Origin of the sequence: Dyadobacter sp. CY347 (assembly GCF_021502655.1) — a bacterium.
In the GTDB taxonomy this organism is placed as follows: Bacteria; Bacteroidota; Bacteroidia; order Cytophagales; family Spirosomataceae; genus Dyadobacter.
On the sequence record NZ_JAKFFT010000009.1, the window covers coordinates 114,422 to 172,092 of the forward strand.

A 57,671-nucleotide genomic window follows, 5' to 3' on the forward strand; every position below is an offset into this window, starting at 1 on the left:
AGAGAAGCGGGTGAGTTACTTAAAAAGCTTAAAAGACAATGAGCTTCTGTTGGGGGTTGGTGAGTAGTAAAAACAGTCCATATTTATCCAGACTCCTAATTGCCTTTACATAGTGTTAATTATACAACAAGTTAAACCACTATAAATCAGTGATTTAAGAACAATTGTTTTGCTAATTAATAAGCGTTGCTAGTGATAACTGAGACTAGCGACCGAATCTTCTTCGGTCTTACAGTATGTCGCATTTAATGGCAACTATATAGCAGTTGGGACAATATTGAAATAGTGCTTGATTCTCAGTATATTGCTTTCGACAAACCACTTGACTATGAAAAAGCTACTTCGCTGGACACTAAGGATTATATTCCTTCCATTTTGGTTAGTTGGCAAAACGAGCGGCCGTAGGATTATTTATAAATAAATCATAGAAGCTATGATAGACAGAATTTTAAGATGGATCGGAAAGGTAATCCGCCTTCACATTACATATGTGTAAATTGAGAGGTATTTAAGGGAATATTTTCAAAGAGGCTAAATGCCTCTTTTCTGTGTCTGTTGTTAATGGTAAAGCTCACTTTTAGGGCATTCGCTCATTGTTGCCTTCTTGTCAGGTAGTTCATCATTTCTGAGCTCCGTCAATGGTTTGTTTTGCATGCTCCTGGGAACGTTTGCTTTGAAGAGTTCATACTGCACGACTTTTATAGAGCTGTAAATTCTGCCGGTCAAATTAACCGTAATATTAAGTCCGGCATATGTTGCTCCCAAGAACATTACATTTGTCTCTCAGGCAACGCCAGGTAAGCTTTAACGAGGCAGTCGTAAATGGTCGCTTTATTTAACCTTCCCGGATCCCTTAGTTTGAATTCAAAAAGTCTGTCAGTGTATTCATCATATACAAAGAATAGCAACGGATCTTCGCACGTATAAATCTTATATGGCTTGTTTCCAATCCATCCCATATAAGCCATAAAATGGTCGAGCTTGAATGCTTGGATCTCCTGGATAAAATGATAATCGGTCATGCCAGTGAATTTCTGGCTATTTAGGGTATACCAAAGCCAATGCATGAATCCAGTTAGCCGCCGGTGGGATTGATTTAACTAACGGCAGCTCCTGAATAATCTCAGGATTTGCATGTCTAATTATAATCTCATGATTGTTTAACTCGCGGTAGCAAAGCTATACTGAGGTGAGCACCAGTGTTTCTCCATGTTTTGAGTATGCCAAAGCTTTGTTAGCTGGGAAAAATGTGTCATCAAGCGCCAATTGCGCCGATTAAACTGTCTGCGACCCACCTGCAATAATGCTCTAACAACGACTTTTATTAATCGATCACTTTACGGATTACTTTGTACTCATCGGCAGCCAGCACATCGATCTTGCCATCAGTAGCCTTATGTATCTGGTCACGAAACCGTTTTACCCGCGAAAGCATCGGTTCAATGATCGTGTTACTGTGACCTACGAAATCATATAAGTCTTGCTGGTTTGCCGGCAGCTTATAACCACGCGAGCTGCTGGCAATCAGCACACCGGCGTCCCGGAGTGGGGCAATCACTTTCGTTTGAAAATAATGAAGCGAAACATTCTTTCCCCGTCTGGCCCTGATATGCTCCATGAGCTCAAAGCTGGTAATGTAACGGGTGGGGCTAATATGCCGGAAATGAAAAAGCAGGTAGCTCACGCTGCTCACCTGGTCAATGGACTGGGGCGCCTTGTCACCGGATTTACGATGCAGGAAATAATTGGCCAGGTTGACGCTAAGCTCGGACAAAAGCGGATCGAAGCTGGGTCCTGGCTGCGGCTGATTAATCAAATTATGTGCAAAGGCATCTGGCCAGAACCTGATAGTTAAGACCTTCCGTTTAAGAATTTCTATAAACTCCCCTCTTTGATCAGTGATTACCGTTTCATCGTAGCAGCGCGCGAGTGTGCCTGCAATAAAATGGGCGAGCTGGACAATCAGGCTATTATCAGCGGCCACAAAGCCAAAGGAGGATTCATTGAAAAGGTTGGCAATATGGTTCTGCTGCACATAAGTAATAAAGCCTTTCATAAAGGTCTCATCCCCAGCGCGGCCAGCAACCATTTCCAAGTCCGGAAATATCCGGAATAACTCCCGGTCAGCCAGTCCATGCAGGAACTTGAAAAAGGAGCCTTTATACCGGAGCCCCTCCCCTATCAACTGGCGCTTATCGACGATAACTGAAAACACCTGGAAGGGCAACTCTTCCAGGTCTTCCAGCACTTCTTTCCTTTTAAGATGGTTATTGCCCGTCTTTTCTGAGTCAATTTGTCCACTATCAAAGTGACGCTTGCTAATTGCCCCGAGCACTGCCACAACCTTTTCAACGTCTGCCTTGCCGACGATAAGGGAAGTCACAATAAAATGGGTTGTTGGCAGGATCCCGGACGGCCCCTTTTTAGGAAAGTCAAGTGCATTGTTGCCCCACTCACTTAAAAAGGCTGTTTGATGATGCATAATGGCTTAGACCGGAGACCGGCAAAAGTGGTTAACGTTTAGTGCTTACCGGCACGGATACTTTTGATTATTCTGCGGGCTGTTCAGCTGTTTGCTGAATATCCTTTGGCCTGCGTCCCCGTGGTTTGCCGGTATAAGGTACTTTTTCAGATGCCTGCTCCGGTGAGATTTCCAACGCGTAACCAACTGACCCCTCATGCTGAAAGATTGAAGCGGTGAAGACATATTTCTGATTGCCGTAATCGATACCCCCTTTGCTTAGGATCAATTCCAATGGCAAGGAGTAGCCACGGCCGGAGCGTTTAATTGAAAAAGCGTTCTCCTGCTCTGTGGGGACCAGGTAAAGGTTTTTGATCTTGCGTTTACCATCATCAGTTCCCACCAGGAACCTGGTTGTATCAGGTTCGATACCCAGCTCTTCAATGGCCAGTGACGGGAACACGATTTTGCCGGCAGCGGAAATATAGCCTTTGGGAAGTGATTTTGCCGCTGCTTTCTTGTCTGCTTTTTGCTCATTTTCCTGCACGGAAAAGAAGCGGATATTTTTAGCTTTCACTAATGGGTTTGGATTGGTAAGTAACGGAATGTGCAATATATAAAGCAGATGCCAAACAAAATAAATTTCGTCGAAGTGGTGCCAGCATAAGTAATATGACCAGGCGTTTGTTTAGCAATTACTAGTTGGTTTCAGGCAGCATTTTTGATTTTGGCAGGCTGGTCTCGCAAACCAGCGCTAAGTCACGGATAGGACAGTCAAATGCGGCTTTTTAATAACTGATTAATTGTCGTTGAAGCCTTCAACCAAACTAAATGGGAAAACAGAAATTAAATAGGACACTGAATCTTTCCCCACTTTAAGTCTAAAAGGGTAGGTAATAATACTTCCTGAGGATTTCAATCGTCAAGATATCCTTAACAGTTAACCTTACAGATCTGCAAGCTCCTGCAATAAGCCCACGTGTATAAATCGGGAGGTGTTAGACATAATTACATCTTCATCTCCAATCATCAAAGACACACTACGCTCGCCAAAATTAATAAGCAAAGGCTTTTCCAGTTTTAACCCCTCGGTGAGCATTTCAATGGTAACCGGCGTTGAAAGGGCAAAGTTTTGTTTCTTGAAAACCATCCTTAGGTATTCATATAGCCCTTCTACTGACTCCAAGGTTATGGTGTCAATCAGCGTGGCCGGATCCTGGATTTTTATCAAACCAACTAATATCATCGGATTCTTTTTTATCAATTAGTCGTAAGCTACTTAAATCTACGCACGTACGCCCTTTCAGTTCTTACTATTTATAAAATTCCAGGCCAGTGCATCTAAAAAGTGGGTGTTAGGCTAAGCTCATTTTCTCAAATAATTTTGAGATTTTGTATGTTATGTGTGAGTATTGTCAGATAGGCCTCGGTCTTTAAAGAGAATATACAGGAAGACAAATGTGGCTAATTTGTCTCCTGATGAAACAGATAAGAAGTCTAATAGTCTAATCCAAAAAATATTGTTCGAACGAGACAAACGTAGGGGCGATTCTACCGTCGCCAAAATAGCAAATTCTGCATTCTGTTTCTTCAAGATCGGACTTGAAGTCTCTTCTTCCTTGGCGAATAGAGTTAAAGCTGAAAATATGACAGATTTCGATATTGCTGAAATGTCCGTTGCAGCTACAAATTTTATTTTTTCCATAGAATTATATCTGAAGGCAATACACCGCCTCTGTAACGAAAAAGTAGAAAGTCATGAAGTACAGCGACTATATAAAAGACTACCAGTATCTGTGAAAAATGCACTCAATGCATATTACATAAAAGAAAGACTCCATTCAGCTGCACTCCATTCATTCACAGGTAATGCAGGTAGTCTCCGCGCTTACACAATTCATACTGCTGACAAAGAAGCTGTGTTAATTTCTTATGAATACAAAGACGATGGTAGCCTTTCTAACATGTTCAAAAACCACAACGAAGGATTTTCACGATGGCGATACATCTACGAGATAAACAACACAAAGCCTGCTTACGTCAATTTTGATAGTCTATGGGCTGCAGTTACTGCAATGATTGAAGTTATTGATGACCTAATGATCTTGCGCGGACTAGCGGCGTCCTCGGATTTGCGAACAGCGTATGACTTGGAAAAGAAAGACCGGCCGAAAGTGAACTACGAACTCGACAAGAAGGAAACAAAAATTCTGAACAATAATGTAAACACTAACAATCAATAACTATCGGAATAGAGCCAATTTACAGTTGGTAGTCAAATTAAGCTGAAACAACATTAACCGGGTATACTTACCATAATTTGACAATGACATCAGCTAGTCAACAAAATAAGGCAACCTTCTAAGATGTAGTATTCCGGACAACACAAAACAGCGGTAAGGTTACAATACCAACAAACATCTTCCGTCAACGGTGCTTGTCTCTTAAAATATAGCTGTTTGTTTCACCAAAGCCGTTGAGTTGACAAAAGATGAAATTGATTTCACAAACAACAAGATGAAACGAGAATGGACAAGGGGCTCATTTCTGGACGAACTTAAAACTTGTTTCATCCAGTCGATCGTTCTTACAAATATCAAATGTCAAAACATACTTAGAATTAGATACTTCTCCACGAGAAGCATCTAATGTCCTTAAATAAACCATTAATTCTTGTTTGATTTGTGTTTTTTTCATGTACATACTATATAATTTAGTTAGATTACTCACATAACTTGGGTGTAACGTAGCACCTCTAATGAGCGACATCGTTATGAATTTTGAATTTTGGGGAGTCGTTGACTCTCTGTTGCTAGAAACAAGCGAGACACTTACAATTGATAATCAAACCAATGTCTTTGCTCCTGAAGTAGCAGTGACACTTATAAATGATTTTCATCTAAAATTTTTTGGGGAAATTGCCGTCAGTATGATCCCTAAACAGCCCCTTTTGGTCATTTCTAGCGAACTTGGAAATCTAGTGCCGAATTTTAATCCGTCAGAAGCGTACAAGTCTATGGCATTTTTGAAGGATTTTACACACGATTTGACAACGGCACTTTGGTTTATTAAAGATAATGGTGTCTGCGTACGGCAAAGCTTCTTTATGCCCGAAGACATTGAACAGACTGGGGTCGCATATTATCAGGGATTGACGAATGCAGAAGGTTTTAGAAAGCCAACTAAGTTTACAATCGAGGAGTTTAGTGAATCAGCGGTGATTATGGAAAAATTCAAGCAGGTTTGCCCTCCGCCAAACGCGGCTGAAAACCTTCATGATAAAATGGGGACTAGAGATGAATTTTTACAGAGGGGGCTAGATTCGAATCACTTGTTACCGTATAATTTCCCTAGGCTTACAAGAGCTTTGTTTATGTTGGATCAAGCAAGAAGAACGCCTGCGCCAGTTGTAAAAATAACATTTTACATGAGCGCCTTTGAATGTCTATTTTCGGACGGCGATACAGAGGCTATAACCTATAAATTAGGACAAAGAGTAGCATTTTTGCTCGCAACCGACAAACAAGAAAGACTTAATATTCGAAATTCTGTTAAAGAAGGTTACAAGGTACGATCATCTTACATCCACGGATCAGAATTATCAGGGCAACTAAAAAATCATGATAAACTAATATCCATTTCTGTTGAGATAGACGATCTACTTAGAAAAACATTTCTAAAAGTAATTAGTGAGTATGGTGAGCAGTTTATGCTATCCAATAACGCATTTAAGAAGTGGCTAGAAGAAGAACTCATCTATGGGAGTAATCAGTCAAGTCGAGTGACTACCTGAAAAGACTGGCATCCGCACATTGCCTGGCCAGTTCGTATGGCTGTCTCATATTTGTGCATTGCACTTGACATAACGCCTGTTATATAACAAAATATTATTTGGTTATTTCAGTGTATTGACTCTCAGTAAATCCTTATGGAGTATAGGTTATCTTATGTTAAATAGAAACCACATGCCTTGTGCCTACAATAGAGGCCTACTCAGATTTAATGTTCCATTAGACGCATAGATGATTTATGGGAAATGCGCTCCAGTTGCATTTTTTTCAACCATGCAATACTCGAATTTGAAGCTCGCGAAAGAAATTTGTATATTTCTAAAAAAAACATGGTTACTTACAAATTTCTTGATGATACAACCCTTAGAAATTGATCGTAATCCAACTCCAGGAGATCAGCTATTTATCGAAAAAGGAGAAAACCTAGCTTGGTTGAATCACGCTTTTCAGCAGTTCGGAAATTACGCAGACTGCTATCAAAATTGTGCAATTACTCTCATAGACGATGCTTTGCAAAACACTGCTCAGAGAGATTATAAGATATACCCTATTGTATTTCTAATACGACACTATTTTGAACTAAGACTAAAAGAGCTAATTCAGGGAATAAATTACCTCGAGAAACAAACAGATGAATTCCCTACTGGACACCAACTGCAAGGACTATGGGCTACTTTTCAGAAGCGCTACTCGGACGTAGTCGAAAAATTGGATCCAGCTGACCCGGTGATTTTATCATTAACAGACCTCATTGATGAGATCTCAGGACTAGATCCTGATTCTATGACTTTTCGATACCCAGTTGATCAGAAAGGGAAAAATTACTCTCGACCAGAGTATATTGATCTAGACAACCTAAGGCAAGTCTACCTTCGATGCTGCAAAGTTCTAGACTCCATGGCAATGCAGGTAAGTCAGTACAGCGAGTCCCTGAGTGAGATACTCTCTGAAACATACGATTATTACAATGAGTAAATAACTTAATATAATTACAGAAGTTACTATAAATGAATCAATTGAATTACAACCATGTCTATATCGTGATGTTCTCGATCCAAAACTTTGCATATCAAACCGAAACCTATTTGTCCTAGTCACTTTAGACTATTAAGAATATGAGATTACGTAACTGGCTTAAAAGATTTATTCGAATCTCTGGAATTTGACAAAGTCGAAATAGAAAAATCAAAATGTAAATAAAATTTTACAAAACCGTACCAAAACGTATGCCTACAATATACAAACAATGAGTGAAAGAGCAGCAATAGACACAATAAGAGGCTATTTTTACCAATTCGACTACTCCATTGTTCAAGTTCTAAATCTAAATGCAGAAACTGATAAAATTACAATAGAAGGAATTGAAGATGTAGATATTAGTACGGCCACTGACGAAACAGCGATACAATGTAAATACTATTCAAAAACAGAGTACAATCATTCAGCAATTTCAGAACCGATACGACTAATATTGAATCATTTTCATGAAACATTAAAAGGTAAAGGCAAAAAAATTAATTATAAGCTTCGCGGGCATTATAAATCGGGGCAAAGCAAGTTAGTATTACCATTAACGGTGGAATCACTAAAATCTAACTTCCTTATATACAAACGAGCAGACCTAAAATATGAACACCATAAGGATCTATCACTTTCTGACAGGGATTTGCAAGAATTTATAGATAGACTTGAAATTGATATCAACGCAGAAGACTTTGATGTCCAATTTAGTAATGTAAGAACTAAGTTAAAAGGCATTTTCAACTGCAGTGATTTCTCATCTGAATTCTTTTTTTATAACAACGCTTTGCGAGTAATAAAGGATCTAGCAACAAAACAGCAGTTATCAGAAAGAACCATATCAAAAAGAGATTTTTTACGACAAATAGACACATCTGAAATATTATTCAACGAATGGTTTTTAAAGACAAAAGGAGAAAAACAGCATTATTTATTTTTAAGGAAAGAATATTTTACAACGCTAAATGTTTCACCTTTCGAGAGATTATTCGCCATTGAGATTGATCCAAATACATATGTTCGAAGTGAAATAAAAAGTATATTGTTTGCCATCTCAAAAAAATGGTCAAAACTTTCCCGAAGAGAACCAAGCCCCTTTTGCCCATACATATACATTCATAAAATAGATCCGAAGGAACTAATAGAATTAAAGAAAGAGCTTATCTCAGAAGGGTTTCATATAAACGACGGCTACGACTTCAGTGGAGCCGATTTTAATGTTCAATCAATTATAAAAAAACCTGATTATAACAATCAAATAAAACTAAAAATAATAAATTCATTAGAGTTTGTTGAACCAACGTTATCAACAATATCCAAAACCAAAGAGATTTACCAGTTTTTTATATCAAATAATTTTATAAGTGTTTTAAATCCTGCAATTAAACATATACAAATCCAAGTAAATAATCATAACGACATTAAACAAATAATTTGATATGTCAAATGAGAAAATTAATGCGCAAGTAATAGCAGTATTTCCTAACAAGGTTAGAATTGTTGTGGATGATTTAGAGGACTTTAAAGTCGCCGAAGAGTCTTTAAAGGTCGGATCCTATTTGAAGATTGAGGATAACGAAAATGCAATTTTAATTGCGGTAATTGAAAACTTTCAAATCACCGTTAATAGTATTGGATCCAGAGATCATATAATAGAAGCATTTCCACTTGGGATACTTCGTGGTAACAAATTCGAAAGAGGGGGAGATTCCCTAGCAATCCCGCCTAAGGAAGTTCGACCAGCGGGTATTGATGAAATTAAGAAAATATATGAGGATTCGATAGAAGAAACTGAGAGATTTACATTTGCTGAACTCTCATCAAACCGCTCTGTTCGAGTTCCGGTCAACGGCAATAAATTTTTCAATAAACACATAGCAGTGGTCGGTTCAACTGGCTCTGGAAAATCCCATACGCTCTCTACCTTAATCCAAAAAGCGGTTTCTGGTAAGAGTGGTAATTTCGCGTTAAATAATTCTCATATAATCATATTTGATATTCATTCGGAATATAGATCAGCATTCCCAGATGCAAATTATATAGACACATCTAATTTAATTTTGCCATACTGGTTGTTAAACAGTGAAGAACTTGAAGAATTCTTTTTAGATACAGAAGCTAATGATCATAATCAGCGATATATATTTAAGGAAGCTGTTGTTGCTAATAGAATAGAAAGTTTTTCCGGAGGCGCTGATGCGAGAAGGAAAATTCATTATGACTCTCCATTGTATTTCGATATTCAAAAAGTGCTTGACTATGCAATCCTTAAAAACACAGAACAGATTGATTCTGGTGAAGAATATCAAAGTGGTGCGAAGAAAGGCCAACCTAAAACGACTCAGGGAAGTTTGTTTGGAAAATTAACAAATTATGTTAATAGATTAGAAAATAAAATTAACGATACTAGACTTGACTTTCTGCTCAGTGATCGAGCAAAAAAGATTACTTTTGAGCAAACACTGGGAAATCTTTTGGGATATTCCGATAAGAATTCCAATGTTACCATAATTGACCTCAGCGGTGTTCCATTTGAGGTTTTAAGCATCACTGTTTCTTTAATATCGAGGTTAATATTTGAATATGGATATTATTATAAGAGATTAAGGTTTAATAATAACCCGTCTGAGAAAGTCAATAATGATATCCCAATCCTCTTGGTTTACGAAGAAGCGCACAAGTACGTACCCAATAGTGATTTGATGAAGTTCCGGTCATCAAAGAAATCTATTGAGCGAATCGCGAAAGAAGGACGCAAATATGGTGTAACGCTGCTCTTGGCAAGTCAGCGCCCTTCGGAAATATCTGAAACCATATTCTCCCAGTGTAACAATTTTATCGCAATGAGACTTACTAATCCTGTTGATCAAGGTTATGTAAAAAAGTTGCTTCCCGATACCCTCGGTTCTCTCATAGACAAAATGACTTCATTTAAGCAGGGAGAGGCTTTACTTGTAGGAGAGTCTATTATTTTACCATCAATAGTTCAAATAGATTGTTGTTTACCAGAACCTTCGTCAAATGATATTCCGTATTGGAAGTTATGGCGGGATGAATGGAAAGCTTTAAGTTTTATTGAATTAAAAAGCGAATGGCATAAATAGCAAAAATACCTGGTACACCTGCATGGCCATACTGCTTGAAACTGCTGCGCATAAACTTGATTGCATCCCAAAAAGTCACTCTAATTTCAGGAATCAACTCTTGTCTGCTTCCATCTTGCCAACGTTGATGATCTGGATATGCATCTGGGCTGTTCATGGTTTGGTGTTTACTGTCGATAGCAGATTTACAAAAACCATGCTAAACTATTATCATAGGCTTCCAGGTGAACGGAGATCTCGGCCAGCTAAGGAAGTAGTTATTATCTCTATGGCACCTGCTCAGGACCCAATTGAGTAGATATTGCCGCAAAAAGACTAACCTCTTTTGTTCGGCTACAATCTAATTAAGAAAACTAAATTCTCAGGTACGATTTAAGGAATAGGTAATTTGCGTATATTTAAAGAGTTACCCGCAAGAAAAATAAATGATCTAATATGGCAGTATTTTCTCCACATACAGATATTTACAAAATAAAAATCATATTAGACAACATAAACAAAGTTGTCTTTTGGTTAACTCTACTTCTGTCAATTCTACCCCTTGCTTTTCAGAATAGCTACCAATTATGCGGATCTACTGATTTGATCAATATTTTCAATATAATAGGTATTATTTTGTTTTTTGTAATTGAAATTGTAAACGAGTATATTCTACTTCCACTTGCTGACGATAAGCGACGCGACGACTTTATTGACAATTCTTTCGGCTCGAAATTTTCAATTAAAAACTCAATTGACTACTATGATAATCAGGAAGTTGCAAAAGGAATTTATAAAGCAGCAGTAAATCAATTTGAAAACTGTTTTTTTACATACTCCCTAGTTAAAATTGCCTTTATTTGGAAAATTATAATTCCAACTTTAATGCTAGTATTGATGTCCATTTTAGCATATTACGGTTTTTCGCAAGTTCCCTTTGCTCTTACTATTTTGCAATCTTTTTTTTCAGCAAATATTATTGGAAATTTAGTTAAACACCTAATTTTAATGAATCGTCTTTCGTCTATTCAGGATTCATGGCTACAACTATTTCAAAATGTGAATCTTAATGAAGAAGTTTCAACCTATCAACCACATATTTTAAGGTACTGGCTTCAATATGAAACATTACACAGTAAAATCAATGCTGACATATCACCCGGTTTATTCAAGAAAAATAACGCAAAACTAACAAAAGATTGGAGCGATTTAAAAATTAAATACAACATTGCTGATGGCACAAATCAATAGTAGGTTACAAATAATTGCATCAGATTTGTTTATAAAATATAACTCTGACGAACGTGATTACATAGAGGATAAAATCAGTAATCTTAAAGCAAATCTTAAAGATTGGTTTGGAAGTTCTATAAGTGAAATTCTTGTCTTTGGATCTTACAAGCGAGATACAATTTTACCAAGAAAATTTGACGAGCATTCTGATGTCGATATTTTAGTTGTATTTTCTGGTGCTGAACAGGAAAGAACACCAGAAACTTATAGGACAAGACTTAAAAAGTTTGCAGAAGGAAAATATCCTACTTCAAAAGTTTTAAAAGATCATCCGTCAATTGTGTTAGAAATGAATAAAATAAAGTTCGACCTTGTCCCTAGTAGGAAGTCTGGTTATTATTCAACTACCTATGAAATACCTGACAAAAGTGGTTATTGGATGAGTACCGATCCTATTGGTTTTAATGCTTCCGTTACAGAAGCAAATACGAGATATCTTTCCATTGTAAAGCCAATTATTAGATTATTTAAACGATGGAATGCAAATAATGACTATCCGTTTACAACTTATGATTTAGAAAAGGACATTGCTGCAATGAATTTCCATGGTGATAATTATCAAACAGGTTTTTTGTATGTCATATCCCAACTTTCATCTTATGGCCTAAGTATTGCCGGTGGACAAAAAGTTGAAACCTTGAAAGCAAACGGTAATTGGGTAATTGAATATCTAAATAGAGATAATCAAGAAAAAGCAATAGAAGTAACTTGTAGAATCCTCGGAATAAAGCCGTAATATCCTGCTGCTGAAAGCTTTAAACAAACGGATAACTTCCAGTAACAGGTAGTGATAATTTAAAGAAGAAACTTTTACCTTGGTAGAGAGTACTCAGCTCGCTTTGAGGACTAAATTAAATTTTTAAGATCTATCTACTTGACTTTAAGCTGCTCTGTGAAATTATATGAAAGTTCATCAGGCATTAGATTTAGCGATTTATCGTCGCTGCTGTCGCCAGCCTTTTCAATACAAATTGAGACCTTATAAATGACTGTCGTTCGTAGTCAGTTTAAGGTCCACATAGTGTGATGGGGTTTGGTCCTCGACAATATTTCCTTCATTACCTAGGTGTCCGGTAAATTGAGCATCAAGGTCTTTATATCTTGACGTATAAAGCTTCATAAAATATAGAATAGCGCCAGCTGCTCCCCCTATTATTACTACTATGTATGATATACTTTCTAAAATATCTTTCATCTGGTGAGTTGAAAACGGTAAATGCGGAGCGGAATAACAATATGTCCTATGACAAAAGTTAATCGCAATCAATATTTTTGAGCTCATTTTCAATTTCCTCAACCGTCGGAGAATTACTCCTTAAATCTTCCGGTAGTGTATGTACCCCGTTTTTCAGACAGCCATTTGTTGTTGTATTTCTTTTTTCAACAGCAAGTCTTTCCATTCGAAGGATGTCATGTTGCTAAGTCCTTCATGAGGTCTTCGCTCGTTATACTCTTCGATCCATTCGGCTGTTAATTGTCTAACCTGATCAAGATCAAAAAATAAATAGGCGTCCAAAATGGCTTCTCTATAAAGCCGATTGAATCGTTCAATGAAGCCATTTTGTGTAGGCTTTCCCGGCTGGATAAACCGTTTTTCGATGTTATTGTCCGCGCACCAAATTGCAAAATCCTTGGACGTAAATTCCGGCCCGTTGTCCGATCTAATGGTTTTGGGTAATCCTCTACTTTCTACAATCCGCCCAAAGTCCTGATAATTCTCTTCGATGACAGTGATGTGTCTACTTCTATTGCCAAAGCTTCTCTAGAACAGTCGTCAATTACGTTGAAGGTTCTGAACTTACGATTGCCTACCATGCTATCACTCATAAAATCAACGCTCCAGGTATCATTCACTTCGGAAGGCTGAACCAGTGGTTGTTTAACTCGATCTGGCAATCTACGCTTACCTTTTCGCCTCTTATTGAGCTTTAAAGCCTGATAAAGACGGTGCACCCGCTTATGGTTCCAAGGCTTTCCTGATCTCCGTAGGTAAGCAAAGAGCTTTCTAAATCCGTATGAGGGATGCTTAAAAGCCAGTTCCTGTAAAGATTCGATTACCTCAGAATCATCTTTGCAGCTGCTATAATAGTATTGGGAGCGGACAAGGTCAACGATTTTACAGGCTCTGTTCACAGCGATATTATGCTCCTGAACAATCTCGTCCGTCAATTGCCTTTTTGCGGCAGAGCCCAGCCTCTTTTTGTGAAAAGTTCTTTAAGGATATGATTATCAAGGCTCAAATCGGCATACATCTTTTTCAGCCTGACATTTTCTTCCTCTAAATCTTTAAGCCGTTTGACATCAGAAGTTTCCATACCACCATACCGGCTTTTCCAATTATAAAACGTAGCCTCTGAAATGCTGTGTTGCCGGCAGATCTCCTTTGTCGGGATGCCAGCTTCCTGTTGTTTGAGAATCGAGACGATTTGCGTCTCTGTGAATCGCGTCTTTTTCATCAGTTTAAAATTAAGTGATATTCTCTAATTTTAAACTGTCTGATTTTTAGGGATACTTACAAGTTCAGGCCTCCTTGCTCGAAAATTTTAGAATTAAATCGCCATGATATAGGCTTTAACACTGGCAGTTGAAGGGAAAGGAAATCGAAGACTAGGCAAAGTACTGCAATGCGATTAGGGTCCGCGTCGGTAAAGCTGCCATGGAGAGATAAGCCGGAAGGGAAAAGAAGAAGCGCTTCACCTGGTGCAGCGGCCGACCAGGAACCAATGGGAAAAGTATCGGGTGTCTCACCAACTCAGGGCGGCTATCAAAATGACACTTTTTACGCCCTTCTGCCAGTCCGATCACGGCCGGCGCTGGTCCTAAGAAACGGACGTTTACTGTGATAAATTAAACTACATTGCTACTTCTTAGATAGCCCAATGTTCAAGTATAGCTCTCAATAATCATTGAAAATATAATATGAAGGTTCTAACCCTTTTGGTATTTGTAATCTGCGCTTGTTCTAAACAGCCAGAATATGAAATAAATAACTCATCTATTAAGCTAGATAGCTCATTAGTAAACTTTGTTAAAGAATTTATAAAAGAGACTAATTGTCAAGATGCTTTAAATGAAATCACAATAGACAAGATCCTACCTGACAGCACAATCATAACCATTCAAACAAGATCTTCGTACAGAAGATATTTTACGGAGAATCCCAAGAGAAGGCTAATCGTCATAGCTAACACTCCTTTTTTTTACTATGATGGCTCAGAAGAATTTTTAGAAAATATCCCGTTAGATACAACGGAAATTAATTTCAAAAATGCACAGATTGGTGATATGGCTTGGACTTATGTAAAAAGTCAAGGCAAAGTGACTAAGTATAAAGATGGGGGTGGTCCATGGTTTTATCCAACCTTCTATTTGCCAAAACCCAAAATAATTTTTTTTCCTCCTAGTGGGAATTGAGTTATCTAGCTCCTAAAAGGAAGGCTACCAGAACCTTGCACGATTCAAAGAACTTTCGCAAAACGCCGCTTGCCTCCTTGTTCTTTGTTCCGTCACTTAACATAAAAAGGGCTATAGAAACGGCAATGCAGCAACAAGCCGTTTGCTGTTTTGTCATAGTTAGCGTTGACAAAAGACTTTGGCACTTCAAATTAACGAAGAGTGTATGCTTTTTTGAAATACTTGCAGCATTTTAACGTTTTACAAAAAACGGTTACATATACGTCTGTTTAAAGTGTCTTTCCACAATGTCTAATGAAAAGAACAAAGGTCGTAGCTGTTAAAGCAGTATTAATACTCATTATTTTAACCAGCACTATTTCTTGTAGCGGTTTTAAAGAAAGTAGATTATCTACGACCGAGTCTGTCAATTTAATAGATTCTAGTCGAGATACTATTTTTTCAATAGCAAATCGAAAAAAATACTATAATGCTACGATCACTCTTAAAGGAATGTTTTCGGATACATCCGTCATTAGTTTTTCGACAGATACACTTTTACAAAAAACTACATTTTTTGTCCCTGACACAGGAAATGAATTTTCACAAATACTTAATTTAGAGAGTATTAGGTCTGATTCGCTATTTATAAAGTATCACCCGACTAAGAATTCAATCTTCGGGTACATGAAAATTGCCGTTACTTTTCTATAAAAAAAGACATTAGCCGTTTAGAGTTCGTAAAACAATTAGTAGTTCTTTTCTTCTTTGAAATACAAGCCATATTTAAAGCTTGGTGTTTTCTGCCTCTCATGCTTGCGTTTAATTTACGGCTGCCACGCTAGCTCTTTCTTTTCCCTTTGTTCTACTCGACAGCCTGGCTTTACTCTTTGGCTTGCCAGGCCTGATACCTCCGACCAGCCACAATCGTATCGGCACGTTCCATCACTGTTCCGTTCAGTATTGTTCTCCGGTATTGGAAGGTTTCGCTGACTCACGTTCATAGCCTAACGTTTGGTCAAAAGTTTTCTTTCAGCACTCTGTAAAATCCCGCCGGTCATATTGCCCGAATTTCTGGCTGTGCACTGCGTTGCTTCCCTGGTGACAATAAAGTGCTAATCTATTATAAAACAAACGTTGGTTTACATTTAACCATGGTTTGAATGAACCGGGCTGTGTATAAAGAGATTGGTATGATGGTAGATCGTGTAAAAATTCGTTCGAATTTTTACACAGCTTAAAGCGGTTACAAAATCGCACACCTCATTTCCAGGTCTCCTCCTGTTTCCTTTTTTCTAGCAGTAAACCAGATTATGTAACTTCTTTCTAATTACATAATCTGGTTCTCAGTATGAAAAGACCGCATTCATTCGAATTTATGGCCATCATATTGATGATAGCCGTATTTGTTTTCTTATTCTACCGATCAATTTTTACAGAAGAAAGTGCGACTTCTATGCCTCAGGAGCCTAAACCGCCTTTCCCATACTATCAGGAGTATATTACATTTGAAAATCCGAAAGCTGGGATTAAGCTTGCAGGTACCCTGACTATGCCCGCGCGCGAGGGCAATTTTCCTGCTGTTATCTTAATTAGTGGTGGCGGTCCGAGCGACCGGAACGTGGAATCTATGGGACACAAGCCCTTCATGGTTATCGCCGATCACCTGACACGAAACGGAATTGTAGTTCTGAGATTCGACGACCGGGGTGTCAAGCTATCACAAGGTGACTATCTATCGGCTACTTCGGCAGATTTTGCAGACGATGCAGAAAGTGCAATAAGCTATCTAAAAACAAGAAGAGAAATCAATCCCGTAAAAATTGGACTTGCCGGCCACAGCGAAGGAGGTTTGATTGCGCCCATTGTTGCTGCTCGTTCAAAGGACGTAGCATTCATCATCATGCTCGCTGGCCCGGGAATGCCGGGCGATTCTTCCATATTATTACAAATGGCTGCTCTCCAACGCATCCGGAAATACCCCGAAACGCGAATCCAGCACGCACAAACGGTATTCGGTGGTGCATTGAAGATCGTTAAGCAATCCAATGACCGGACTATTTTACAACAAAAGTTGAAGTACTATGTCAACGCAAATCTCGACAGTTTATCTGCATTCACATCGGATAGCGCTTCGCTTGCACAATCGCGAACCATAGTGATAAAGAACTTTTCATCAGTGTGGACCCAATTTTTGGTGAAATGGAATCCGATACCGACGCTTGAAAAAGTAGCGTGCCCTATTCTGGCATTAATCGGAGAGAAGGACTACCAGGTACCCCCACGGGAACATTTCAGGGGTATAATGAGAGCCACTAAAAAAAGCGGAAACAAGAATGTGAAACTAGTCGAATTACCCAACTTAAACCATTTGTTCCATAACTCTAAGACCGGTGGCCCTGAAGAATATTACAAGACAGCCGAAACATTTTGTCCCCTGGCCTTGACAGAAATGACAACCTGGATACTTCAAATAACACATTCATAAATTTAAAGAAAGCACAACCACTTAATTCACAAAATAGAAGGCCACTTTCTCGCAGTAAGGTCTTAAACAAGTAAGAAAGGTTTGCTGCCTAGCACCGGGCGCAGCTACTTTTTTTCTTTTAAATGGAAAATGAATAAAAAAAACAGCGAGTCTGTGACAAATCTTTACTGTAAGCATACTAATAGTTGAAATAGCTTTGAAGCCGCAGAATCTATGTCCTTTGAAAAAGATTTTATCAGAACCATCCAGGATCATACCGGTATTATTAACGGTATCTGCAAGACATACTTTCCCAAATCTGATGATTTTAAAGATGCCAGGCAAGATGTCATTTTACAGCTGTGGCGTTCCTTTCCAACGTTTCGAGGAGAGTCAAAAATCAGTACCTGGATTTACAAGGTGGCTCTTAATACCATTTTAGCCAAAAGGAAAAAGGATCACAACCTGGTTGCAAATGAACCATTATCACAACTGCATCTTGATCATATTACTTCCGGCGCCGATGGAACGGCAGATTTTACCCAGGAATTTTCCTGGTTGGTTAACACCCTTGAGGATTGTGACAGGGCTATTATTATTCTTTTGGTTGAAGGATATTCCAATAAGGAAATTGCGGTCATACTTGATCTAACTGCAACTAATATAAGCACAAGGCTGAACCGAATAAAACACAAACTTAAAGACCGCTATCACAATGAACAACAGTAGGTTACAAAATGCCTGGAAGCAACAAAAAATGAATTTGGAAGATCAGCTGATCTCTGAAGAAGAAATTCTGTTTGCAATACTTCCGGATCATGACAAACAACAGAAAGCTCGACGGCTGCTTTACAACGCATCGTCTTTTGTATTCTTACTTATCTTTTGTCAAACCTGTTAATGCTAAGTTACATAATATGGGATGTTGAGCCAGAAGTATTCTCTTGGTCAACTGTGCCGCGTTGGTATGGTGTTTTTTGGGCAATTGGGATCTTCCTGAGCATTGCTGTTGCAGGTTATATCTTTAAAATAGAGAAGCGTCAACCCAAAGAAGTCGATGAACTTACCCTGTATTTAATTATTGGCACCTTGGTTGGCGCACGGTTAGGGCACATTTTGTTTTATGACCCCCTGCATTACTGGCAGCATCCGATCGAGATTTTGCCTGTCTCCTTAACTCCTTCATTTCATTTTACCGGTCTAGCAGGACTAGCTAGCCATGGAGGCGGGATTGGCTTGATCACTTCGGCCTTCATTTTCGCCAGGCGAAAAAAAATGGATTTCCTTTGGCTCTTAGACCGGATTGCTATCGTAGTCCCATTATGCGGGGCATTCATACGATTAGGAAATCTAATGAATTCGGAAATGATCGGAGTACCTAGTAATATGCCTTGGGCATTTGTCTTCAACAATATTGATAATATTCCAAGACACCCGGCTCAGTTGTACGAAGCGGTTTATTGTGGTTTAATATTCGGCCTTATCTTTTATTTATGGCACCGCAAACGGCATCAATGGAGCAATGGAGTTCTGTTTGGCATAATGATATCAATCCTTTTCTCCTTCCGCTTTATAGATGAGTTCTTTAAAGAAAATCAGGAAGCGTTTGAAAATGACATGATAATCAATATGGGTCAAATACTTAGCATTCCATTCATTCTACTTGGTTTGCTCATTATCACTATTCGTATCAACAAGCCTATTCATAAGTGAATGCAGACGAAGGACGTGCTCTATTTAACGTATATCAAGTTTCATTAACTGTACAATTTCTATTTTCTTGTCAATAATATGGCATAAAACGAGACGCGTCGATAGTTCGTTTTAACGACGGTTTGAATGAACCCAGGCTATGTATAAAGAGATTGGATGATTGCCGATTGTGTAAAGATTCGTTCGTTTTATTATATACCTGATGGGCCTAGAATCAGATCTCCAATAAAAGCATCAAGCTTTTTTGCACAAAAATTCTAGAGTTCACTGAGAGTGGATGTAGGTGCCAATATTCAGGACGGGCCATAGTAATTATACCAGACAACTCAGTTGTAAGAAGTCTGCTTATATTCCTAGGTCAGGAAAGCGGATTAATAGCTCAATGGTTGCACCTGATTATGTTTTCTAAACAATGTTAAAAATGCTATATTTCACATTTATGTGAAATTAATCTTACATTTGTGCTATGAAAGATACCAAGGTACAAATCGTGGAGTCCGCCATTACGGTTTTTAATACAGACTATTCAGCTTCGCTGGATATGGTTGCGGAAAAAGCAGGGATACACCGGCGGACGCTGCACCTGTACTTTGGCAATCGACAAGCACTGATTGCGTGTTGCAAAGCTGAGATGATGACGACTTGCCAACAGGCTATGACAGTGGCTTATCAAGCTTCAAGCGACCCTGCAAAACAACTTGAATTGATGCTGTATGCCGGAATAGATTGTGGTGCCAAGTATGCATTTTTAGATAAGATTTATGGACATACTGCATATGGCGATGTAACGCAGGATGAGAAAAACGGCACATACGACTCCATCAAGGCCAAGTGGTTCAAAGTGATTGCTTCCCTTCAGCAAAACGGCCTGGTCAACCAACAGCTCTCAATAGCCTGGATTTTTGCCTTATTTGGCAGCATGATCACTAATACAATCAATGTAAGCAACTCAGGCGATGTTGCTCAAAACGATATTAAAGCTTTTGCGTGGTATTCCTTTAGCAAAAGCATTGGTTTGTAATTGAACGTTGATGAATTAGAATATTTCTTAAAACAATACATACAACATGAGTGATCAAGAGCTGATCCGGGGACTTCCGGGTTTTGAGAATAAATATCTGGACGTGAATGGTACACCTTTACATGTTGTGGAAGGTGGCAGTGGCCACCCTTTGCTGCTGCTTCCAGGTTGGCCGCAGACCTGGTGGGCTTTCAGTAAGATTATGCCGATCCTGGCGCAGCATTTTCAGGTTATTGCCGTTGATGTCCGGGGCATGGGCACTTCCGCTAAGCCGGAAACTGGTTATGACAAGAAAAATATGGCCCTGGATATCTATGAGCTGGTAAAGAGGTACAAATTCGAAAAGGTCTATATAGCCGGACATGATATCAGCACCACCATTGTCCATAGTTTCGCCGCTCAGTTTGCTGAGATTACCGCAAAAGCAGTTTTTTTAGACACGGTTCCCATCGACGAGAACATTCATCGTATTCCAATGCTTGCGCCAGCGGGCTATCCAGCTGGCGCATTCTATCCCTGGTGGATTGCATTTAATCAGGTTCAGGATTTACCAGAAGAGTTGCTTGAAAACCGAAGCCATATTTTACTGGATTATATGTTTGATAATCTGAGCTTTGATAAAAGTTCTATAACAGAGTACGACCGTTTGGTGTATGCGGCATCTTACAACCAGATCGGTAATATCCGGGCTGCCAACAAGTGGTACCAGAGCTTTCCGCAAGATGCTATTGATAGTAAAGGTTATCAGAAATTATCAATGCCGGTTCTGGGCATCGCAGGCGAAGGGAATAATATGCTCGAAGCTGGACTGCAAATAATTGCTGAGCACTATCAATGGCATACAATACCCAAAACCGGCCATTTCCTTGTTGAAGAAAGCCCTACGGAGGTAGCTGAACTGATGATCAGATTTCTTAACGGGTAACACAGGGAAGGGACTACTGTATTAGGGGTTCAGTATCATTTATCATAATCGGTAGAGTGGAATCTGCAGGTTATTGTTGAAGCATATTGGTATGAACCAATAAAATCAGTGAAAACCGAGGTGTCCAAGAGTACGGAAAAACCACTGTTTAAATGAACCCATCACTACAAATATCTCTGTCAAAACAGTGCACACAATTCTAAAATCCACACCCAATCAAGGTGATCTGCACAAAAATGAAGTTGTAGTCATGCAGCTGACATACAGCTGTCATCGCCGCTAAATACCTTTGGAATGACGAAAACAAAATATTCAGTTTTATGAAATTTACATCCATTAGAATTATTACCGCAAACATTAACCCTCTAATCGCTTTTTATGAAAGAGTTACAGGTTTGCCGGTTACCCAGCATACGGAAGATTTTGCAGAGTTGCGTTCTTCATCTTTCATAATAGCGATAGGCAGTACCGCACCTTAAAACTTTTCGGAGGAGCTCATCTTGCGAAACCGGCTTCAAATTACTCCGTAATACTGGAGTTTCATGTGGATGACGTCGATGCTGAATTTCATAATCTTAAAGAATTCCTGGGAGATAATATTTTTCAGACACCAACGACAATGCCATGGGGCAACCGCTCAATGCTGTTTCGTGATCTTGATGGAAACCTTGTGAATTTCTTTACGCCTGCCACCTTATAAGCAGACTAATACAGTTTGGGCTATTGACACTTCCCCTTCTATATTATCGACAGCTATTAGGTTGTCGCTACTAGCAATTTAGGGCTATGTTTTTCAAAAAGACCTGTTGCCAAATATATAATTTAATTATATATTTGGCAACAGGTAAACGATGGAATCGATGATACAACATTTTTTAGTTGCCTTGCTAATAACCATAATAGCTTTTTCTGGTGATATTTCATTTGCTCAATCCAGAGAGTTAAAGGGCACCTGGATCAGCGCAGAACAAGATCTGATTGAAATTCTAGACACAGGTCAAACCTCCAATAATTATCTAGCCAATAAGCTGTTAAATGAAGATCGTTTTGAGCTGTACATTTTAGGCGACACATTAAGCTTTCAACAGACGTACACTACTTCTGCAACAAATTTCAAGGTTGAATATACTGATCGCTGTGATTTGAAAATTGTCAGTGTAAACGACTCAGCTCTTGTGGTTAAACCCGTTTCCGAATTCTCAAAAAAGTATTTTCAGGATCGTCCCATTATCCGTTTGAGAAGGAAGGAGCTCATTGTTGACAAAACATTAGTTTTTGAAAGACTGTTCTACCAAGCGATTTGGAGTGGGCCAACCATTGAGTTAGAGGTTGATAGCACCAGACATGCTTACATGAATTATACAAATACAGATGAAGACTACAAAGTTACTTTGGCAACCGGCAGTTATTCAGCAGTGTTGAATGATGAAACGTTCAACGAGTTAATTTGTCAATTACAAAACTGCAGTTTACGCTCATTAAGATTTATAGATGTTAAGGGAGCCGATTCACCAGTTAAAACATTGATCGTTTATTCTAATGGTAAGCGCAAATATCTTAAATCCATTGCTCCTCCCCGAATAGCAGAAGACCTTTTACGCTTTATTAATTGGCAATTGGTTGGTTATGACAAATGGACACCAGCAGTCCATAAAATGGAAATTAAGCGCTAGCTTGTAAGTCATACCTTGGATCTTATGGAGCAAAGACCTTATGCATTTCGACATGTCCTCAGTCTTTTAGCAGGATCTGCTGTCGGATGGTTGTCGATGGTAGAATTCACCTCATGGATATTACCGTCCTACCCATTCAGCTTCGTACATGAGATGTTGTGGGGACTTATCTTCTTCATCTTTTTTTGTGTAATAATGATACGTATAAATTGGGAGATGAAAATTACAATCGGGGTAGTGTTCCGGATCTTCATTGCATGTATCGCAATACCTTATCTGCTCTTTTATTTTTTCTCTTTATCATAAAATTCTTTTGGTTGCATAGAAGATCCTTCCTTTTACCCTCGCAGCCTCCCTCCCATTTTGCTCACCGAGTGCTTCAAGCTTCATATTGTTGAATTCCGCCACGAGTTAGGTTCTACACTGTCAGTTAAGCAATGTTGAAAATAACTGGCCTTAGCGGTTGTCTCACTAATTCAGTCATAGGTACAGATCTGCAACATTGATATTTGAGATGGTGAAACAAGACATTTATGATATAACTAAATGTATAGTAAGTTGACCCATCAACTAGTAACTTAAAACGGACGTTTCTTGCGACAAATCCTGAATACAGTCAAATCTGTACAGATACCTGTATTAAGTATTGCTTGGCGAACCTTCCGGTTCGATACATCATCTGAATCTGATTAGAAATTCCATTTTTGTTATCTTGGGTGGTGAAAGTATTTCCGTCTTTATAATCTCAATTTTCTCCGATACATGCTTTTGAAGGAAGCGTTCGAATTGTTTGACAGTATCAGTTCTTTCTGAAATATGCTGTTGGTAATTTAAGTTAATCTTCCCTTTAACTTTTATCGCTAGCACTTCTGTATACAATAGCCTGCCTAAGTCATTCACAGAAATTTGGACTGCTGCGTATCCATTGACAGACTTACCACCTAGGTCGCTAGGAAGGCTTACATATGGCGACTGCCTTTTGATTACAAAGTATGATATTTTAACAGGATCAATTATTTCTTGTCCAAGTGAACGGTTAATGTCAAACAGAAATATGCAGAGTATAAGGGGGATCGCAAGTTTCATAGAACCAAAATCCAGTCAATATATAAATAAATTTAATATTGTATAGATTTAACTGATCAGCAAAACCTACGCGCAATCTCAGAAAACGCTCGGACGTGAGACACTCATCCCTGCTGATCATGATTTAAAACAGTCGCACGGATCGGACGTTATCTGCGATAGATCATAGGGCCATTATTCGTAGCTTATTTGATTCGTTTCCATTTTGAGATAGAGAATATAGGTGAACTATTTTCTGCTTGAAGCTCCATTGTATCAGCATAAAACTTAGCCGTGTAATAAAATCTCAATTGATATCCGTCATTATAAGTAGTTCCGATATTTAGCAGGGTATCAATCCAGTATTTTCTTTTTATTGTTCTTTTTGTAGCGTATTCATATTCCAGCAGCACACTATCAGGGAGAAAGTGCCAGGAGGCAGGCGGATTAACAATAGGAGGTTGGTATTCTCCATTACCAAGATAGAATTCCTCCCATTTGCCGAGAATTTGCTGTTTTGGATCGACTTTGTCTTTTTTGCATCCTGCATTGAGTAATATCAGGACAAGCGCAAGAGATATTTTAATCTGGGTCAGATAAATGAACGTTTTGCGCCGTGACTTGATCCGGGAAGAGAGTCGGAAACTTTCCATGATTCAATAATAGGTAGTTTAAACTGAGACACTCTGTTGACGTCATAAGTTGTAATAATACTAAAAAACCACGCTCTTTTTTATATTGCTTATATAACTCAGATAGACTGAATTGATGCTATTCTCATAGATCCTAGCTTGGAGAAATGGTTTAACTGATAAAGTTGCGTTCTGGAGCAAGTGGGAAGAGTGCGTTCTCCTTGTACTATCCCAAGATCTTTCACAAAACGCCAAAGCCCCTCTTGTTCTGTGTTTTCTCATTTAACACAAATGAGTTAAGTTTGAATTTAACAACTCTTTAAGTTTTTGGTAACCAGAAAGATAGAATCCATTTGCGAAATATTTATAATAAGAGTGGTAAATCTTATCAAGCTCATCATAGTTCTCGCGTTTAACCAACTTTGCAATTATTAATGCTTTCATACCTTTAAAAATGTCACCAGTTAGCGATGTATCCATTGGATTCGAGTTTAGTTTTTCGTCTAATGCTTGCAGATCATTATATGCTTCAAAAAAAGGTATTGCTACATTTTTGAACAATTCAAATAGATCACTTACAATAGCATTGATTTGAGATTCATTGGATAATTGAAAACTAAGACTATTAGATGATAATCTTTCTAAATCTTCAATTGATGTGCCTACAGTTGGTGTTCCTTTCTGATACTTCTTTTCGAAGTCAGATATCTGATGAAACAAATTCTCAATAGTATCAAAACGAATTAGCAAACTTGACTTAATCTCCCAGCCATCATCCCTAATTAAGAAGACAAGTTGATATTTGTTCCATCCAAAATTGGTCTTTTTAATAAATTCAAAATTTGCTTTTGATGTTTTGTATCCAAAAGAGCTTAGTTTCACACTTAAGGAATTTAAGACCTCATACCTCAAAAATTCTCTTTTTGTCATCACTTGAATCTTTTGGGAGTTGCTACTCTGATAAGAATGAAAAGTCCCACTTCCTTGAAGAAAATCAAGAACTTCGCGAAAACCCCTCTGACCCTCTTGTTCTGTGTTTCGTCATTTAACATAAATCTGTCTCATGAAATGGAGGTTCTATGATATCACTTATCTATATACAGTCAACCCTTCCTAAAAGTTCTTTAATTGATGGGTTTGGTGAGCACGCTTCAGCTTTGGAAAAAGGTAGCAAATTCCAATAGGTAGAAAGAAAAACATACTTACAACTAAGAAGCGATGATAGGTATTCAACTTGTTAGGACCTAGGGTATATCTAATCTGTAATTCTGAAAGGAAGTATAATGAATACGAGAAAAAAATTAGCAGACACAAAGTTAGCAAAGATCCTACTAGACCAGTAAAGTGGATGCTTTCACCAGGTTGAACTAATATTGTCATTGATCCGAAAAAAATTAAAAGGAAAAATGTTGATATTAAAAACCCTATTTCACTTCCGAATTTAACTTTATCTCGACAGATATCATATGTGAATATATAGTAGCTGAAATGGATCACATAATAAATAATATAAAGTAATGAACGTATAAATTGCTCTTCAACAAAATCGACGACGACTAATGGAAAGACGACGATAATAAAAATAATTAATGGGCTAATTTTTAGTATTTTATCCATGATTTCGTTTTAGGCTCTGTATTAAGCGTTTTCTAATCGTCAGCCAGTTATAAGGCAAATATAAAAAGCTTCATAGCCCGACTTACATAGTGCAGCTGCTTCGTCAGAACGCACCAGTAAAAGTCCAGCCTTCTTGTACTATCCCAAGGACTTTTTCAAAACCTCCCTGACCCTCTTGTTCTGTGTTTTCTCATTTAACATAAAAAGGGTATAAAAACTCACCGGCGGCTTTCCTGGGTTTTATTATGTTTTTTTTCAGTGATTAGAGGAGTTGCCATTTGCATTTTTTTACTTCAATTGATGTAATGGTTGATTAAAAATCATTACAGTATAATAAAAGCCCTAATTATTCATCTATTCCAACCCTATCCACCGTATTTTGGTCTCGTCTATACTAGTTACTTTATTTCAAAAGAAATTTGAATATTATGAATCTGAATAAAATAGTACGATTCACACTAGCACCTTTCCTGATGGTTTTTTTAAATATTCAATGCAAAGACCCTGATAAACAAGCTGGTCCCTGCAATTGTGACACTAAAACACGTAGGAAAGAGATAAAAAATGCAGAAGCTGTTGTAGTTCTAATTAAAGGTAACAATCCTCCTTATGGTAACACAGGCCCAGATGCATACATATTAAGTACTGCTCCCAGGGATTTTGAAGATTCATCATATATCGGCGGCGAAAATATTCTAGTACCATGTGGTTCGTTACCTGCGCAATATCAGAAGCAAGGTACAAAGCTCATAGTCTCGTACAAACGTAAGGATTGTTACGGCGCCATGACAACCCCTACGCGTCGCACTAATTTTGGATATTTTGTTAACTTAACCTCCATTAGAATGAAGCCTTAGGGAGTGTGCTTTTACATTCCAAACCCAAAACCCCTCCAGATGATCTGCATGACCTATGAAGACAAGCAATTTTACTTAATATAAGACCTGTTATAAAAACTCAATACGCCGTTTGTGGGTTTTGTTATGATTTTCTGACGTAATTGCTGGAAGATTTATAGAACTTTAAGGCGATAATATAGTTATATATTTAGAATCAAATAGTAAATTTGCTTAAACAACAACTAATAAGCTTACAAATCGTAAAACACTTACTATCAATTAATTATATTCAATTTTAAATATTTATCTACAATTTTTAACGTTATGAATATGGTTATCAAAAAATTTTATATTGCCATCCTTATCATAACTTGCTTTTGGGCTTGCAAAACTGAGAAAGAAGAAATTAAAGCAGACCAATCTAGTGTTTTTGTTGGAAAGTATCACGGAATTTTAGCTCACGGAGATTCCCAGTTTCCTAGTCTCACACAAGATAGTTGGGAGGTTGAAGTTTCTCGTTTGAACGAAAATGAAGTTAGTCTGGATATTCAAACCCAACTGCAACAGAGAAGTGATGTGCTTTCCCCATTTATAAATACAGGTAGTTCTAATAGCCAAAACTTTAACCTTGGCAAGATTACACCAACAAGATCATTTGAAATTAAGGAAATCAAAGAGACTACTTTTCAAGGTGAAAAAAGGAACACTGATGTTAGTATCACAGGAAGGTTAAGAGAAACTGGTGTTCTGGTATTGGAAGTAAAGTATGACTATTTGAATGGTGAAGGGGTTCGGTTTTTTACTGTCTTATTAAATAAGAAATAAATTTAAAATTCTGTCGGACTCTACATTCCAAAGCCCAAACCTGGCTTTTTCTGCTACTGCTGGGCATTGATTTCCGGTTGCTGCGCCAGCTCTTTCTTTTCCCTTTTGTTCTGCTCGAAAGCCTGGCTCTGCTCTTTGGCTTGTTTGGCCTGGTGATTTCGCTCGGCCACAATCATATCGGCGCGCTCAATCGCTGTTGCGTTCAGCACTACTTTGCGGTATTGAAAGGGTTCAGCTAGCTTACGTTCATAGCCAAACGTTTGGTCAGAAGTTTTCTTGCAGCACTCCGTGAAACAAGTCGGTCCACCGCTCAACTTCTGGCTATGGCCAGTATGCATGCTAGATGAGAGTAAAGTGCAAATTTATTATACAATAAACGTTCGTATAAATGGTAAGGAGTATTTAGTGAAAAGGGTGTGGTATTACATTGCTATTATTATAAAATAAGTACTTGAATCAGGTTTTCATCTAATCGCTCAGAAATCAACCGAAATTGCTCATAATTACGTGAGTTTACACTAGACCAAGATCTTGAAAAGAACAAAGCCGACATACTACACCTGGACAACGAGAATAATTTAGAAAAGTCCAGTTTGTTAAGTAGAGGGTCTCCGGAAGAGTTTCCTGGCGCGACCATAAGATTGATCTGATCCTTGACGAGCTCGCAAACGGAGATGTCATTCTATTGAGTGAATTTTCTAGGGTCTTAGAAATTGACAGCCGCAATATCAATTATCAACAGCATGCGTACAACTGACCGGTCGACAAAACTTCTCCTTAAAAAAACTATTGCAACTTTTATTGCAAGTAAAGCAAAAAGCACTTAGCAAATTAATGCTAAGTGCTTGATTTTCAAGAGCCCCCAGTCGGGATCGAACCAACGACCTACTGATTACAAGTCAGTTGCTCTACCAGCTGAGCTATGGAGGCCTCTTTTCTTACTCTCTGATACCGTTTGTTATTCCGTTATCATGGTGCAAAAGTAGTAGGAAAGGCTATACAGCGCAACATTTAGCGCTAAAATTTTAAAACTTTTTTTCGAAAATTATATAGCTTCCTGAATGATAGATAGTTGGTGTTTCAAGTCATTCAGCTGACTCAGCGCACTATTTATCTTTCTTTCAAATTCTGCTTTCAAGCGATCCGAAGTTTTTGATTTCGCAAAGAACTCAATGTTATTCTGCCAAAGTGCAATGTCGTTTTCAAGTTGCTGGATCTTGCGGCGGATGTCACTTTCTTTTCTGTACAGATTACGGCTGCTATCGCCATCCCTTACCAGCTCAACTTCGCTTTCCAGAACCGCCTGCTCCTTCTCTTTGCTCGAAAGCTGGCCGATCGCGCTCACGTATGTGTTAATTGCAGCAATGTAACGTTTCTGAATGGTCTGCATGTCCTTTTTAGGAACGAAGCCTATGGACGACCATTCGCTCTTGAACGCGCTCAGCAGATTCAATGTAGACTCGTCCTTATTATTGGCCGCAGCTTCAATCCTCTCGATCAGATCAGTTTTCTTTTTCAGGTTGCCTTCAAATTCTTCTTCAACCTCTTTATTCTTGGCGCGTTTTTGATCAAAATATGCATCGCATGCTTTTTTGAAACGCTCATAAATGGTGTCTTTGAATTTTTCAGGAACCTGTCCGATGCCTTTCCAGCGTTTTTGAAGCTCAATGATCTTCTGAGTCGTCGACGGATTGTCTTCTCCTGTTTCCAGAATAGCCTCCGCTTCCGCGCAGAGCTGATTTTTCAGTTCCAGGTTTTGTTCGCGTTTCGATTCCAGCTGACGGAAAAACTCTCCTTTATTATTGAAGAAAGTCTTCAAAGCTGCCCAGAATTTTTTGCTCAGATCTTTTCCTTCCTCACGCGGCATAATGCCCTTCAATGCAACCCATTGATCCTGAAACGCCATAATTTCTTTCGTCTTGGCATTCCATTCTTTAATGCTGCCTGAGTTGTAAGTCGTGAAAGGCGTTATTGCTTCGTAGATTTTAAGCTTCTGCTCATAATTTTCCTGCATCGACTTCTTCTGCTCGGCAAACTGACCGCGCTGTGCATTATAAAGCACGTCCAGCGCTTCTTTAAACCGCTGCCATAACTTTTCCTGATCTTCTTTCGGAGCAGGTCCAAGATGTTTGTAGTCTTCAAAAATATGGTTCGCCTCGTTCAGGATCTCACGCGTCATCGGACGGTTTTCCAATGATTTGCCCAACTCCTCAACCTTTTCACAAAGCTCTGCTTTCAGCTCAGCATTGCGGCGGCGATCCAGCTCTTTTAATTCGAAATAGATATTCCGGTTGCTGAAATAGCGGTCGATCAACGCATTGTAAGTTGCCCAAAGCGTTCCGTTGTGCGGAGAAGCAATGTTACCGGCCTGTTTCCACTCTTCCTGGATCTTCTTGAATTCCTCCCAGCTCGATTTTAGTCCCGAAGCATCCGTTTCTTTACTGCCTTCATCTTCCAATAATGTACGCAGACGTTGTAGAAGAGCCGTTTTTACATTAAAATTCTTCTCTTTCTCTTTTTCCTGTCCCTGATAATAACTGTTCTTCAAACCACGGATCTCGCGGCTCAACGAATCTATTTTCTGGGTTTCTGCGTCATATTTATACTCAAATCCTTCTCCACCACCATTTTCAGCCACAAAGGCTGCCAATGCTGTTTCTTTCTCCTTTTGTTTGATCGAATCAAGGACCGGACGGATTTCTCTCGCAACGGATTCCGCTTTTTTCAAGGCAGCCGGTTTTGAACCTTCAGCATCGATAGACGCCAACTCATTTTCCAAAATATTGACAAGCTGTTCCTTAGACAGCTGGCTGTAATCCACGTCTGGCACTTCCTCCTCATGTTCTTCCGTCAACTCATTGTTAAGATCAATCTCAAGGGTGTCAATAGTCTTTTGTGTCAGGTCTTCCTGCTCATCGCTTTTGACCCCTTCTTGTTGTTCTTGTGCCATCGTGATTCTGGTTTCGTACGTACGTCTCTTATGGATTACAAATCTAATAATCTTTCCTCTGAAATGGCTACTTTTGGTTTCTTAACATTGAACATATTAGCACCTGATGGACCATAATATTGCCAAATTACGACAGGATTATAATTTGAAGGGTTTAGACGAGCAGGATTTGGCCCCTAATCCCTTCACACAGTTTAAATTATGGTTTGATGAGGCCATTTCCGCAGCGGTTGTCGAGCCCAATGCAATGCTGCTGAGCACGGTTTCAAATGGCCGTCCTTCGGCAAGGGTTGTGCTCCTGAAAGACCTGGATCAGACGGGTTTTACGTTCTTTACAAATTACGAAAGCAAAAAAGCAAAGGAAATGGAATCGGACCCGTTTGTGGCGGTTACGTTTTTCTGGAAAGAGCTTGAAAGACAGGTCCGGATTGAAGGGAGCATTGAGAAAACCACGGACCAGGAATCATCCGAATATTTCGCCGTCCGCCCGCGCGGCAGCCAGATCGGCGCCTGGGCTTCGGCGCAAAGTCAGCATCTTGAAAACCGGGCTGAGCTGGAAGAACGGACCAGACTGTTGGAACAAAAATTTGAAGGTGCCGAAGTGCCGCGTCCGCCGCATTGGGGCGGTTACCGCGTGACACCGCATTATTTCGAATTCTGGCAAGGAAGGAGCAGCCGCCTTCACGACCGGCTTGTTTACGAAAAATCGGATGAAGGCAGCTGGAAAATCGAACGTTTATACCCCTGAGCCTTTCTGAGGCTTTTCAGGAAGCGATTTCAAAACATATTCACCTAGCGGCGACAGCGTATAACCTGGTTCATGACTGATCGTCAGACCCAGGTTTTTTAATTTCCTAACATTCGTTTTGAGCCATTCCTTTTCCTTATTAATCTTCGTAGCAAGTTCAGCAGCAGTCATTTTTGGATTTTCCTGAATGGCTTTCAGCACTTTGGTGGTCCATTTACCCTGGTTGCTGAACTTGTCCAGATTAAGCAACTTTTCTTTCAACACTTCCAGCTCCTCGTCCGTAATCTGTTCTTTTTGTCTGAGATCAATCCGTGGATCAGGGCTGTCGTAGCTGAGTTCAATGCGGTAAATGGCGCCATTAGTGACTTTTTCCAGTTCGCTGATAATGGCTTGTGCGCTGTCATAACCCGCAAGTTTGGCATCATCATCTGTTATTTTGGATAAATCTGTCTCTGTCAGATCCGTAATTTTGATCACCCCGATGCTCGTTTTGAGCAGACTTCCTTTCCTCACAGACAGTTTTTTCCACTTTCGGAAAGCCAGTGAAATGTTTCCGGACATAATGCCATCAAGATGTTTTTGTTTTATCAGCATTGTATTTTATTTAACAAAAAAGAGACTGCTATTTACAAGCAATCTCTTGATATTGAAAGTGTTGACTCTATTTTAATCAGCGTTCGTTCATTGGAACAAAATCCCTTTTCGGAGCGCCTGTATAGATCTGACGCGGACGACCGATTGGCTCTTTATTCGCACGCATTTCTTTCCATTGTGCGATCCATCCCGGAAGACGACCGATTGCGAACATGACCGTGAACATATTCGTAGGAATGCCCAAGGCACGGTAAATGATACCAGAATAGAAATCCACATTCGGATAAAGCTTTCTTGATACGAAATACTCATCTTCCAAAGCCGCTTTTTCCAATTTCTGCGCGATCTCCAAAACAGGATCATTGATTCCCAGTTTATTCAAAACATCATCTGCTGCCTTTTTGATAATGCGGGCGCGCGGATCGAAGTTTTTGTAAACGCGGTGTCCAAAACCAAACAAACGGAAGCCACTTGATTTGTCTTTGGCCATATTAATGTATTTCTGCGTGTCACCGCCATCATTCTTGATCGCTTCCAGCATTTCGATCACTTCCTGGTTTGCGCCGCCGTGAAGCGGGCCCCAGAGTGCGCTGATACCGGATGAAATCGAAGAATAAATGTTCGCGTGAGACGATCCAACAAGCCTTACCGTTGAAGTAGAGCAATTTTGCTCATGGTCTGCGTGCAGGATCAGCAATTTGTTCAATGCTGCCGAAACGACGGGATCCACATTATATTTCGCTACGGGAAGCGAAAACATCATGTTCAGGAAATTGGAACAATAATCAAGGTCATTCTGCGGATAATTTACCGGATGCCCCTGTGATTTTTTGTATGACCAGGTTGCAATGGTCGGCAATTTAGAAAGCAAACGAATGATGTGCAGTTGCGTAATTTCCTCAGAATTCGTATCAAAAGTCTCAGGATAAAAAGCGCTCATCGCGCTTACCAGCGACGAAAGTACGCCCATAGGGTGCGCATTCACCGGAAATCCTTCAAATATTTTACGCATATCCTCATTCACGAGGGTGTGCGTCCTGATGGCATGTTCAAAATCTTCAAACTCCTTCGCAGTAGGAAGTTCACCGTAAATAAGCAGGTAAGCTACTTCCAAAAATGACGACTTTTCAGCCAGATCCTCAATTGAATAACCCCTGTAATTCAGTATACCCTCTTCTCCATCCAGAAACGTTATAGCGCTTTTTGTTGCGCCTGTATTTTTATAACCTGCATCAATTGTAATATACCCTGTCTGGTCACGTAATTTGGCAATATCTATCGCTTTCTCCTGTTCACTTCCTTCTATAATGGGGAACTCGTACTTCTTACCTTCAAGGGTTAATTCAGCTATTTGGGACATATTAATGGGAATAAAATTAAAAAGGTTAATGACAAGATAAAGGTAAATCCGATCAATGCAATCCAAAGATTTTCCTTGCTCCTGATTTACTTATCCAACAAATTAATTTTGTGTTAATTGAACGCAAGAGTAACCATTTCCTGATCCGACACAAGCCGCAATATCCTAAAAAACTGTGTACTTTCTATTATTATCCATGTTTTATTTGTGTAAAATCGGGACTGGGGCAATAATATTTCACAATTTAAAGTAAATATGATATTATTCTATTGATCCTACTTCATCTGAAATTTCATGCGATTCACATGCGTCAGCGCTCCTCGTCCGTCGGCAATTTCACGTTTCTATCCGCCTCAATATACCGGGGTTTGCTCAGGATTTGCTTGATCAGATATCGCCCAAACAAACCAGCCAGAATTACCGGCAGCAAATGCGCCCCGTAGATAAATGCCTTGCCTGTAATGCGATAAGAAAAAGTGGAAAACGTGAGATAAACATATCCAAACCAAAAGACGGCAATGCCCAGTAACCAGCTATAATAAATCGTCGCCGGCTTACGATCTGCAAAACGCCTGATCAACTCGCAAAGTGCCAGCGAAATCCCTACGACCAGCAGAACGGTCAGCAAAGCCCTTGGAAAATTCCGGATATATACATGCTTGTAAACCATCACACCGAGCTTTCCGATCAGGTTGGGATGCGCGAGCAAGTATGCATCTGTAACGCTCAGGACCAGCAGCAGCAACAGGCTGCTCATTTTCTTATTCATTTTATGTGACGTCTTTTAGGGTAAATTACTCTTATCAGTTAGTTGAATATTGCTGATATTGCCGGAAAATCCTTTGCGCCTGTTCATCAGTATTGTATTCATTATCAAGCCATTGAATTTCAATTCCATCCTTTTCCATTTTCCTGAAAAAAGTCATCTGCCGCTTTGCGAAACGGTGAATTTCTGTTTCCAGGCGGCTGACCATTTCCTCATAATGCAGCGCTCCGGTGAGATATAATGTGATCCATTTGTATTCCAACCCATAATAGATCAGCTGCTCTGCCGTGAGGCCGCGTTCCAGCAATGCTTTAACCTCTTCAATCAAACCATGCTCCAACCTCGTCCTCAACCTTGCAGAGATTCGATCCCGTCTAACTTCTACCCGCGGATTCAAACCAAATACAATGTAATCATAAGCAGGCTTCTCCGTAAAAGCTTCCTCGGCTGGATTATGCGTTAGAAAATCAGATATTTCAATAGCCCGGATCAGCCTTTTCCTGGTCGATGTGTCTGCAATTGGCTGATAGGTCGTCTGATAAGAAGCAAATCGGGCCAGTAACAGATCCTTCGGCAGTTCTTCCAGCTCCGCACGGAGCTTTTCGTTCACAGGAATGGCCGCATATGCATGACCTTTGAGCAACGAAAGAATATAGAAACCCGTTCCTCCACACAAAATGGGCACATTTCCACGCGACGAAATGGTTTCATACGCAGTCTCAAAATCATGCTGAAATTCATTGACATTGTATTGCTCGCCCGCCTCACGGATGTCTATCAAATGGTAAGGAATTTGCCGCCCATCCAATTCATATTCAGCCAGATCCTTTCCGGTTCCAATGTCCATATCCCGGTAAACCTGCCTGGAATCCGCGCTGATAATTTCGCCGTTCAATAAGGACGCAACTTTCACAGACAAATGTGTTTTGCCAGACGCGGTTGGCCCTAATATCACAAGCAGCGGAACCTTAGGTTTGTTTTCAGCCATTCAATCCGACAATTTAAAGGTCTTCACAAACTTAATGCTGCCTGCATTATAGACGACAATTTTATCTGGGTTTGACGTCGTGGTCCTCGACATTTCATTTACAGACATATAAAACGGCATAGGCTGCGTTTCAGAGATCCTTTCAAATCCAAGTCTTTCATAACCAGCACCTTCCGACCATTCACGATCCGCATATGTCATAATATCATCCGGTTCTTTTTCCCTGACAAATGCAGTAAGCAGCTTGTCCAGTCCGCCCGAAACATTTGTACCGAGCAAACTCGCAAAGCGTAGCAGCTCAAACGACCTGAATGGCCCATCCTCCCGCGCAAAGACACGCGGCGCACTGAATGTTGCAACCGCCACAAGCATTTCATCTGATTCGATATTGTGCTCAAAATCCTTTTTCAAAACCCGGAAATAACGTTTTGGTAAAAATAAACCATATCTGGTTTTGGAGCTTACGGAACCATTCAGGTGATTTTTTTCTAAAAATTGAAACGCAGTTTCCTGGTCAATCCTCCGCACCTGGGTGAGTCTGGCTGCAATTTTCTGAGATATTCCGAGCATGGCGCTCAACCTGGATTTAACGATATAAGGTTTTTTAACCCAATAGTCTTCCCAGATCACCACCCATTGCTCACCCTTAGTGCGCTGATTCAGCAAGTCATTTATTTCAATTTGCCAGTTTTCAAAAGAGCCAGCTTTTTGCCAGTTTTCAAGATCAGTAAGCAGGATGTTCAGTGACCGGCCGTTGCTGTTTTTAATCTCGATGTGCGTTGTAAAAGCTCGATTTGCTTTCACCTCAAACTGCAAATGCACTTCGCTCAGCCAGTTACAGACTTGTTCGCCAAAAGATGGCGCAATGATCGTTGATGGCAGCGTTGGCATAGGTCGGCAAGTTAGCCGCAGATTTAATCAGTAACAAAAAAACGCGCTCATTGAGCGCGTCTCGCAACTTATTCGATTGATTAGGAATTTACTGTCCGCCCAACCCAAAGATCACACCAACATTGACCCCACCGAAATTTGAAGTCGATTCGAAATCAATGTTATTAGCCGATCCCGTGGTTGAACCATGGTTTTTATTTCCAAAAACGAAATGGTAAATTCCTTCAACCTGAATACCGACGTTGCCAAAAGCAAAAATCAAACCTGCCCTTGGCGCCGCACCGAAATTGCTGTGTTTTGATGATTCAACGATCGTGTTTCCGTTGAATTTCGCATCATATTTAGAAAAATAAATACCGGCGTCACCACCTACATACGGCCTGATCACACCTTCTGTGAAAAAATAATCAATCGTTCCGGTTACCGGCATCAACCGGCCTGTTGAGCTGAGCGTCTGGCCTGCCACCGTATAGTCACTTCCATCTGCGTAAATCTTACCTGCAACACCAAACGCAAAATTTGGGGAAGTAAAAACCCTTAAATTCACCCCGCCACCCGCAACGGTTTTAGAATCCTCCACATTGGATTTAGCAAGTCCACCTTGCAAACCAAGTGAAAACTGTGCATAACTAACTGAGCTAATGGTCAGGAAAAATGCCGCCACAGCCAACGAACGAAATAATTGCTTTTTCATAACTGATGTAGATTACTGATTGTTAATACAGGGGACATTGCCAATATCAGTCCATATCAAAATAATCGCATTATAATTTACGGGAAATCCTTAGCAGACAATGCATTACCACATCGCTAAATCACAATTATACTATTCAGAAATGTACAATTATTGTGCAAATTATTCCTCAGAAGAGTGATTCCTGGGAATTTTGGCGTCAACAGGAACTATCATGCAGACCGGGCTGCCTCCCACCCTATCAATGCCTTCTTACGCAAACTCCCCCACCGGTATTCACCCAGCATTCCTTCTTTCCGGATCACGCGATGGCACGGTATCAGGTAAGCAATGGGATTGTCGCCTACCGCGGTTCCTACCGCCCGCACAGCCGCCGGATGTCCGATGCTTCGGGCGATCTGCTGGTAAGTGGTCACTGCTCCTTTTGGAATGCTCAGCAACGCTTCCCATACTTTAAGTTGAAAATTAGTCCCCTGAATAAGAACGGGCAGCTTTTCCAATGATCCTGACGCGTTCCCGAAAATGCGGTCAATGAAGCTTTTTGTTGAGAGCTGGTCATGATGAATGTTTGCATAATGCCACTTTTTGGCCAATGCGATCAGCTCCCCTTCCCGGCCTGACTCATCTATAAACGCCATGGCGCAGATCCCGCGATCGGTTACCGCAATGAAGCTATCGCCGAAAGGCGTGGGATGGATGCCATAACGAATGTCCAGGCCCTTACCGGACGTTTTAAATTCCTGCGGGGTTACTGCCTCAATGCTGATAAAATGATCGTAAACGCGGCTTTGGCTGGAAAGTCCAGCCTGCTCGGCAAGCTCCACGAGGTTTGACGTTTCCCGGATCTTTTCTTTAAGATAACCTGCGGTAATGAACTGCAGGAATTTTTTTGGGCTTACACCTGCCCACTCCGTGAAAACGCGTTGAAAATGAAACTGGCTAATGCTCACTTCCTCAGCGACTTCAAATAACGAAGGCTGCTCCTTTGCGTTGGCGACGATGAATTCGATGGCTTTTGCAATTTTGTCGTAATTATAAGTTTCCTGGTTCATGGGATTAATAATTTGTTATACAAAATTGGCTTCTGATCGCCGGCTGCCCAACCTGAAACTTGCTCAAAATACAGCCATTTACACATTCATAGTTTTAATTTAAAACAGCTGGCCCTTATATTCACAGGTAAATTAATGCTCAAACATTCTATTAACCAACCTGAAAACGATGAAATCTTTCCTGATCGCCATGCTGATTTCCCTTGCTAGCGCGCACATATCGCATGCACAAGACTTTAAATCAGAACTCAAAAAGCTGGATTCTGAAATCAAGGCAGCTTATAAAAATAAGAAACTGACCGAACTGGAATATTCAAAATTGCAACGCGAGCAGGATGTGATCCAGGCTACTATTGAAAAAGCCCAGGCCGATGATATCATGACGCCGGATGAGAAGAACAAGATCCATTCAACGATCATCCGGTCGAAAAAAAGGCTCGCCAAATACAAGACTAACCGGGAAATATATTAAACGAAAAACTCCCTCAATGCAATTTGAGGGAGTTTTTCATTAGTACTCTTTCTTACCATCTTTTTTAGCCTTCTTCTCTGCACGCTTTTCTTTCAAATTCTTCTCGGGCTCTTTTTTAGTGCTTCCTTTGTCGAGATTTTTTCCCTTCGCCATGACTATTGAGTTTTTGAGGTTAAGATGATTGAATAACTGTAAAACTATAAAAAAATTACTTTTTCGTGATCCAATCCATAATATGGTTCGCTCTTGCCCCCGTTTCTCCCGTGCTCGGACATTTGCCTTCGCCGCGTAACTCCTTCACAATCGATTCAATCAAAGGTTGTTGGACATGCTGCAGATACGGAATGTTGATGACCTCCGTTCCGGATTCCGTTTCAATTTTGATGTCAAATTTTTCAAAAAACGAAAAAGTGATCCTGCCTGCCGATCCGGTGATCTGCGCCTGATCCTCGCGCTGTGCTTTGTTAATGGTGTAACACCAGCTTCCGTTGCCCAAAACGCCAGATTCAAACTCATAATTAGCGACCACAATGTCATCCGCTTCATACAAACCCGTCTGGTTACGCGCAATTCCAGAAGCATGCTTCACAGGACCAAACACAAATTCAAGGAAATCAAACTGATGTGAAGCCAGATCATGGAAATGACCGCCACCCGAGATCTTCGGGTCCACACGCCACCGCGGTTTCGGGTTAGCGCCGGTTTCCTCCTCATAAGGCTGCCATTGCAGGCAAATGTTGACAAACCGCACATCACCGATCACTTTGCTGTCCACCAATTCCTTAACTTTCAGAAAATAATCAAGCGACCGTCTGTAAAATGCCACGAAAACGGGTACGCCGGTTTCCTTACTAAATGCATTGATCCGGTCACATTCGGCACCATTTAATGCCATTGGTTTCTCAATGTAAACAGGCTTTCCTACCTTCATTGCCTTTATCGCCAGTTCCTCGTGCGCATCGGGCGGTGTTGCAATGTATATCGCGTTGATTTCCGGGTCATTAATGAGCTCGTCCGCATTTGCATACCATTTGGGGACATTGTGCCGGGAAGCGTAGTCAGCCGCTTTTTCGGCATCGCGCCGCATGACAGCAACGAGGCTGGAATTGGCAACTTTGTTAAAAGCCGGGCCGCTTTTGACTTCGGTAACATTACCACACCCTATAATGCCCCATTTAATCTGATCCATAAGCAGGATTTTTGTTAGAATTAATCGCGATTCAGGTTTGAACTAATCGTTAAGCATAATAATTATTTAATTGGATAAATCTACTTTAAAACAAAGGCAACATTCTGTTACAAAACATGGAAGTACAACCCAATAATCCGCTTCACGGTAAAACCCTGGAAGCAATTTTGAACGAACTGGTTGATTATTATGGCTGGGAACAAATGGGTTATCACATTAATATTAATAGTTTTCAGTCTGATCCGAGTGTTAAATCCAGTTTGAAGTTTTTAAGGAAAACGCCCTGGGCCAGAAAAAAAGTAGAAGACCTGTATTTGAAAATGCTCGAACGCAAATGATGTGAGCGCAACTTTTTTAACATGAATAAGAAACCTGAATCGATCTAACTTTTTTAATTATGCCATTCGTAGATTATTACCAGATCCTTGGCGTAGATAAAAATGCGCAGGACAAAGACATAAAGAATGCTTACCGCAAACTGGCCCGGAAATACCACCCCGATGTGAACCCGGACGACAAGGAAGCCGAAAAGAAATTTCAGGAGCTTAATGAGGCCAATGAAGTGCTCAGCGATCCTGAAAAACGCAAAAAGTACGACCAGTATGGAAAAGACTGGCAGCATAGTGATGAGTTTGAGCGGGCCCGACAGTCACGGGCCAATTCGTCGCGACAGCAAGGGCAATGGCAGACAGGCGGCAATGATTTTTCGGATTTTTTCGAATCAATGTTCGGATCGTCTAGTGGCTTTGGCGGCGCCAGACAGCGCACAATGCGTGGCCAGGATTATCAGGCTGAGCTGCACCTGACATTGCAGGAAGCATTCCATACGCAGAAGAAAACGATCACCGTCAATGGCAAAAACATCCGCATCACCGTTCCCGCAGGCATTCAAAACGGCCAGACGATCAAGATCGCAGGTCACGGCGGTCCGGGTGCAAGCGGCGGGCAGAACGGAGATCTTTTCATCACATTCAACATTGCAGACGACGATAAGCTCAAAAGGACCGGCAACGACATCCATCAAATAGTCGAGCTCGACCTCAAAACTGCATTACTTGGCGGCGAGCTAATCATTGAAACGCTGAGCGGCAAAGTGAAGCTCCCCATCAAGCCCGAAACGCAGAATGGAAGTGTTGTCAGGTTAAAAGGAAAAGGTTTTCCTGTTTATAAAAAAGCAGAAAGCTTCGGGGACCTTTATGTCACATTTGATGTAAAAATTCCGGTCAACCTGACCGAGCGGCAAAAAGAGCTGATCGCAGAAGCCTTTCAGCAAGAAGAATCGTAAACCTATTTTCTATGAAATTCGAAGATTACCACATTGCCCCCGAAATCAAACGAAGCCTCGACACAGCCGGTTTCAAAAAGCCGACAGACATTCAGTTCAAGGCCATTCCGGCGATTATGAAGGGTGAAGATGTTTTGGCCATTGCGCAAACCGGCACAGGTAAAACTGCCGCTTTCGCGATCCCGGTCATTGATAAGTTACACAAACAAAAAGTTTCCAGCCGAGCAGAAGGGATCAAATGCGTCGTAATGGTTCCTACGCGGGAACTGGCGATCCAGATCACAGAGGTTTTCGCCAAACTCGCGCAGCATACGAGGGTAAAAGCATTCAGTGTTTTTGGCGGCGTAGAACAAGGCCCACAGATCGCTCAGCTGGAAAAAGGCATTGACGTGCTGGTTTCAACACCCGGGCGAATGTTCGATCTGGTAAGTCAGGGCCATATTAAGCTCGACCGCATTGAAGTGCTGATCCTCGACGAAGCCGATCATATGCTGGATCTGGGTTTTATCAAAGACATTCAGGATCTGATAAAATTCCTTCCCAAGAGCAGGCAAACGCTTTTCTTCTCGGCAACAATCAATGAGAAAATTAAAAAACTGGCGTATTCGCTTGTAAAAAACGCCATCCGCATCCAGATTTCCCCTAATGACCGGGTTGCGAAGAATATCACACATTCAGTGGCATTTGTAGGGATGGACGACAAAAGGTTTTTCCTGGAACGCGTCATCAAAGAAAACCCGGATAGCAAAATCCTCGTTTTTGTCCGCACCAAAGTGCGTGCCGAAAGGGTTTTTAATGCATTGGAAAGAATGGAAATCAACAGCTTAACCATTCACGGAGACAAGGAACAGGCCGACAGGCTTACAGCATTAAATGAGTTCAAGAAAGGCAATACAAAAGTGCTCATCGCCACCGACGTAAGTGCAAGAGGCATTGATATCGCCAATGTTGACTATGTCGTAAACTACGACCTTCCCGAGCAAGCCGAAAACTATGTACACCGGGTTGGCCGCACAGGACGCGGGACGCAAAAAGGCCGCGCCGTTTCATTTTGCAGCCCGGAAGAGAAACCGATGCTTGAAGAAATTCAAACCTATCTCGAAAAACCCATCGACGTCCTGAATATCAGCGCCACAGATTATTCCCAAACGATCGACTTCACCGCCGACACAACAGACGATCTGAAATCCCTTATGAAGGAAATTGAAGCATATGAAACGTCTAAAAAGAAAAAGAAGAAAAAATAATTTGGCTTAACCACAAAAAAAGGCTTGCAGTGTTCGCTGCAAGCCTTTTTTATACGGTAATAATATTTTATTCTTCGAATTTATCAGCAAGGATCTGTCCGCGAACTTCACCATAAATGTTATTTTCAGTTGGGATGTTTACATACATCATTCCCAAAATCAATTGAGTTTGTTGCTCAGTATTCAGTTTCTGTGTTCCCTGAACCTGGTTGCCCGCTGGCTTATTAGCCAATGTGAACAACAAAGGACCAGCTTCCCAAGATGGGCTTGCAGTGTGAATGTTTACAGAAGTCGGCGTAACATTTTGATAATTAATGTTGTATTTCAACTCCATGGTAGTTTTGTTGTATTCAAAAACACCTGTGCCTTGACCAGCAGAAGTAGCTTTTGGAACAGTAGCACTACTATTTATAACTGCGGAGAACTTCACAATGTCATCTTTGTGAGGGCCTTCCTCTTTGCAAGACGACACAAACCCTAACATTACAACTCCTGCGATCAATAGTAAAAAACGTTTCATTGGCTTTTTCATACATCATTAAATTAAAAAAATTTGACCCTTAAATATATATAAACTTATCTCGTTACAAAAATGATACCCGCATTGCCACTCAAATATTCCAGAGGTCACTTTTGCGTATATACACGATCTGGTTGTTCCAGATAACCCTGTTCCAATGGTCCACCGAGCCCACGATCGTGAGCTTATGCCCCTTTCCTACCCGATCTATAACCGGCGCAGCCGATGACGGTTCATCCCGCAGGAACGTATTTTCATTCACGATAATGCAGGTCCGGTAAAGCGAAGGCACGTTGAGAATACCCAGTAAAACAAGCAGATACACGACGATTGATATCTTATGTATTTGCAGGATCGGCTCTCCTCTCCGCACTTTTGTAACCATTATTACCACTATGTAGGTCCCCAAAGTTAGAAGCAATATTGGAATGTAATCACCATATCTTCTATAAAAAATTATAAAATAATTGTAATCGTCGAATTCATAGCCGGTTAGATTTTGTTCAGCCGCCAGCTTATCCATTTTTTCAAACAGGCGCCGGGAAGGGTTTGTGAGGGCGAGTTTGCTGAGGTAAAAGAGGCAATCGGTGTAGTTGTTTGTCTTTTCGGCCAGGAAAGCCAGTTTGAGCAACAGGCTTTGGTTGTTTTTTTCGTCTTCGCTAAAATTTTTTTTATAGAGTACAAGTGACTCCGGGTATCTGGCCATAGCGAACAGAGAATCAGCCGTTTTCAGCTCCTTTTTATTGGCAGAAAAGGCCGTTTCAGGCGCCAGGACAGTTCCCAAAAAAATCCAAATGAACAGGTATTTCTTACTCAGGGCTTGCATTATACTTTTTTGAATTCTACTTTTGCATCGCAATTACGGAAACGCCTCGTGCAAATCCAATTAATAAAGAAAGTTGCAAAACGTTCCAAGCTCAACCGATCAGAGCAAAAGAAACAAGATTCCGTAGCTCAGCTGGTAGAGCAATACACTTTTAATGTATGGGTCCTGGGTTCGAATCCCAGCGGGATCACTTGAAGAAACAACAAAAAGCATCAAAAGCCTGCAAATCAACAGATTAGCAGGCTTTTTCTTTTTCGAATTATGCCAAAATATTCAATTTTCCACAAATTTTTGGTGAGTAATTCGGTGAGTTCGACAATCTACAAATGTTACTCACCAGAATCGCTGTTATTTTGAGAGCAGGTTTTGCAAATATTTAAGGCGTTGATAACTAAACTATACATCTACGGGAATGTCCTCCATGATCAACTCTTCATCAAAGATGTCGCAAATACCATGGCTGTTCACTTTAACTTTGGAGTAGAACAAGGCATTTTGAAAGAAAATAGTTGCGGATAGAACAATTTCTTCTTCTGTAATCGACAGTACCTCTGGTTCTTTTGTTTTTGATAAAATTTCTCTCGAAACCTCCTCATCTATCTCTGTATCCTTCCTGAAAGGGATGTCCTGATTTGAGCTTGCAATGTGGAACCTTCCATGCATTCCGTGCACTGCGTCAAAGAAAAAGTATAAATATTCTTTGACGGTTTTGTCAGAAAGAACAAAATTCTCATCCGTAACTGTATAAATAAATCGGTTTGTTGTATCAAGGAAATACAAGTGTTCACCATTTGATAACGCGTATTTAAATTTACCTTCTTGTGTAGACAGCTTGTAAAGCATAGAATTTGGAAGGAATGAAAGGCGCCTTTTATATGCTTTTGTAAAAGACAGTGGAGAAATCGCTTCAGCTTTTATTTTTGACTGAATTTGGCCAAGTTCAAGTTCGCTTAGTGCCACATCTGACAGTTCTGACGGGCGTATATAGAGTTGGATAGCTTCACGATCGATGAAGAAGTCAGAATTGGTAAGAAGATTTTTCATGACGTCCATCATTTCACCCACATCCTTTCGAAATGTGAAATCATTGTCATAGGAAGGGCGTATATATTTACTGATTATAAATAACCCATCGTCGAGAATTTTTGTTATGTACCTGTCCATAGACTGGATCACCTCGAAATTGACCTCTACAAAAGCTATATTATTCATCAAGGCATCATATATTTCGCGATCTACTTCCGAAATTTCTAAGGACCGAAATCTACCATTCAAAAATCGGATTATATTGCCGATTAGTGCCTTTTGTGGAACAATAACTTTTGTAAGTAAAGGCTCGAACGCAATTGGCAAATTTTCCAAAACAAGCTCATCATCATAAATACTAATCCTGCCGATCGGACTTACTTCAATTTTACTTCTGAAAAGAGAATCTTGAAAGTACATGTATGCCTCAAATACTATTCTTTCAGCAGCTACCTCTAAAACCTTCATAGTCTTGACCTCACTCATCAAAGCTGTTTTCCGACTTTCTTCAAATTCCACATCTACACGGCACGGAATATCACTATCATCAAAAGGTATATAAAATTTGCCGTGCTTACCTTTCACTGCATCATAGAAGCAATGGACATATTCTTCGGCGGATTCCAATGAAAATAAAAACTGCTTTTCCGCTACGGTATAAAATGGATGGTTTGTACAATCAATATGAAGAAGCTTTGATTCACTCTCAAACAAATACTTTTCTGTATTATCGGAATAAACTAAAATATACACGTACGTATCAGCGAAAAATTTAAGTTTTGACTTAAACAACTTAACCTGTGAATTTTTCAGGATACCCAGCTCTTCCTGAAGCCTATTAGTGAAAGACTCTTTTTCCTCCTCCGTAAGTTGCTCTCTCTTAATTCTTTTAAAGTATCTTATATTAAACTGTTCCCGCACAACCCGGTTGCTTTCCTTTTTTTTCAGCCTTAATCCATCTAGCTTCGCTCCTGTTTGTTCGGTTAATTCAAAAAATCTACTAACAACACCGAAATATGATTCCAATACCGTACTGCCATATCCGATATTTTTTATTACAGCATCAAGAGATTCATCAGAAACAGCCGCGAACTGTTTAATCAAAAGATTGTAAGTTGCTGTAATGGAGTCAAGATATTCTTGTTTCAGACCCTTTGCTATGCCGCCCGTCGGGTCTGTGTTGATCTGTTGCACGATCTTACAAAATAACAATTGCGCTTCCATTATCTCGGCGTTACTCGCTCCAAACTTGGGGTAGATGAGGCTAATGGTCTCGCTCAGGTATTCTATTGCGCGAACAGCATTTCCTAAACTGAATTCGCAGTTTGCAAGATAGAGAGAGGTGTAGCCTATCTCATAATAGGTCTCGCCATAGGTTGATTGATACCATTTGCGGACAGATACAAGCAATTCATTAGCTTCATTTAACTGTCCAAGATATATTAGGCAGTTTCCATACCGCCTCCTGACAATCCAGCAGTATTTGTGATCAGAGCCTCGAAACTTTGTATAAAGATCGATCGCATATTGATAGTACATTCTGGCAAGATTGTACTCCTTTTGCAACATAAAAAGAGTTCCAATTTCATGACAAAACAGCGCCTGCCCATCTAGATCCTTGTCATTTACGGATTGGTGAAGTGAAGTGTAGAAAAAGCCTTCCGCTTCCGGAAACTTACCTAAATCAGTGAGTAACCGGGAATATGATAGCAAATTTGGTGGGTAGTTGACCTTTTTAGCCGTTTCAATTGCCTTTAAATATATTTCATAAGACTCCATATTCTTATCCAGTCGGCGAAGAATCTCCGCTTTCATAATAAGAAGATCAGCCTGAATCCGGATTATGTCAGGTTCTTTCTTGATCATCACGTCTTCTTGACCCCCATACAGATCTGACACGATTTGAGCAATGAAACCTAATCCATTTTCGATGAACTGATTCTCCTCATCGATCTTAACATTGCTCCAACTATAAAGCCGGGCTATTTCTAGACAAATTTCTGTTAACAGGGAGTAACTATCAGAAAAAACTAATACTTCGAATGATTTCCGTAGCGCTTCCTGAATTAAATTTGATGTCGCATTTCCATATAATCTCCTTGAAACACCCAGCAGCCATTCATAAAAATCCGTAGCTGCCACTATTTCTCTTTTGTGAGCAATAGCTTGCTCTAAAATGTATAAAATATCCGGATTTAATTCTATGTGATCTTGCGACTGTGCATTCAACAGCTCTTCAAAATGCATAAAGAAAAATGTATGGATATCATGCCGTGAATTTTGATCAATAGCGCCAACTAAATGCGATTGCATAATTTGGTGAATTGAATACGATGCATCCGATTTTTGATTCGGTATTTCTGTTACAAAAGAAAAACTACATAGCTCCCTAAACGAAAGTAGAGGATAACCTGTCTGAAATTCTCTTATTACTTTTTTAAATATTTGGTAGTCCCAAATGCTGCTGCAGGCAAGTATCTTAAGTGTCTCAATTTCTGAAGGGGCTAGATATTTCGTGAATCGCTCTAAAATATCAATATAGTTCCTTCCAAAATTGCTCACGGAAAGATCAATATTCTTTTCAGTAATTCTGTTGTAAGTATCTACTTGAAGATCGAGATAGAATGGAAGGCCCTTGGAGGTGTTTATTATGTGCTCTCGGATAGCCTTTTCTTTAATATTGCATTCGCTTAAGAATCTTTCGGCATCATTAAAGGATAGTTCCCTAATAGATGTTGTTCCAGACATTCGTGCCAGCTTATTTGATCTTCAACTTCTTCCCATCGCAACTTTTCCCTTCCAAGGATCACCCATAGTGTCCCAGGGAGCTGCTCTATCAGGTCTCTTACCCATCTATCTTTGGCGAAGAACCTTTCTTTTTTCCTTTCCTCGTGATTTCCCCAAAGCGACTCATAAGTATCAATAAAGAATACAACTTTGGAATTTGAATGTTCGAGGAAGAAATTTAAGTCCAGTGAGAAGTAATATAGCAATGCTTCTTCAATTTGTCGGGGTTCAAGTGATTGTAGCGCATTCAGTTCTCGCTCTCCGTTCTTGGTCCACCATTCTTGATACTTTTCTTTCGCTTTGTAAATTATAGTCCCAAGCTTTGGAATTACCCCCACCAAAGGAATATCATTGATTATTGAGATGAGATCGAAGACAATACTACCTTCCTCAACATAAGGTAGGCCACTTTTCGAAAGTTGCTGGTCAGGATGTACTTTTTGCCAAAAGATTGCATGGGCAATCTCAAATGTTGGAAACTGAATTTTTTTTGACTTTAATTCTTGATAAAGTAGATGAACTGCTGTGGATACATTCTTATGTTCAAGTTGATAGAAATCTAGGCTGCTTGATACAATAATTTGCTTCTGCTCTTTTATTGTTTTGATAAGCTCCTTCTTTAGTCGGGTCTTTCCTACCCCTCCAACACCGTAAAAACTCAGTACGTTGCATTTGTTTGGTTCTAACCTGTCAAGCGCTTTGTTGAATGATATAAAATGATTTTCACGATTTGTAAAAAATCGATCTGCGACGATTGGGCTTTTCATTAGGATTTCAGTTTAATGTTTAGAGGAGGAGTCGAAAATAAAGAATACAAGTAAATTTTATTTTAAAGTATAATTTTTTCCGATTATAATATGCATAATGTGATATTTGATTTCAATCACTCTGAGGATTTCTTCATTAACGGTAAACCTTGAATGGCAATACTGAAACTCAATTCGGTTAGGCAGACTTTCACTCCCTACGGGCACCATTCTATTTTTATACATTGATGGCCTCCGAATCCAGTTCAGCCGAAAGCCGTTTTGACGTACAGCCATTCAGACCTCGGAAAATATGAAGAGTAATTAGGGTGTCCGTTTACCGCAGGAAAAATACATTTGCAACATTCCACTTTTCACACTACGTTTACCCCGCTCAATTTAACCAAATGCAATGGGCCAGCGGAATGCTGGTTTCCAATTGTACTGTATTTCTACGTATATCGCTTGACGGTGTCGTGGCTGCCGTAATGGTTTGAACACCATTGCCTTTGGTTAGGTTGAGCAACGGTAAGCGCGGCACCGTTTATTGTTGCGCCTCATCAACCAACCGATTTTTTATGCACACATTTAAGGACGCTGAGTCCGGAGAATTTACATCCGCGGACATGCTCCATCGTGCCTATGGCCGAAAAGTTCAGGAATTGTTATCTCAAAGCGACGCAGATCAATGGGTCGACGATCTCTGGGAAATGTACACCGGGTTTACACTGTTCGCTCAGGAATGCGGGACCGATCCGCGAGGCCACAACAGGTTTATTTCCTTCAAAGCACTTGTATTTTTCTTTCAGGATCTGGAAAAAATGGACGGACGGAATAAATAGCAAACACAACAGCGAATGGCAACCATACATGTTGGCTGGCATTCGCTGTTATAAATTGAAATTTCAAACCGGTTTTTTCTAGCTCGCCTGCAACTCCAAACTAGCCATCGTTGTCAGCTCAACCCTAGCTTGCTTCGGTAAACCTGCCACGGCTATGCAGGTGCGGGTTGGATAACGATCGGTGAAATAAGTCTGGTAAACAGTGTTCAGTTCATCAAAATACCGCATATCGGTCAGGTATACAGTCACGCTGACGATGTGGCTGAATGTGAGACTGTGCTCTTTTAGTATGGTTTCAATATTGGTAAACACTTGCCTTACCTCGTCCTGGAAGGATGTCGTTACCAACTGTCCGCCGGCAGAGCCGATCTGACCTGAAATGAATAGAAATCCGTTGGACACCAAAGCTTTTGATATCGGAACTGCGGGTGCAGCAGCATTTTCATTTGTACTCATGTGATAATTTGTTATTGGTATGATGGCACCAAGTTATGCGTTTGTATGAAAGAAATCCACGTCGCTCGGATTTAAAATATCAAGAACGCCGAATGGGCTGGCCGGTCTTGCTTAAGAAATTGGTAAGAAGTGAGGTTAAAGTGAATGCGAAAATGATTAATGAATTAAAAAAAAGCGAGACTGCTTTCGGGACAGTCTCGCTTTTGATTTTATTTATTAATCATTTATAATCCAGCCATGTCGTCGCCTCGCAATCCTTATCCGCTTTAAACCGGACCCAGCGGGCTGCAAAGTCTTTTGGAAAATTAAATGTGAATTTTTCGCCTGCCTTTACAGTAAATTGTTTGGCCTCCATCCACGGCCCGTTTCCAACCGGGTCTACTTCCATCGTGAAAGTGACATCATTACTCGCTTTGTGAGAAAGCTTCAAGGATTTTTTGTCATAAAAACCGATCAGATAAGCATCTGACGCCACATTCGCCTTCACCGAAGCATCCTTCCATGGACCGCCGTGGCCGGTTGGTTTACCCAATTTCCAAAGATCATCGATCGCTCCCGCCCAAACTGCCGCCTTGTTATCACTGGAAGCGATAATGTGTTTGTTGCCATTCAGATTTTTAGCGTCAACGCCCGTCATGACGAGCAAACCGCGGTAAGATGCGTAATCGGTAATGCGCAGCTTATGAGAGGAAACCGGGCGGATTTTGGCATAGCCGTCCGCATTTTCGGCGGGCAGTTCGTAAAAAGTCCCGTGGCAGTTGAACAGGTCGCGTTCCGTTGAAACTTCGCGGCATATGCGTAGCGCGCCGTCATTGGTCAGCCCGGTGAATGCTTGATCACCAAGCGGCAATCTCCACCGTCTTCCCTTATCGTCCACAACGAGCACAGAAGATTCGTCAACTGTAACTACTTTCTGCGGAATCGCGAATTTATTTTGTATAAAAGAAAGCGTTTTGGCATCTTCCTTACGCACCAGATTCATGTCCGCATCCAGCTCATAGTAACCTGATAATGTTGGTTTTCCAGCCGAATAGTCCATAGCCGCAACGCCAAGCGCCCGGCGATTTTCACCCAAACCATATAACAATCCGCCCGAGCTGGCTGACGCTCCAACAGGGCTTAATCCTGTGAAAATAGCATCCGCGGCAGTGGTCCGCTGATCATTTGCGATGTAAGAAAAATGCGCTGAGGCATTCGTCGGTTTGTCGGTTTTGATCCTGATCCATTCTCCCGCATCATTCGCAGTAAATTGAATGTTAGCCGCCTTTTTCGCGCCTACTTTTAACGTCTTTAAATTCGTCCACGAACCCTTTCCGTTCTTGTCAACCTCGAATGAGAAGGTTACCTCGCTGTCGCCATTATTCTGGATCCAGGCGGAACGATGGGCCCAGCCGCTGAACAAAAACGGCTCGGAAGCAGCATTAGCCTTAATGTCTTCATTCAGCCAAACGGCTCCTTCGGCAGTGTTTGGCCCGAGTTGGTCCGGCTGGTTGAGAGAAGTGAACCACAGGTTGGAATTCGATTGTCCAGGGCCTTCGATGTTGCCTTTGGCTTTTCTTTTATTCAAAAATTCCCGTTGCGCAGAATCGTCACAGCCAAACACAAGCTGGTCCTTCCAACGTGTAAAGTCGCCGATCACTTTCAGGTAAGAAGTCCGGGGGCGGATTCCTGCCGTGTTTTTAGATGAAAAATTGCCTGGAAATTGCCAGAACATGCCATGCATGGTCATCAGGTAATCTGGTTTTGCGTCTGTGCCAATGTCGCGGATGCGCGGCCATTCTGTGTTCCAGCCGTGTGCGCCGTCGTAGCTGTGGCTCGCTTTGGGCAAACGAAAAAATGTCCATTGACCATTGTCGCGCACGCCCAGGAGCACCGATTTGTGGTCCCAGCCCGTCGCCCAGATCGGATCGGTTTCCGGATTTTTATTACCAAAAATGCCTCCGGGGCCGGTCACTTCCACAAACTGGTTGCGGCGCACGACTTTCCAATTTTTCCCATCCCATTCCGACAGTGAACCGGATTCGATATCAAATTGCTTTTCAGCCAGCTTTCCGGGTTCACCATTGTTGGAATAAACCGTCACGCCCTGACCGGAATAGTAACCTTTTCCATGCGCCCCAGGCAGTAGTTCATTGTACTGATAAGGCTGCTGGTCACCAACATTCCTATTGTTTTTGACATTGCCATCTTCATACAAAGTCTTCACTGCCAATGTTTTGACATCCACTTCATAAAAACCTTCCTCCATCGTGCCATAGTAAATTTTATTGGCAGGATCGGTCAGATGGCGGGCGTTTCCTGTATGCCGGCCCGGCATGGTCTTGTATGAGATCGTTTTCACATTAGCCTTAGTATCAATGGCGTACGGACCGATAAACAGCTGGTTGCTCTCCTTGTGGATCATGCGGTTGGCAGGCGTTCCCCCTATGCTTTCCGGCCGGACCGTCTGCGTCAGGTCTGCGCTGATCTCGTAAAGTTTATCCGATGAGCCGAAGGGTAAATGCGGCGCATAAGTGATCGCCCAGAGTTTTCCGGCCCAGCCCACAACGGCACCCGTTCCGCACTCGCCTTCGTTGTTATACATGGCGAGATGCGGATAGATGCCGCTGAACGAGGGTTTAGGTTTAGTCTTAGGCTGAGCAATAACGGAAAGGCTTAGCAATGCCAGCAATGCAGCGAGGCAATGGTTCATTTTTTTCATTCAAATAAAATGGTTTAAAACGGAGTGCGACTACACCAAGTTTCTGATTATGAGATATAAATAGTAAGATTAGTAACCTGTATTCTGCGTAATGCCCGTGTTGACACGGCGCTCAACGGCTGGAATTGGCCAGAGATATTGTCTGGTTTTGTCAAAATTGCGCTGCGCCAGCACTTTTACATCTGTTCCAAAACCCGTATAATCCGCAATGCCGTCCGCATCAATGGGTGTCACACCCGGGAACGGCCATTTCGCGCGGTTTTGAGCAGCCGGATCAGGTAATCCGATCACGGGTTTCACCAGGACTTTTTCTGCTAACTTCCAGCGGATCAGATCCATGTACCGCAAACCTTCACGCGGAAACTCTACGCGTCGTTCGCGACGGAGGATCTGGCGTAATGTTGCCGCATTGGTCACTTTGATCGCCGGGTAAGCGGTTGTTTTATCTGCGGTTACGCCATAAGCCCGTGCACGAACCTGGTTAATGGCATTCAAAACCGTTTCGTCAATTTCACCCAATTCAATTTTGGCTTCCGCGTAAGTCAGGAGCATTTCGGCGTAGCGGATAATGATCGCGTCGTTGTCTTCAACCAGCCGCTCGGGCCAGGTCTGGTCAATGCCTTTTTTCCAGAGAAATCCTGTAAAGCTTGCGAATGCTGCCACTGCGCGGGTGTCTTTGTTCGGCACTTTTTTGTTTTCTTTTGCACTGAAAACTGTCAGAGAATCCGGATGCGGCGTGTATTTGTAACCCAGCCACTGCGTGTTGAACTCCACAATGGTCGCGTTCAATCTCGGATCACGGTTTTTGAAAGGCATTTTGGGGTCATACAGCGGTGATTCGTCAATCGGTTTTCCATCCACACATTCGTAGGCGTCCATCATGTCCCGCGTGGGCAGTTGCGCGCCAAAACCGCCCGCATTGCGTGAAATGTTATCCTGAACATATGCCGCATTGCCAAAAACCTGCTGCTTCTCGTCCCGTGGGATACTGATTATCAATTCTTTGCTACTTTCTCCTGCTTTCACAAACAGCTGTGAGTAGGAATCATGCAATGAATAAGTAGCCAGTTGAATGACTGCGTCCGAAGCTTCTTTGGCAAGGTGCCATTTGCCTAAATACAAAGCGGTTCGCGCCTTAACTGCTAATGCTGCCCCTTTTGTCAAACGTTTCACTTCGGCTGCTCCATAGGCCAAGGGCAGGTTTGCGGCAGCGAAATCGAGTTCGCTGAAAACAAATGTCAGCACTTCTTCCTGGCTTGTGCGCGTAATACCATAGGATTCAGCCAATGTTACAGGCTCGGTCAGAAGCGGAACGTCACCAAAATGGGTGATCAGGCGGGCATACTGGTAAGCCCTGATCAGCCGTATTTCTGCTTCCAGCCGCACAAGGATCGCCGCGGGCGTGTTGGCAGCCGCTTTGTCTTTATTGGCAAGAAATGAATTGGCGCGCGCGATGGCCTTATAACTGTTGAGCCAGTAAGTCTGCACCGGCACGTCGTCCGCATTCATGGTTCCGCCGATCACAGCATTGGTCAGCTGCCCGCGGTGCCATTCATTATCGCTGAAAAGCTCATTATCATTCCCCCAAAAAGTCACCCTATACAGGTCATTCACAGCCAGTTCCAGTTCTGTCTGATTGGAATAGAATGTAGCCGTAGAAGCTTCCGAAAGTGGATTCAGATCGAGGGTATGACAGGCCGAGACCGATGTCAGGAGCAGGATATATATTAATTTTTTCATGATCAATGATTTGATTTTGTATAAAACCGGAAGCATTAAAACCGGATCGTTGCACCTGCCATGAGCGTAGTTACGATCGGGTAAGCATAGCTCGCCGACTCCGGGTCCAGGTATTTTGGAAATTTGCTGAGGGAGAAAACATCATTGGCCGACACATAAAAGCGAAGTGACTGAATGCCGATTTTCTTCACGCAGGGTTGCTGCAATGTGTATCCAAGAGTGATGTTTTTCAGCCTGAAATATCCGCCATTGATCAGCCAGTAATCAGAAAGCGCATAATTGACCGCATTGGAAGTCCGGGAAAGGCGCGGATAAGTGGCCTGCTGATTTTGTCCGGCACTGTTATTCAGGCTCCAAAATTTCCCGATCATATCCGCGGGCATATTTCCAAAAGCCTCTGCAAAAGGCTGCACAGCCTCGCTGTTCAGCCTTGAAAGCTTTTTGGCCACACCCTGAAAACTCACGCCGAAATCAAAACCAGCATAGTCAGCGCGAAGGTTACCGCCGTACAAATAGCGCGGTAATGCACCACCCAGCAACACTTTATCGTCGGTTGTGATCTTTCCGTCCTTGTTAATGTCCACATAACGGACGTCGCCCGGCTTGGTGGTCACATTAAGCACCGGCGCACCATTGATCTCGTCCTGCGTTTGAAACAAACCATTTGAAATGTAGCCAAACCATTCATTATACTCGCTGCCATTCCGGATGATCTGATCCTCCCGGAACTCTGTGCCTTTAAGGTCACCCACAGTCGATTTGGCATCAGAAAGATTAGCCGAAACCGAGTAAGTCAGCTTGTCGATCCGGTCGCGCCAGGCCATTTCAAGTTCCCAGCCTTTTACTTTCAGGACACCCGCATTTTGATTGGGCTTGTCATATCCGAGATAAAGGGGAATGTCCAGCGGCAACAGGATGTCCGTCGTCTTTTTCATATAATAATCAGCGCCTAATGTCAGCCGATCGTTTAAAAATGCCGCATCCAGGCCAATGTCGATGGTGCGGCTGGTTTCCCAGCTGATGTTTTCAACGGCATAAACCTGCTGTGCGCCGCCGGTGAAAGGAACCACTCCGCCGTTCTGGTAAAATAATGCGGTGGAAAAATCAATGGTTGCCAGATATGGATAATAGGCGGGATTGCCATCCTTGTTCAGCAAGCGCTCGTTACCCGCCTTACCCCACGATCCACGGAGTTTCAGGAACGAAAGCCAGCGCATATCTTTCATGAATGACTCCTCCGAAATAGTCCATCCTGCTGACAGCGAAGGATATACAGCCCTGCGATAAGCATTGGCGAAGCGCGAGGATAGATCCGAACGAAGGTTTCCCTGCAAAGAATATTTGCCCTTATAACTATATTGTAACCGTCCGAAAAACGAATGCAACCCCGACTCATTCGCACTTCCCGAATTGTCACGCAGCTCGGTCGAACCCGAATTGAGATAAGGATAATCGGTTAATGCAAAGCCACTTCGGATCGCGCCCAGATTTTCCAGCGAGCGGTAATTTTCTTCAAAACCGGCCAGCACATCAATGCTATGGCCGCTTTTAAATTCCTTCACATAGTTGGCCAGCACCTGCCCGTTGATCGTAATGCCCTCCGACCTTCCTTCGGTTAACACTGTTCTCGCCTGGTTCACAACCGTGCTGTTGGAGCCGTCCGGATTAGTGAAACGCACTTGTTTTGAGAAGAATTTATTTTTATCCAGATCAAAAACCGGTGCAACCAATGCTGTAAGTGTTAGTCCGTCAACGGGCTTGTAATTCAAAGACATTCTTCCGCCGATCTGGTTATTTAAGGTTTTGGTAAAACCGCCCTGCCGAAGCTGTGCCAGCGGATTACGACCGTCTTTTCCGAGGGCCAGGTTTCCATTGGTATACAAATCATCATAAATCGGCGGCATCACGCGCGCTTCGTAAATGGGATTGTAGGCGCCGGTTGTAAGCAGCTCATTACCATTGCCCTGGTTGGCAGTTCTTTTGTAAAAAATGTCCAGGTTAATGCCCAGCTTTTTGCTCACTTGCAGGTCATTATTGATCCGGAACAGATAGCGGTTGTAATTTCGGTTATCATAAAAAGCACCCGCGCTGGCATATCCCAGTGACGCCTTTGTGCTGATCTTGCCCGTGCCCATCGTGAACACAATGTCATGGCGCTGACGTGGCGCGGACGATCTGTTAATGACTGATTTTTGCCAGTCGGTGTTGGGGAAAAGGTCCGGATTAACCCGGTTACTATCTAAATATGAGTCGATTAACGGCTGCGCAAACGGCCCCTGGCTTGCGCCGTCATTTGTGGCCTGCTCGTTGAAATAACGCATATAATCCTGCACGCCCGCATACGATGGCGTGGCAGTAGCTCGTTGCACGCCGTATTCATACGTGTATTCCAGGCTGCTCTGGCCCGATTTGGCGCGTTTGGTGGTAACCAGAATAACGCCTGCGGCACCTCTGGAACCATAAATAGCAGCCGAAGAGGCATCTTTCAAGACCGTAACACTCTCCACATCACCCGGATTCACATTATCAATGCTGGCCACGGGCACGCCGTCCACGATCACCAGCGGGTTATTGGTGCCAATGGTGGTAATGCCGCGGATCAGAATGTTAGAGCCCGAGCCAGGCGCGCCGCTGGTACGCGTTACCGAAACGCCCGCCACGCTTCCCTGCAATGCATCCGAAACCTGCAATGTCTGCCGGCCCGCAACGTCTTTGGAACTGATTGTTGAAATAGCGCCCGTCAGGTCTTTTTTCTTCTGCGTTCCGTAACCAACCACCACAACCTCAGCCAGCGATTGATCGTTCGGCGCGAGGGTAACGTCCAGGGTTGTACGTCCTTCGAGCGGAACGTCCTGCGCCTGGTAACCGACGAAAGAGAATGTCAAAATCGGCGCACCTGATTCAGGAACGGCGAGCTGATACTGGCCGTTTGCATCTGTAACCGTTCCCTGTTGCGTGCCCTTGATCACAATGCTGACGCCGGGAAGTTCCCTGGCCTGCTCGTCACTGACCTTCCCGGACAGCTGCCGTGTTTGCGCGGACACCGGCGCAAGCCACCCAAATAACAGGATACAACTCAGTAGAATTTTTTGTCTCATAAGTTTTAATATGTTAGCGTTCAGGGTTGGTTTTTGATGATTAACCAGCGGGTTTAAATATTTAATTATGCAAATATAATTTTGCATAATTTGGTTAGATCCGACAACTCCTGACCATTTGCTTGATCAAAAGAATGGACAAGCTAAATAGTTGATTTCTAGTAGATTACTACTTTCAAAATATGGAGAATGGACAAGCCAGGGCAAGCTCTTTGGATCATTTGGATCACTGCTGCCGCCTGGTGAGTGAAATGTATGGCAAGTCTGATATCGGCTCCTGGACCAACAGTGACTACGTGCGGCTGGGATATATTCTTTATAAAAAAACAAATGTCCAGATCAGCCCGAATACGCTGAAAAGGATTTTTGGGAAAATCAAGACCGATGTTCGTTACTATCCTCAGAAAGCAACACGCGACGCACTGGCCAGTTATGTAGGCTACGCGGATTGGGAAAAATTTGTTACCTCCGCGCCGGGTCATTCGGTAATCACCAAAAGGGCGCAGGCAACGCAGCCTTATTTCGAAGCCATCTTGCCTGATGAGCCCATCCTGGCGCCTGTCACAACCAAGAGGAAGGTCAGTTGGGTTTACATTCTGTTACCATTGGTGGCCCTCATTGCAGTTGCCGCTTTTGCAGGGTATAAGCTGTTCTTTGCGGAACCGGCACCGGTTGACGTCGCGCTGGTTTGTCAGAATCCAGTTGGAGAGAATCCACATTCAGCAGCCTTTGTCGTGCGGGGCATTCCCGAACATTTTGATGTAAAAAAAGACCATTATACCCTTGATTTCGGCGACAGCAGACGCATTTCGCTGATCGAGGGCGACAGCCTTTATTCGCATTACTACGAAGTTCCGGGCCGTTACCTCGCCATT

The 57,671-nt window shown here is 41.5% G+C and carries 51 protein-coding genes, 2 tRNA genes and 1 pseudogene (2 of these 54 running past the window's edge); 26 read left to right on the plus strand and 28 right to left on the minus strand.

All coding sequences use genetic code 11. The features are described 5' to 3' along the window. On the plus strand, positions 1 to 42 hold the final stretch of the coding sequence (locus L0659_RS21395) for a hypothetical protein (protein WP_235128620.1). The gene continues 543 nt to the left of window position 1, outside the view; 42 of the gene's 585 nt are visible here — the last part of the coding sequence; its start codon lies off the left edge, out of view; it ends in the stop codon at positions 40 to 42. A gap of 728 nt (positions 43 to 770) precedes the next feature. Here L0659_RS21395 and L0659_RS21400 read toward each other — a convergent pair. The 4 genes from L0659_RS21400 to L0659_RS21415 all read right to left on the minus strand — a co-directional run bounded on the left by L0659_RS21400 (position 771) and on the right by L0659_RS21415 (position 3,707). After that, entirely contained in the window at positions 771 to 1,022 is a 252-nt protein-coding gene (locus L0659_RS21400) for a hypothetical protein (RefSeq protein WP_235128621.1), read from the minus strand. Between the two features lie 302 nt (positions 1,023 to 1,324). Beyond that, positions 1,325 to 2,482, minus strand: a complete 1,158-nt coding sequence (locus L0659_RS21405; RefSeq protein WP_235128622.1) for a DUF3800 domain-containing protein — start codon at positions 2,480 to 2,482, stop codon at positions 1,325 to 1,327. Between the two features lie 67 nt (positions 2,483 to 2,549). Next, positions 2,550 to 3,038 (minus strand): hypothetical protein, encoded by a 489-nt coding sequence (locus L0659_RS21410; protein ID WP_235128623.1) that lies wholly within the window; start codon positions 3,036 to 3,038, stop codon positions 2,550 to 2,552. A 369-nt stretch (positions 3,039 to 3,407) separates the two neighbouring features. Then, positions 3,408 to 3,707 (minus strand): hypothetical protein, encoded by a 300-nt coding sequence (locus L0659_RS21415; RefSeq protein ID WP_235128624.1) that lies wholly within the window; start codon positions 3,705 to 3,707, stop codon positions 3,408 to 3,410. 214 nt (positions 3,708 to 3,921) lie between these two features. On the opposite strand from L0659_RS21415, the gene L0659_RS21420 reads away from it, so the two are divergent. The 4 genes from L0659_RS21420 (at position 3,922) to L0659_RS21435 (ending at position 10,376) form a co-directional block, all read left to right on the plus strand. Beyond that, positions 3,922 to 4,704 carry a hypothetical protein gene (locus L0659_RS21420; RefSeq protein ID WP_235128625.1) on the plus strand — a complete coding sequence of 261 codons (783 nt, stop codon included), beginning with the start codon at positions 3,922 to 3,924 and terminating at the stop codon, positions 4,702 to 4,704. A gap of 515 nt (positions 4,705 to 5,219) precedes the next feature. Continuing rightward, entirely contained in the window at positions 5,220 to 6,254 is a 1,035-nt protein-coding gene (locus tag L0659_RS21425) for a HEPN domain-containing protein (RefSeq protein ID WP_235128626.1), read from the plus strand. Positions 6,255 to 7,498: 1,244 nt separating this feature from the next. Further along, entirely contained in the window at positions 7,499 to 8,710 is a 1,212-nt protein-coding gene (locus L0659_RS21430) for a DUF4297 family anti-phage-associated protein (protein WP_235128627.1), read from the plus strand. A 1-nt stretch (position 8,711) separates the two neighbouring features. Beyond that, positions 8,712 to 10,376, plus strand: a complete 1,665-nt coding sequence (locus L0659_RS21435; RefSeq protein WP_235128628.1) for an ATP-binding protein — start codon at positions 8,712 to 8,714, stop codon at positions 10,374 to 10,376. On the opposite strand, the gene L0659_RS21440 is transcribed toward L0659_RS21435, so the two are convergent. After that, entirely contained in the window at positions 10,345 to 10,533 is a 189-nt protein-coding gene (locus L0659_RS21440) for a hypothetical protein (RefSeq protein ID WP_235128629.1), read from the minus strand. The two genes, L0659_RS21435 and L0659_RS21440, sit on opposite strands and share 32 nt — an antisense overlap. A gap of 278 nt (positions 10,534 to 10,811) precedes the next feature. On the opposite strand from L0659_RS21440, the gene L0659_RS21445 reads away from it, so the two are divergent. Then, complete coding sequence (locus L0659_RS21445; protein ID WP_235128630.1) at positions 10,812 to 11,606, plus strand: hypothetical protein; 795 nt, start codon at positions 10,812 to 10,814, stop codon at positions 11,604 to 11,606. Then, positions 11,590 to 12,384 (plus strand): SMODS domain-containing nucleotidyltransferase, encoded by a 795-nt coding sequence (locus L0659_RS21450; RefSeq protein WP_235128631.1) that lies wholly within the window; start codon positions 11,590 to 11,592, stop codon positions 12,382 to 12,384. Before L0659_RS21445 ends, L0659_RS21450 begins: the two co-directional genes overlap by 17 nt. 517 nt (positions 12,385 to 12,901) lie before the next feature. Here L0659_RS21450 and L0659_RS21455 read toward each other — a convergent pair. After that, positions 12,902 to 13,048, minus strand: a complete 147-nt coding sequence (locus L0659_RS21455) for a hypothetical protein (protein WP_235128927.1) — start codon at positions 13,046 to 13,048, stop codon at positions 12,902 to 12,904. After that, positions 12,997 to 14,104, minus strand: a pseudogene (locus tag L0659_RS21460) (IS3 family transposase). The gene L0659_RS21455 and the pseudogene L0659_RS21460 overlap by 52 nt, the downstream one beginning before the upstream one ends. A gap of 168 nt (positions 14,105 to 14,272) precedes the next feature. Between L0659_RS21460 and L0659_RS21465 the strand changes: the two are divergent. From L0659_RS21465 to L0659_RS21500, 9 genes are all read left to right on the plus strand, one after another. Continuing rightward, positions 14,273 to 14,491 (plus strand): hypothetical protein, encoded by a 219-nt coding sequence (locus L0659_RS21465; protein WP_235128632.1) that lies wholly within the window; start codon positions 14,273 to 14,275, stop codon positions 14,489 to 14,491. A 76-nt stretch (positions 14,492 to 14,567) separates the two neighbouring features. Further along, positions 14,568 to 15,062: a hypothetical protein gene (locus L0659_RS21470; protein ID WP_235128633.1), complete on the plus strand. Its 495-nt coding sequence runs from the start codon at positions 14,568 to 14,570 to the stop codon at positions 15,060 to 15,062. 1,330 nt (positions 15,063 to 16,392) lie between these two features. Continuing rightward, entirely contained in the window at positions 16,393 to 17,529 is a 1,137-nt protein-coding gene (locus L0659_RS21475; protein WP_235128634.1) for an alpha/beta fold hydrolase, read from the plus strand. A 213-nt stretch (positions 17,530 to 17,742) separates the two neighbouring features. Beyond that, on the plus strand, positions 17,743 to 18,237 hold the full coding sequence (locus tag L0659_RS21480; protein ID WP_235128635.1) for an RNA polymerase sigma factor: 495 nt from the start codon (positions 17,743 to 17,745) through the stop codon (positions 18,235 to 18,237). Positions 18,238 to 18,408: 171 nt separating this feature from the next. Continuing rightward, the gene (gene lgt, locus L0659_RS21485; protein WP_235128636.1) at positions 18,409 to 19,221 is read left to right on the plus strand and encodes a prolipoprotein diacylglyceryl transferase; all 813 of its coding nucleotides are present in this window, start codon (positions 18,409 to 18,411) and stop codon (positions 19,219 to 19,221) included. Positions 19,222 to 19,687: 466 nt separating this feature from the next. After that, positions 19,688 to 20,242 (plus strand): TetR/AcrR family transcriptional regulator, encoded by a 555-nt coding sequence (locus tag L0659_RS21490; protein WP_235128637.1) that lies wholly within the window; start codon positions 19,688 to 19,690, stop codon positions 20,240 to 20,242. A gap of 46 nt (positions 20,243 to 20,288) precedes the next feature. Next, positions 20,289 to 21,167 carry an alpha/beta fold hydrolase gene (locus L0659_RS21495; RefSeq protein WP_235128638.1) on the plus strand — a complete coding sequence of 293 codons (879 nt, stop codon included), beginning with the start codon at positions 20,289 to 20,291 and terminating at the stop codon, positions 21,165 to 21,167. A gap of 544 nt (positions 21,168 to 21,711) precedes the next feature. Further along, the gene (locus L0659_RS26555; protein ID WP_409019322.1) at positions 21,712 to 21,867 is read left to right on the plus strand and encodes a VOC family protein; all 156 of its coding nucleotides are present in this window, start codon (positions 21,712 to 21,714) and stop codon (positions 21,865 to 21,867) included. Between the two features lie 160 nt (positions 21,868 to 22,027). Then, positions 22,028 to 22,840: a hypothetical protein gene (locus tag L0659_RS21500; protein ID WP_235128639.1), complete on the plus strand. Its 813-nt coding sequence runs from the start codon at positions 22,028 to 22,030 to the stop codon at positions 22,838 to 22,840. Between the two features lie 1,271 nt (positions 22,841 to 24,111). Here L0659_RS21500 and L0659_RS21505 read toward each other — a convergent pair. Both L0659_RS21505 and L0659_RS21510 read right to left on the minus strand, forming a co-directional pair. After that, a complete protein-coding gene (locus L0659_RS21505) occupies positions 24,112 to 24,558 on the minus strand; it encodes a hypothetical protein (protein ID WP_235128640.1) in 447 nt (148 codons plus the stop codon). 261 nt (positions 24,559 to 24,819) lie between these two features. Next, positions 24,820 to 25,467 (minus strand): hypothetical protein, encoded by a 648-nt coding sequence (locus tag L0659_RS21510; protein WP_235128641.1) that lies wholly within the window; start codon positions 25,465 to 25,467, stop codon positions 24,820 to 24,822. A gap of 1,115 nt (positions 25,468 to 26,582) precedes the next feature. Here L0659_RS21510 and L0659_RS21515 point away from each other — a divergent pair. Continuing rightward, positions 26,583 to 27,011, plus strand: coding sequence for a hypothetical protein (locus L0659_RS21515; protein ID WP_235128642.1), 429 nt, complete (start codon positions 26,583 to 26,585; stop codon positions 27,009 to 27,011). Positions 27,012 to 27,323: 312 nt separating this feature from the next. Beyond that, positions 27,324 to 27,818, plus strand: coding sequence for a hypothetical protein (locus L0659_RS21520; RefSeq protein ID WP_235128643.1), 495 nt, complete (start codon positions 27,324 to 27,326; stop codon positions 27,816 to 27,818). Between the two features lie 53 nt (positions 27,819 to 27,871). Here L0659_RS21520 and L0659_RS21525 read toward each other — a convergent pair whose 3' ends face one another. The 3 genes from L0659_RS21525 to L0659_RS21535 form a co-directional block, all read right to left on the minus strand. Further along, the gene (locus L0659_RS21525) at positions 27,872 to 28,156 is read right to left on the minus strand and encodes a DUF5712 family protein (protein ID WP_235128644.1); all 285 of its coding nucleotides are present in this window, start codon (positions 28,154 to 28,156) and stop codon (positions 27,872 to 27,874) included. A gap of 519 nt (positions 28,157 to 28,675) precedes the next feature. Then, positions 28,676 to 28,748: transfer RNA gene (locus L0659_RS21530), tRNA-Thr, on the minus strand. Between the two features lie 115 nt (positions 28,749 to 28,863). After that, a complete protein-coding gene (locus L0659_RS21535; protein ID WP_235128645.1) occupies positions 28,864 to 30,768 on the minus strand; it encodes a DUF349 domain-containing protein in 1,905 nt (634 codons plus the stop codon). Positions 30,769 to 30,874: 106 nt separating this feature from the next. On the opposite strand from L0659_RS21535, the gene pdxH reads away from it, so the two are divergent. Continuing rightward, positions 30,875 to 31,516, plus strand: a complete 642-nt coding sequence (gene pdxH / locus L0659_RS21540) for a pyridoxamine 5'-phosphate oxidase (protein WP_235128646.1) — start codon at positions 30,875 to 30,877, stop codon at positions 31,514 to 31,516. Here the strand turns inward: pdxH and L0659_RS21545 are convergent. From L0659_RS21545 to L0659_RS21575, 7 genes are all read right to left on the minus strand, one after another. Further along, positions 31,505 to 32,110: a hypothetical protein gene (locus tag L0659_RS21545; protein ID WP_235128647.1), complete on the minus strand. Its 606-nt coding sequence runs from the start codon at positions 32,108 to 32,110 to the stop codon at positions 31,505 to 31,507. The genes pdxH and L0659_RS21545 overlap by 12 nt on opposite strands. A 76-nt stretch (positions 32,111 to 32,186) precedes the next feature. After that, on the minus strand, positions 32,187 to 33,470 hold the full coding sequence (locus L0659_RS21550; RefSeq protein WP_235128648.1) for a citrate synthase: 1,284 nt from the start codon (positions 33,468 to 33,470) through the stop codon (positions 32,187 to 32,189). A 310-nt stretch (positions 33,471 to 33,780) separates the two neighbouring features. Continuing rightward, entirely contained in the window at positions 33,781 to 34,239 is a 459-nt protein-coding gene (locus L0659_RS21555) for a hypothetical protein (protein WP_235128649.1), read from the minus strand. Positions 34,240 to 34,273: 34 nt separating this feature from the next. Further along, positions 34,274 to 35,224, minus strand: coding sequence for a tRNA (adenosine(37)-N6)-dimethylallyltransferase MiaA (gene miaA / locus L0659_RS21560; RefSeq protein WP_235128650.1), 951 nt, complete (start codon positions 35,222 to 35,224; stop codon positions 34,274 to 34,276). Further along, positions 35,225 to 36,115: a hypothetical protein gene (locus L0659_RS21565; protein WP_235128651.1), complete on the minus strand. Its 891-nt coding sequence runs from the start codon at positions 36,113 to 36,115 to the stop codon at positions 35,225 to 35,227. It lies immediately after the preceding gene. An 88-nt stretch (positions 36,116 to 36,203) separates the two neighbouring features. Next, positions 36,204 to 36,809 (minus strand): hypothetical protein, encoded by a 606-nt coding sequence (locus L0659_RS21570; RefSeq protein WP_233798202.1) that lies wholly within the window; start codon positions 36,807 to 36,809, stop codon positions 36,204 to 36,206. 212 nt (positions 36,810 to 37,021) lie between these two features. Then, positions 37,022 to 37,861: a methylated-DNA--[protein]-cysteine S-methyltransferase gene (locus L0659_RS21575; RefSeq protein WP_235128652.1), complete on the minus strand. Its 840-nt coding sequence runs from the start codon at positions 37,859 to 37,861 to the stop codon at positions 37,022 to 37,024. A 169-nt stretch (positions 37,862 to 38,030) separates the two neighbouring features. On the opposite strand from L0659_RS21575, the gene L0659_RS21580 reads away from it, so the two are divergent. Continuing rightward, the gene (locus L0659_RS21580) at positions 38,031 to 38,333 is read left to right on the plus strand and encodes a hypothetical protein (protein WP_235128653.1); all 303 of its coding nucleotides are present in this window, start codon (positions 38,031 to 38,033) and stop codon (positions 38,331 to 38,333) included. A gap of 208 nt (positions 38,334 to 38,541) precedes the next feature. Here L0659_RS21580 and L0659_RS21585 read toward each other — a convergent pair whose 3' ends face one another. After that, positions 38,542 to 39,522 carry a Gfo/Idh/MocA family protein gene (locus L0659_RS21585; RefSeq protein WP_235128654.1) on the minus strand — a complete coding sequence of 327 codons (981 nt, stop codon included), beginning with the start codon at positions 39,520 to 39,522 and terminating at the stop codon, positions 38,542 to 38,544. A 116-nt stretch (positions 39,523 to 39,638) separates the two neighbouring features. Here L0659_RS21585 and L0659_RS21590 point away from each other — a divergent pair, with 116 nt between their 5' ends. From L0659_RS21590 to L0659_RS21600, 3 genes are read left to right on the plus strand one after another with little or no spacing between them, the layout of a single operon-like run. Next, a complete protein-coding gene (locus L0659_RS21590) occupies positions 39,639 to 39,860 on the plus strand; it encodes a VF530 family DNA-binding protein (RefSeq protein ID WP_235128655.1) in 222 nt (73 codons plus the stop codon). 59 nt (positions 39,861 to 39,919) lie between these two features. Further along, the gene (locus L0659_RS21595; RefSeq protein WP_235128656.1) at positions 39,920 to 40,807 is read left to right on the plus strand and encodes a DnaJ C-terminal domain-containing protein; all 888 of its coding nucleotides are present in this window, start codon (positions 39,920 to 39,922) and stop codon (positions 40,805 to 40,807) included. Between the two features lie 11 nt (positions 40,808 to 40,818). Further along, positions 40,819 to 42,054, plus strand: coding sequence for a DEAD/DEAH box helicase (locus tag L0659_RS21600; protein ID WP_235128657.1), 1,236 nt, complete (start codon positions 40,819 to 40,821; stop codon positions 42,052 to 42,054). A 67-nt stretch (positions 42,055 to 42,121) separates the two neighbouring features. Here L0659_RS21600 and L0659_RS21605 read toward each other — a convergent pair whose 3' ends face one another. Together L0659_RS21605 and L0659_RS21610 are read right to left on the minus strand one after the other, a co-directional pair. Beyond that, positions 42,122 to 42,586 carry a CHRD domain-containing protein gene (locus tag L0659_RS21605; protein WP_235128658.1) on the minus strand — a complete coding sequence of 155 codons (465 nt, stop codon included), beginning with the start codon at positions 42,584 to 42,586 and terminating at the stop codon, positions 42,122 to 42,124. Between the two features lie 79 nt (positions 42,587 to 42,665). Then, positions 42,666 to 43,400 carry an SH3 domain-containing protein gene (locus tag L0659_RS21610; RefSeq protein WP_235128659.1) on the minus strand — a complete coding sequence of 245 codons (735 nt, stop codon included), beginning with the start codon at positions 43,398 to 43,400 and terminating at the stop codon, positions 42,666 to 42,668. A gap of 117 nt (positions 43,401 to 43,517) precedes the next feature. Here L0659_RS21610 and L0659_RS21615 point away from each other — a divergent pair. Beyond that, positions 43,518 to 43,590 (plus strand) — tRNA-Lys (locus tag L0659_RS21615). 206 nt (positions 43,591 to 43,796) lie between these two features. On the opposite strand, the gene L0659_RS21620 is transcribed toward L0659_RS21615, so the two are convergent. After that, complete coding sequence (locus L0659_RS21620; RefSeq protein WP_235128660.1) at positions 43,797 to 47,174, minus strand: tetratricopeptide repeat protein; 3,378 nt, start codon at positions 47,172 to 47,174, stop codon at positions 43,797 to 43,799. Further along, a complete protein-coding gene (locus L0659_RS21625) occupies positions 47,117 to 47,980 on the minus strand; it encodes a hypothetical protein (RefSeq protein ID WP_235128661.1) in 864 nt (287 codons plus the stop codon). The genes L0659_RS21620 and L0659_RS21625 overlap by 58 nt, the downstream gene beginning before the upstream one ends. A 557-nt stretch (positions 47,981 to 48,537) precedes the next feature. Between L0659_RS21625 and L0659_RS21630 the strand changes: the two genes are divergently transcribed. Beyond that, entirely contained in the window at positions 48,538 to 48,801 is a 264-nt protein-coding gene (locus L0659_RS21630) for a hypothetical protein (protein WP_235128662.1), read from the plus strand. 78 nt (positions 48,802 to 48,879) lie between these two features. Here the strand turns inward: L0659_RS21630 and L0659_RS21635 are convergent, their stop codons facing one another. The 4 genes from L0659_RS21635 to L0659_RS21650 all read right to left on the minus strand — a co-directional run bounded on the left by L0659_RS21635 (position 48,880) and on the right by L0659_RS21650 (position 56,796). Next, complete coding sequence (locus tag L0659_RS21635) at positions 48,880 to 49,257, minus strand: RidA family protein (RefSeq protein WP_235128663.1); 378 nt, start codon at positions 49,255 to 49,257, stop codon at positions 48,880 to 48,882. 220 nt (positions 49,258 to 49,477) lie between these two features. Continuing rightward, on the minus strand, positions 49,478 to 51,958 hold the full coding sequence (locus tag L0659_RS21640) for a hypothetical protein (protein ID WP_235128664.1): 2,481 nt from the start codon (positions 51,956 to 51,958) through the stop codon (positions 49,478 to 49,480). Between the two features lie 69 nt (positions 51,959 to 52,027). Then, on the minus strand, positions 52,028 to 53,698 hold the full coding sequence (locus L0659_RS21645) for a RagB/SusD family nutrient uptake outer membrane protein (protein ID WP_235128665.1): 1,671 nt from the start codon (positions 53,696 to 53,698) through the stop codon (positions 52,028 to 52,030). A gap of 35 nt (positions 53,699 to 53,733) precedes the next feature. Then, positions 53,734 to 56,796 (minus strand): TonB-dependent receptor, encoded by a 3,063-nt coding sequence (locus L0659_RS21650; protein ID WP_235128666.1) that lies wholly within the window; start codon positions 56,794 to 56,796, stop codon positions 53,734 to 53,736. A gap of 182 nt (positions 56,797 to 56,978) precedes the next feature. Here L0659_RS21650 and L0659_RS21655 point away from each other — a divergent pair, with 182 nt between their 5' ends. After that, positions 56,979 to 57,671: the 5' portion of a hypothetical protein gene (locus tag L0659_RS21655; protein ID WP_235128667.1), read on the plus strand. It continues 654 nt past the right edge of the window; the window shows 693 of its 1,347 coding nt (coding positions 1-693); it begins with the start codon at positions 56,979 to 56,981; its stop codon lies beyond the right edge, outside the window.

What these genes read in the sequence shown, in the direction of transcription:
- L0659_RS21400 (WP_235128621.1), bottom strand. Translation starts at nt 1,022, where the DNA reads ATGACCGATTATCATTTTATCCAGGAGATCCAAGCATTCAAGCTCGAC.
- L0659_RS21405 (WP_235128622.1), bottom strand. Translation starts at nt 2,482, where the DNA reads ATGCATCATCAAACAGCCTTTTTAAGTGAGTGGGGCAACAATGCACTT.
- L0659_RS21415 (WP_235128624.1), bottom strand. Translation starts at nt 3,707, where the DNA reads ATGATATTAGTTGGTTTGATAAAAATCCAGGATCCGGCCACGCTGATT.
- L0659_RS21425 (WP_235128626.1), top strand. Translation starts at nt 5,220, where the DNA reads ATGAGCGACATCGTTATGAATTTTGAATTTTGGGGAGTCGTTGACTCT.
- L0659_RS21430 (WP_235128627.1), top strand. Translation starts at nt 7,499, where the DNA reads ATGAGTGAAAGAGCAGCAATAGACACAATAAGAGGCTATTTTTACCAA.
- L0659_RS21435 (WP_235128628.1), top strand. Translation starts at nt 8,712, where the DNA reads ATGTCAAATGAGAAAATTAATGCGCAAGTAATAGCAGTATTTCCTAAC.
- L0659_RS21440 (WP_235128629.1), bottom strand. Translation starts at nt 10,533, where the DNA reads ATGAACAGCCCAGATGCATATCCAGATCATCAACGTTGGCAAGATGGA.
- L0659_RS21445 (WP_235128630.1), top strand. Translation starts at nt 10,812, where the DNA reads ATGGCAGTATTTTCTCCACATACAGATATTTACAAAATAAAAATCATA.
- L0659_RS21450 (WP_235128631.1), top strand. Translation starts at nt 11,590, where the DNA reads ATGGCACAAATCAATAGTAGGTTACAAATAATTGCATCAGATTTGTTT.
- L0659_RS21455 (WP_235128927.1), bottom strand. Translation starts at nt 13,048, where the DNA reads ATGGAAAGACTTGCTGTTGAAAAAAGAAATACAACAACAAATGGCTGT.
- L0659_RS21465 (WP_235128632.1), top strand. Translation starts at nt 14,273, where the DNA reads ATGCGATTAGGGTCCGCGTCGGTAAAGCTGCCATGGAGAGATAAGCCG.
- L0659_RS21470 (WP_235128633.1), top strand. Translation starts at nt 14,568, where the DNA reads ATGAAGGTTCTAACCCTTTTGGTATTTGTAATCTGCGCTTGTTCTAAA.
- L0659_RS21475 (WP_235128634.1), top strand. Translation starts at nt 16,393, where the DNA reads ATGAAAAGACCGCATTCATTCGAATTTATGGCCATCATATTGATGATA.
- L0659_RS21480 (WP_235128635.1), top strand. Translation starts at nt 17,743, where the DNA reads ATGTCCTTTGAAAAAGATTTTATCAGAACCATCCAGGATCATACCGGT.
- lgt (WP_235128636.1), top strand. Translation starts at nt 18,409, where the DNA reads ATGCTAAGTTACATAATATGGGATGTTGAGCCAGAAGTATTCTCTTGG.
- L0659_RS21490 (WP_235128637.1), top strand. Translation starts at nt 19,688, where the DNA reads ATGAAAGATACCAAGGTACAAATCGTGGAGTCCGCCATTACGGTTTTT.
- L0659_RS21495 (WP_235128638.1), top strand. Translation starts at nt 20,289, where the DNA reads ATGAGTGATCAAGAGCTGATCCGGGGACTTCCGGGTTTTGAGAATAAA.
- L0659_RS21500 (WP_235128639.1), top strand. Translation starts at nt 22,028, where the DNA reads ATGATACAACATTTTTTAGTTGCCTTGCTAATAACCATAATAGCTTTT.
- L0659_RS21505 (WP_235128640.1), bottom strand. Translation starts at nt 24,558, where the DNA reads ATGGAAAGTTTCCGACTCTCTTCCCGGATCAAGTCACGGCGCAAAACG.
- L0659_RS21510 (WP_235128641.1), bottom strand. Translation starts at nt 25,467, where the DNA reads ATGACAAAAAGAGAATTTTTGAGGTATGAGGTCTTAAATTCCTTAAGT.
- L0659_RS21515 (WP_235128642.1), top strand. Translation starts at nt 26,583, where the DNA reads ATGAATCTGAATAAAATAGTACGATTCACACTAGCACCTTTCCTGATG.
- L0659_RS21520 (WP_235128643.1), top strand. Translation starts at nt 27,324, where the DNA reads ATGGTTATCAAAAAATTTTATATTGCCATCCTTATCATAACTTGCTTT.
- L0659_RS21525 (WP_235128644.1), bottom strand. Translation starts at nt 28,156, where the DNA reads ATGCATACTGGCCATAGCCAGAAGTTGAGCGGTGGACCGACTTGTTTC.
- L0659_RS21535 (WP_235128645.1), bottom strand. Translation starts at nt 30,768, where the DNA reads ATGGCACAAGAACAACAAGAAGGGGTCAAAAGCGATGAGCAGGAAGAC.
- pdxH (WP_235128646.1), top strand. Translation starts at nt 30,875, where the DNA reads ATGGACCATAATATTGCCAAATTACGACAGGATTATAATTTGAAGGGT.
- L0659_RS21545 (WP_235128647.1), bottom strand. Translation starts at nt 32,110, where the DNA reads ATGCTGATAAAACAAAAACATCTTGATGGCATTATGTCCGGAAACATT.
- L0659_RS21550 (WP_235128648.1), bottom strand. Translation starts at nt 33,470, where the DNA reads ATGTCCCAAATAGCTGAATTAACCCTTGAAGGTAAGAAGTACGAGTTC.
- L0659_RS21555 (WP_235128649.1), bottom strand. Translation starts at nt 34,239, where the DNA reads ATGAATAAGAAAATGAGCAGCCTGTTGCTGCTGCTGGTCCTGAGCGTT.
- miaA (WP_235128650.1), bottom strand. Translation starts at nt 35,224, where the DNA reads ATGGCTGAAAACAAACCTAAGGTTCCGCTGCTTGTGATATTAGGGCCA.
- L0659_RS21565 (WP_235128651.1), bottom strand. Translation starts at nt 36,115, where the DNA reads ATGCCAACGCTGCCATCAACGATCATTGCGCCATCTTTTGGCGAACAA.
- L0659_RS21570 (WP_233798202.1), bottom strand. Translation starts at nt 36,809, where the DNA reads ATGAAAAAGCAATTATTTCGTTCGTTGGCTGTGGCGGCATTTTTCCTG.
- L0659_RS21575 (WP_235128652.1), bottom strand. Translation starts at nt 37,861, where the DNA reads ATGAACCAGGAAACTTATAATTACGACAAAATTGCAAAAGCCATCGAA.
- L0659_RS21580 (WP_235128653.1), top strand. Translation starts at nt 38,031, where the DNA reads ATGAAATCTTTCCTGATCGCCATGCTGATTTCCCTTGCTAGCGCGCAC.
- L0659_RS21585 (WP_235128654.1), bottom strand. Translation starts at nt 39,522, where the DNA reads ATGGATCAGATTAAATGGGGCATTATAGGGTGTGGTAATGTTACCGAA.
- L0659_RS21590 (WP_235128655.1), top strand. Translation starts at nt 39,639, where the DNA reads ATGGAAGTACAACCCAATAATCCGCTTCACGGTAAAACCCTGGAAGCA.
- L0659_RS21595 (WP_235128656.1), top strand. Translation starts at nt 39,920, where the DNA reads ATGCCATTCGTAGATTATTACCAGATCCTTGGCGTAGATAAAAATGCG.
- L0659_RS21600 (WP_235128657.1), top strand. Translation starts at nt 40,819, where the DNA reads ATGAAATTCGAAGATTACCACATTGCCCCCGAAATCAAACGAAGCCTC.
- L0659_RS21605 (WP_235128658.1), bottom strand. Translation starts at nt 42,586, where the DNA reads ATGAAAAAGCCAATGAAACGTTTTTTACTATTGATCGCAGGAGTTGTA.
- L0659_RS21610 (WP_235128659.1), bottom strand. Translation starts at nt 43,400, where the DNA reads ATGCAAGCCCTGAGTAAGAAATACCTGTTCATTTGGATTTTTTTGGGA.
- L0659_RS21620 (WP_235128660.1), bottom strand. Translation starts at nt 47,174, where the DNA reads ATGTCTGGAACAACATCTATTAGGGAACTATCCTTTAATGATGCCGAA.
- L0659_RS21625 (WP_235128661.1), bottom strand. Translation starts at nt 47,980, where the DNA reads ATGAAAAGCCCAATCGTCGCAGATCGATTTTTTACAAATCGTGAAAAT.
- L0659_RS21630 (WP_235128662.1), top strand. Translation starts at nt 48,538, where the DNA reads ATGCACACATTTAAGGACGCTGAGTCCGGAGAATTTACATCCGCGGAC.
- L0659_RS21635 (WP_235128663.1), bottom strand. Translation starts at nt 49,257, where the DNA reads ATGAGTACAAATGAAAATGCTGCTGCACCCGCAGTTCCGATATCAAAA.
- L0659_RS21640 (WP_235128664.1), bottom strand. Translation starts at nt 51,958, where the DNA reads ATGAAAAAAATGAACCATTGCCTCGCTGCATTGCTGGCATTGCTAAGC.
- L0659_RS21645 (WP_235128665.1), bottom strand. Translation starts at nt 53,698, where the DNA reads ATGAAAAAATTAATATATATCCTGCTCCTGACATCGGTCTCGGCCTGT.
- L0659_RS21650 (WP_235128666.1), bottom strand. Translation starts at nt 56,796, where the DNA reads ATGAGACAAAAAATTCTACTGAGTTGTATCCTGTTATTTGGGTGGCTT.